The 53426-nt window shown below is 66.9% G+C and carries 65 protein-coding genes (1 of these 65 running past the window's edge); 27 read left to right on the top strand and 38 right to left on the bottom strand.

The window, feature by feature from the left end; all coding sequences use genetic code 11:
- From E3O44_RS17590 to E3O44_RS17580, 3 genes are all read left to right on the top strand, one after another.
- Positions 1-965: the 3' portion of a DEAD/DEAH box helicase gene (locus E3O44_RS17590; RefSeq protein WP_134536224.1), read on the top strand. 898 nt of this gene lie to the left of the window's left edge; only the last 965 of its 1863 coding nucleotides appear in the window; its start codon lies off the left edge, out of view; the stop codon is at positions 963-965.
- Positions 966-1084: 119 nt separating this feature from the next.
- Positions 1085-1600, top strand: coding sequence for a peptide-methionine (S)-S-oxide reductase MsrA (msrA, locus tag E3O44_RS17585; protein WP_134536222.1), 516 nt, complete (start codon positions 1085-1087; stop codon positions 1598-1600).
- A 107-nt stretch (positions 1601-1707) separates the two neighbouring features.
- Complete coding sequence (locus E3O44_RS17580; RefSeq protein WP_134536220.1) at positions 1708-2562, top strand: LLM class flavin-dependent oxidoreductase; 855 nt, start codon at positions 1708-1710, stop codon at positions 2560-2562.
- A gap of 420 nt (positions 2563-2982) precedes the next feature.
- Here E3O44_RS17580 and E3O44_RS17575 read toward each other — a convergent pair whose 3' ends face one another.
- The gene (locus E3O44_RS17575; RefSeq protein ID WP_134536219.1) at positions 2983-3681 is read right to left on the bottom strand and encodes an NUDIX hydrolase; all 699 of its coding nucleotides are present in this window, start codon (positions 3679-3681) and stop codon (positions 2983-2985) included.
- A 156-nt stretch (positions 3682-3837) separates the two neighbouring features.
- Here E3O44_RS17575 and E3O44_RS17570 point away from each other — a divergent pair, with 156 nt between their 5' ends.
- The 3 genes from E3O44_RS17570 to E3O44_RS17560 all read left to right on the top strand — a co-directional run bounded on the left by E3O44_RS17570 (position 3838) and on the right by E3O44_RS17560 (position 5508).
- Positions 3838-4767, top strand: coding sequence for a hypothetical protein (locus E3O44_RS17570; protein WP_134536217.1), 930 nt, complete (start codon positions 3838-3840; stop codon positions 4765-4767).
- A gap of 2 nt (positions 4768-4769) precedes the next feature.
- The gene (locus E3O44_RS17565) at positions 4770-5132 is read left to right on the top strand and encodes a GntR family transcriptional regulator (protein ID WP_134536215.1); all 363 of its coding nucleotides are present in this window, start codon (positions 4770-4772) and stop codon (positions 5130-5132) included.
- Between the two features lie 79 nt (positions 5133-5211).
- Entirely contained in the window at positions 5212-5508 is a 297-nt protein-coding gene (locus E3O44_RS17560; RefSeq protein ID WP_134536213.1) for a PGPGW domain-containing protein, read from the top strand.
- A 19-nt stretch (positions 5509-5527) separates the two neighbouring features.
- On the opposite strand, the gene E3O44_RS17555 is transcribed toward E3O44_RS17560, so the two are convergent.
- Positions 5528-6139: a TetR/AcrR family transcriptional regulator gene (locus E3O44_RS17555; protein WP_134536211.1), complete on the bottom strand. Its 612-nt coding sequence runs from the start codon at positions 6137-6139 to the stop codon at positions 5528-5530.
- A gap of 212 nt (positions 6140-6351) precedes the next feature.
- Here E3O44_RS17555 and E3O44_RS17550 point away from each other — a divergent pair, with 212 nt between their 5' ends.
- The 4 genes from E3O44_RS17550 to E3O44_RS17535 all read left to right on the top strand — a co-directional run bounded on the left by E3O44_RS17550 (position 6352) and on the right by E3O44_RS17535 (position 9200).
- The gene (locus E3O44_RS17550) at positions 6352-6948 is read left to right on the top strand and encodes a DUF6230 family protein (RefSeq protein WP_134536209.1); all 597 of its coding nucleotides are present in this window, start codon (positions 6352-6354) and stop codon (positions 6946-6948) included.
- Between the two features lie 32 nt (positions 6949-6980).
- Entirely contained in the window at positions 6981-7442 is a 462-nt protein-coding gene (locus E3O44_RS17545) for a DUF6114 domain-containing protein (protein WP_241976411.1), read from the top strand.
- Positions 7443-7489: 47 nt separating this feature from the next.
- The gene (locus E3O44_RS17540; protein ID WP_166792708.1) at positions 7490-8197 is read left to right on the top strand and encodes a hypothetical protein; all 708 of its coding nucleotides are present in this window, start codon (positions 7490-7492) and stop codon (positions 8195-8197) included.
- 103 nt (positions 8198-8300) lie between these two features.
- On the top strand, positions 8301-9200 hold the full coding sequence (locus E3O44_RS17535) for a hypothetical protein (protein ID WP_134536205.1): 900 nt from the start codon (positions 8301-8303) through the stop codon (positions 9198-9200).
- 22 nt (positions 9201-9222) lie between these two features.
- On the opposite strand, the gene E3O44_RS17530 is transcribed toward E3O44_RS17535, so the two are convergent.
- Positions 9223-10005: a PspA/IM30 family protein gene (locus E3O44_RS17530; RefSeq protein ID WP_134536203.1), complete on the bottom strand. Its 783-nt coding sequence runs from the start codon at positions 10003-10005 to the stop codon at positions 9223-9225.
- A complete protein-coding gene (locus E3O44_RS17525; RefSeq protein WP_134536201.1) occupies positions 10002-10586 on the bottom strand; it encodes a hypothetical protein in 585 nt (194 codons plus the stop codon). Before E3O44_RS17525 ends, E3O44_RS17530 begins: the two co-directional genes overlap by 4 nt.
- A gap of 242 nt (positions 10587-10828) precedes the next feature.
- On the opposite strand from E3O44_RS17525, the gene E3O44_RS17520 reads away from it, so the two are divergent.
- Entirely contained in the window at positions 10829-14146 is a 3318-nt protein-coding gene (locus E3O44_RS17520; protein ID WP_134536199.1) for an EAL domain-containing protein, read from the top strand.
- 18 nt (positions 14147-14164) lie between these two features.
- Here E3O44_RS17520 and E3O44_RS17515 read toward each other — a convergent pair whose 3' ends face one another.
- The 3 genes from E3O44_RS17515 to E3O44_RS17505 form a co-directional block, all read right to left on the bottom strand.
- Entirely contained in the window at positions 14165-14902 is a 738-nt protein-coding gene (locus E3O44_RS17515; RefSeq protein ID WP_134536197.1) for a hypothetical protein, read from the bottom strand.
- Positions 14903-15014: 112 nt separating this feature from the next.
- Positions 15015-15638, bottom strand: coding sequence for a response regulator (locus E3O44_RS17510; protein WP_134536195.1), 624 nt, complete (start codon positions 15636-15638; stop codon positions 15015-15017).
- Positions 15635-16870 (bottom strand): sensor histidine kinase, encoded by a 1236-nt coding sequence (locus E3O44_RS17505; RefSeq protein ID WP_134536193.1) that lies wholly within the window; start codon positions 16868-16870, stop codon positions 15635-15637. Before E3O44_RS17505 ends, E3O44_RS17510 begins: the two co-directional genes overlap by 4 nt.
- Positions 16871-17094: 224 nt before the next feature.
- Here E3O44_RS17505 and E3O44_RS17500 point away from each other — a divergent pair, with 224 nt between their 5' ends.
- Both E3O44_RS17500 and E3O44_RS17495 read left to right on the top strand, forming a co-directional pair.
- Entirely contained in the window at positions 17095-18165 is a 1071-nt protein-coding gene (locus E3O44_RS17500; RefSeq protein ID WP_134536191.1) for an ABC transporter permease, read from the top strand.
- Positions 18162-18845, top strand: coding sequence for an ABC transporter ATP-binding protein (locus E3O44_RS17495; RefSeq protein ID WP_134536189.1), 684 nt, complete (start codon positions 18162-18164; stop codon positions 18843-18845). Before E3O44_RS17500 ends, E3O44_RS17495 begins: the two co-directional genes overlap by 4 nt.
- Positions 18846-18858: 13 nt before the next feature.
- Here E3O44_RS17495 and E3O44_RS17490 read toward each other — a convergent pair whose 3' ends face one another.
- A complete protein-coding gene (locus E3O44_RS17490; protein ID WP_134536188.1) occupies positions 18859-19641 on the bottom strand; it encodes an SDR family oxidoreductase in 783 nt (260 codons plus the stop codon).
- 146 nt (positions 19642-19787) lie between these two features.
- Between E3O44_RS17490 and E3O44_RS17485 the strand changes: the two genes are divergently transcribed.
- Positions 19788-20639 (top strand): Cof-type HAD-IIB family hydrolase, encoded by an 852-nt coding sequence (locus tag E3O44_RS17485; RefSeq protein ID WP_134536186.1) that lies wholly within the window; start codon positions 19788-19790, stop codon positions 20637-20639.
- A 53-nt stretch (positions 20640-20692) separates the two neighbouring features.
- Here the strand turns inward: E3O44_RS17485 and E3O44_RS17480 are convergent, their stop codons facing one another.
- The gene (locus E3O44_RS17480) at positions 20693-22063 is read right to left on the bottom strand and encodes an NAD-dependent succinate-semialdehyde dehydrogenase (RefSeq protein ID WP_134536184.1); all 1371 of its coding nucleotides are present in this window, start codon (positions 22061-22063) and stop codon (positions 20693-20695) included.
- Positions 22064-22186: 123 nt separating this feature from the next.
- On the opposite strand from E3O44_RS17480, the gene E3O44_RS17475 reads away from it, so the two are divergent.
- Positions 22187-23008, top strand: coding sequence for an alpha/beta fold hydrolase (locus E3O44_RS17475; RefSeq protein WP_134536182.1), 822 nt, complete (start codon positions 22187-22189; stop codon positions 23006-23008).
- Positions 23009-23058: 50 nt separating this feature from the next.
- Positions 23059-23529 (top strand): GNAT family N-acetyltransferase, encoded by a 471-nt coding sequence (locus E3O44_RS17470; RefSeq protein ID WP_134536180.1) that lies wholly within the window; start codon positions 23059-23061, stop codon positions 23527-23529.
- Between the two features lie 9 nt (positions 23530-23538).
- On the opposite strand, the gene E3O44_RS17465 is transcribed toward E3O44_RS17470, so the two are convergent.
- The 10 genes from E3O44_RS17465 to E3O44_RS19345 all read right to left on the bottom strand — a co-directional run bounded on the left by E3O44_RS17465 (position 23539) and on the right by E3O44_RS19345 (position 29710).
- Positions 23539-24474 (bottom strand): pseudouridine synthase, encoded by a 936-nt coding sequence (locus E3O44_RS17465; protein ID WP_134536178.1) that lies wholly within the window; start codon positions 24472-24474, stop codon positions 23539-23541.
- 61 nt (positions 24475-24535) lie between these two features.
- Entirely contained in the window at positions 24536-24739 is a 204-nt protein-coding gene (locus E3O44_RS17460) for a hypothetical protein (protein ID WP_134536176.1), read from the bottom strand.
- A 33-nt stretch (positions 24740-24772) separates the two neighbouring features.
- Positions 24773-25573: an SCO1664 family protein gene (locus E3O44_RS17455; RefSeq protein WP_134536554.1), complete on the bottom strand. Its 801-nt coding sequence runs from the start codon at positions 25571-25573 to the stop codon at positions 24773-24775.
- 2 nt (positions 25574-25575) lie between these two features.
- On the bottom strand, positions 25576-26148 hold the full coding sequence (locus tag E3O44_RS17450) for a DUF3090 domain-containing protein (RefSeq protein WP_134536174.1): 573 nt from the start codon (positions 26146-26148) through the stop codon (positions 25576-25578).
- A gap of 9 nt (positions 26149-26157) precedes the next feature.
- A complete protein-coding gene (locus tag E3O44_RS17445; RefSeq protein ID WP_134536172.1) occupies positions 26158-26865 on the bottom strand; it encodes a histidine phosphatase family protein in 708 nt (235 codons plus the stop codon).
- Between the two features lie 57 nt (positions 26866-26922).
- Positions 26923-27369 (bottom strand): GNAT family N-acetyltransferase, encoded by a 447-nt coding sequence (locus E3O44_RS17440; RefSeq protein ID WP_198416000.1) that lies wholly within the window; start codon positions 27367-27369, stop codon positions 26923-26925.
- 64 nt (positions 27370-27433) lie between these two features.
- Positions 27434-27952: an O-acetyl-ADP-ribose deacetylase gene (locus E3O44_RS17435; RefSeq protein ID WP_134536170.1), complete on the bottom strand. Its 519-nt coding sequence runs from the start codon at positions 27950-27952 to the stop codon at positions 27434-27436.
- 56 nt (positions 27953-28008) lie between these two features.
- Positions 28009-28989 carry an SRPBCC family protein gene (locus tag E3O44_RS17430; RefSeq protein ID WP_134536168.1) on the bottom strand — a complete coding sequence of 327 codons (981 nt, stop codon included), beginning with the start codon at positions 28987-28989 and terminating at the stop codon, positions 28009-28011.
- A gap of 14 nt (positions 28990-29003) precedes the next feature.
- Entirely contained in the window at positions 29004-29357 is a 354-nt protein-coding gene (locus tag E3O44_RS17425; protein ID WP_134536166.1) for an ArsR/SmtB family transcription factor, read from the bottom strand.
- Between the two features lie 194 nt (positions 29358-29551).
- Positions 29552-29710 (bottom strand): hypothetical protein, encoded by a 159-nt coding sequence (locus tag E3O44_RS19345; protein WP_166792707.1) that lies wholly within the window; start codon positions 29708-29710, stop codon positions 29552-29554.
- Positions 29711-29914: 204 nt separating this feature from the next.
- On the opposite strand from E3O44_RS19345, the gene E3O44_RS17415 reads away from it, so the two are divergent.
- Positions 29915-30397 (top strand): cupin domain-containing protein, encoded by a 483-nt coding sequence (locus E3O44_RS17415; RefSeq protein WP_134536164.1) that lies wholly within the window; start codon positions 29915-29917, stop codon positions 30395-30397.
- 30 nt (positions 30398-30427) lie between these two features.
- Here the strand turns inward: E3O44_RS17415 and E3O44_RS17410 are convergent, their stop codons facing one another.
- A complete protein-coding gene (locus tag E3O44_RS17410) occupies positions 30428-31369 on the bottom strand; it encodes a patatin-like phospholipase family protein (RefSeq protein WP_420897939.1) in 942 nt (313 codons plus the stop codon).
- A 234-nt stretch (positions 31370-31603) separates the two neighbouring features.
- Here E3O44_RS17410 and E3O44_RS17405 point away from each other — a divergent pair, with 234 nt between their 5' ends.
- Positions 31604-31957, top strand: coding sequence for a nuclear transport factor 2 family protein (locus E3O44_RS17405; RefSeq protein WP_134536163.1), 354 nt, complete (start codon positions 31604-31606; stop codon positions 31955-31957).
- A 61-nt stretch (positions 31958-32018) separates the two neighbouring features.
- On the opposite strand, the gene E3O44_RS17400 is transcribed toward E3O44_RS17405, so the two are convergent.
- A complete protein-coding gene (locus E3O44_RS17400) occupies positions 32019-32531 on the bottom strand; it encodes a MarR family winged helix-turn-helix transcriptional regulator (RefSeq protein ID WP_198415998.1) in 513 nt (170 codons plus the stop codon).
- Between the two features lie 118 nt (positions 32532-32649).
- Here E3O44_RS17400 and E3O44_RS17395 point away from each other — a divergent pair, with 118 nt between their 5' ends.
- Together E3O44_RS17395 and E3O44_RS17390 are read left to right on the top strand one after the other, a co-directional pair.
- The gene (locus E3O44_RS17395) at positions 32650-34656 is read left to right on the top strand and encodes an oxidoreductase (protein WP_134536159.1); all 2007 of its coding nucleotides are present in this window, start codon (positions 32650-32652) and stop codon (positions 34654-34656) included.
- 19 nt (positions 34657-34675) lie between these two features.
- The gene (locus tag E3O44_RS17390) at positions 34676-35359 is read left to right on the top strand and encodes a metal-dependent transcriptional regulator (RefSeq protein ID WP_134536158.1); all 684 of its coding nucleotides are present in this window, start codon (positions 34676-34678) and stop codon (positions 35357-35359) included.
- Here the strand turns inward: E3O44_RS17390 and E3O44_RS17385 are convergent.
- From E3O44_RS17385 to E3O44_RS17365, 5 genes are all read right to left on the bottom strand, one after another.
- Positions 35356-36615: a sodium:proton exchanger gene (locus E3O44_RS17385; RefSeq protein WP_134536156.1), complete on the bottom strand. Its 1260-nt coding sequence runs from the start codon at positions 36613-36615 to the stop codon at positions 35356-35358. The two genes, E3O44_RS17390 and E3O44_RS17385, sit on opposite strands and share 4 nt — an antisense overlap.
- Positions 36616-36931: 316 nt before the next feature.
- Positions 36932-37324: a LysM peptidoglycan-binding domain-containing protein gene (locus E3O44_RS17380; protein WP_134536154.1), complete on the bottom strand. Its 393-nt coding sequence runs from the start codon at positions 37322-37324 to the stop codon at positions 36932-36934.
- Between the two features lie 4 nt (positions 37325-37328).
- Positions 37329-37949, bottom strand: a complete 621-nt coding sequence (locus E3O44_RS17375; RefSeq protein WP_166792706.1) for a hypothetical protein — start codon at positions 37947-37949, stop codon at positions 37329-37331.
- Positions 37950-38039: 90 nt separating this feature from the next.
- On the bottom strand, positions 38040-38834 hold the full coding sequence (locus E3O44_RS17370; RefSeq protein ID WP_134536151.1) for a hypothetical protein: 795 nt from the start codon (positions 38832-38834) through the stop codon (positions 38040-38042).
- The gene (locus tag E3O44_RS17365) at positions 38824-39372 is read right to left on the bottom strand and encodes an RNA polymerase sigma factor (RefSeq protein WP_134536149.1); all 549 of its coding nucleotides are present in this window, start codon (positions 39370-39372) and stop codon (positions 38824-38826) included. The genes E3O44_RS17370 and E3O44_RS17365 overlap by 11 nt, the downstream gene beginning before the upstream one ends.
- A gap of 130 nt (positions 39373-39502) precedes the next feature.
- Here E3O44_RS17365 and E3O44_RS17360 point away from each other — a divergent pair, with 130 nt between their 5' ends.
- Complete coding sequence (locus E3O44_RS17360; RefSeq protein WP_134536147.1) at positions 39503-40198, top strand: alpha/beta fold hydrolase; 696 nt, start codon at positions 39503-39505, stop codon at positions 40196-40198.
- Here the strand turns inward: E3O44_RS17360 and E3O44_RS17355 are convergent.
- The 4 genes from E3O44_RS17355 to E3O44_RS17340 all read right to left on the bottom strand — a co-directional run bounded on the left by E3O44_RS17355 (position 40182) and on the right by E3O44_RS17340 (position 42933).
- On the bottom strand, positions 40182-41042 hold the full coding sequence (locus E3O44_RS17355; protein WP_134536145.1) for an SDR family oxidoreductase: 861 nt from the start codon (positions 41040-41042) through the stop codon (positions 40182-40184). The two genes, E3O44_RS17360 and E3O44_RS17355, sit on opposite strands and share 17 nt — an antisense overlap.
- Before the next feature lie 96 nt (positions 41043-41138).
- Complete coding sequence (locus tag E3O44_RS17350) at positions 41139-41525, bottom strand: hypothetical protein (protein ID WP_134536143.1); 387 nt, start codon at positions 41523-41525, stop codon at positions 41139-41141.
- A gap of 118 nt (positions 41526-41643) precedes the next feature.
- Positions 41644-42255 (bottom strand): MBL fold metallo-hydrolase, encoded by a 612-nt coding sequence (locus E3O44_RS17345; RefSeq protein WP_134536142.1) that lies wholly within the window; start codon positions 42253-42255, stop codon positions 41644-41646.
- Between the two features lie 120 nt (positions 42256-42375).
- The gene (locus E3O44_RS17340) at positions 42376-42933 is read right to left on the bottom strand and encodes a TetR family transcriptional regulator (protein WP_134536140.1); all 558 of its coding nucleotides are present in this window, start codon (positions 42931-42933) and stop codon (positions 42376-42378) included.
- Positions 42934-43014: 81 nt separating this feature from the next.
- Between E3O44_RS17340 and E3O44_RS17335 the strand changes: the two genes are divergently transcribed.
- A complete protein-coding gene (locus tag E3O44_RS17335; protein ID WP_134536139.1) occupies positions 43015-44088 on the top strand; it encodes a zinc-binding alcohol dehydrogenase family protein in 1074 nt (357 codons plus the stop codon).
- Entirely contained in the window at positions 44085-44732 is a 648-nt protein-coding gene (locus E3O44_RS17330; RefSeq protein WP_134536137.1) for an NAD(P)-dependent oxidoreductase, read from the top strand. Before E3O44_RS17335 ends, E3O44_RS17330 begins: the two co-directional genes overlap by 4 nt.
- A 34-nt stretch (positions 44733-44766) precedes the next feature.
- On the opposite strand, the gene E3O44_RS17325 is transcribed toward E3O44_RS17330, so the two are convergent.
- From E3O44_RS17325 to E3O44_RS17310, 4 genes are all read right to left on the bottom strand, one after another.
- Positions 44767-45195 carry a hypothetical protein gene (locus E3O44_RS17325; protein ID WP_134536135.1) on the bottom strand — a complete coding sequence of 143 codons (429 nt, stop codon included), beginning with the start codon at positions 45193-45195 and terminating at the stop codon, positions 44767-44769.
- The gene (locus E3O44_RS17320) at positions 45192-45755 is read right to left on the bottom strand and encodes an RNA polymerase sigma factor (RefSeq protein WP_241976409.1); all 564 of its coding nucleotides are present in this window, start codon (positions 45753-45755) and stop codon (positions 45192-45194) included. The genes E3O44_RS17325 and E3O44_RS17320 overlap by 4 nt, the downstream gene beginning before the upstream one ends.
- Positions 45752-46348 carry a hypothetical protein gene (locus E3O44_RS17315; RefSeq protein ID WP_134536133.1) on the bottom strand — a complete coding sequence of 199 codons (597 nt, stop codon included), beginning with the start codon at positions 46346-46348 and terminating at the stop codon, positions 45752-45754. The genes E3O44_RS17320 and E3O44_RS17315 overlap by 4 nt, the downstream gene beginning before the upstream one ends.
- A gap of 140 nt (positions 46349-46488) precedes the next feature.
- Entirely contained in the window at positions 46489-46686 is a 198-nt protein-coding gene (locus tag E3O44_RS17310) for a hypothetical protein (protein ID WP_134536131.1), read from the bottom strand.
- A 240-nt stretch (positions 46687-46926) separates the two neighbouring features.
- Between E3O44_RS17310 and E3O44_RS17305 the strand changes: the two genes are divergently transcribed.
- Positions 46927-47421, top strand: a complete 495-nt coding sequence (locus E3O44_RS17305) for a hypothetical protein (RefSeq protein WP_134536129.1) — start codon at positions 46927-46929, stop codon at positions 47419-47421.
- Positions 47422-47480: 59 nt separating this feature from the next.
- Positions 47481-48332, top strand: a complete 852-nt coding sequence (pdxY, locus tag E3O44_RS17300; protein WP_134536127.1) for a pyridoxal kinase PdxY — start codon at positions 47481-47483, stop codon at positions 48330-48332.
- Between the two features lie 155 nt (positions 48333-48487).
- On the opposite strand, the gene E3O44_RS17295 is transcribed toward pdxY, so the two are convergent.
- A complete protein-coding gene (locus E3O44_RS17295) occupies positions 48488-49447 on the bottom strand; it encodes a GlxA family transcriptional regulator (protein WP_134536125.1) in 960 nt (319 codons plus the stop codon).
- A 101-nt stretch (positions 49448-49548) separates the two neighbouring features.
- Between E3O44_RS17295 and E3O44_RS17290 the strand changes: the two genes are divergently transcribed.
- Together E3O44_RS17290 and E3O44_RS17285 are read left to right on the top strand one after the other, a co-directional pair.
- Entirely contained in the window at positions 49549-50835 is a 1287-nt protein-coding gene (locus E3O44_RS17290; protein WP_166792705.1) for a DJ-1/PfpI family protein, read from the top strand.
- An 86-nt stretch (positions 50836-50921) separates the two neighbouring features.
- Entirely contained in the window at positions 50922-51380 is a 459-nt protein-coding gene (locus E3O44_RS17285) for a magnetosome magnetite crystal formation protein family (RefSeq protein ID WP_134536121.1), read from the top strand.
- A 50-nt stretch (positions 51381-51430) separates the two neighbouring features.
- Here the strand turns inward: E3O44_RS17285 and E3O44_RS17280 are convergent, their stop codons facing one another.
- The 3 genes from E3O44_RS17280 to E3O44_RS17270 all read right to left on the bottom strand — a co-directional run bounded on the left by E3O44_RS17280 (position 51431) and on the right by E3O44_RS17270 (position 53410).
- Entirely contained in the window at positions 51431-51952 is a 522-nt protein-coding gene (locus E3O44_RS17280; RefSeq protein ID WP_134536119.1) for a putative immunity protein, read from the bottom strand.
- 117 nt (positions 51953-52069) lie between these two features.
- On the bottom strand, positions 52070-52687 hold the full coding sequence (locus E3O44_RS17275; RefSeq protein ID WP_134536117.1) for a hypothetical protein: 618 nt from the start codon (positions 52685-52687) through the stop codon (positions 52070-52072).
- A 6-nt stretch (positions 52688-52693) separates the two neighbouring features.
- Positions 52694-53410, bottom strand: a complete 717-nt coding sequence (locus E3O44_RS17270; protein WP_134536115.1) for a hypothetical protein — start codon at positions 53408-53410, stop codon at positions 52694-52696.
- Positions 53411-53426: the final 16 nt, after the last annotated feature.

Below are 53426 nucleotides of genomic sequence, written 5' to 3'. Positions count from 1 at the left end.
CCGTCGAGCAGCTGAAGTCCGGCAAGCTCGACATCCTCGTCGCAACGGATGTCGCCGCCCGCGGCCTCGACGTCGAGCGCATCAGCCACGTCATCAACTACGACATCCCGATCGACACCGAGTCCTATGTGCACCGGATCGGCCGCACCGGCCGAGCCGGGCGCAGTGGCGCGGCGATCAGCTTCGTCACGCCCCGCGAGCGTCACCTGCTCAACGCCATCGAGAAGGCCACCCGCCAGCCGCTCACCCAGATGCAGTTGCCGAGCGTCGAGGACGTCAACATCACCCGCCTGGCGCGCTTCGACGACGCGATCACCGAGGCGTTGGGCCAGACCGCCCGCGTCGACCGGTTCCGCGACATCATCGCGCACTACGTCGAGCAGTACGACGTGCCGGAGGCCGACGTCGCCGCAGCCCTCGCGGTCGTCGCCCAGGGCGAGACCCCGCTGCTCCTCTCCGAGCAGGATGCCCGCAACCAGCGTCGCGACGAACGCGAGCGCAACGAACGCGAACGCTCCGAGCGCAGTGACTCGGGCAGCTACGCGCCCCGCAACGATCGCAACAGCCGCGACAGCCGCGGCGGACGCGATGACCGTGGCGGACGCGACGACCGCTGGGACCGCGACGACCGCCCCCGCAAGAGCGAGCGTCCCGAACCGCGTCCCCGCGACAGCACCATCCCGCTCGTCTCTTACCGGATCGAGGTCGGCAAGCGCCAGAAGGTCGAGCCGCGCCAGATCGTCGGCGCGATCGCGAACGAGGGCGGCCTGAGCCGCGAGGACTTCGGGCACATCCAGATCAACCCGGACTACTCGCTCGTCGAGCTCCCCGAGAACCTGTCCCAGGACATTCTCGATCGTCTCGTGGGTACCCGGATCAGCGGCAAGCTCATCGAGATCCAGCCCGACAACAGCGGCCCCGTTCGCCGCGAGGACCGCGCCCCCCGCCACCCCCGCCGCGACTAGCTCCCGGAGACAAGTGGCACGGTGATGGAACATCTGCGCCCCGAGCGGTGTTCTATCCAGTGATTCGTGGGCGACGTGTGAACGCCGCCCACGGTCACCCCAACGGATGTGGAGGAATCATGACTACAGAACGAGCGATCCTGGCCGGAGGGTGTTTCTGGGGAGCACAGCAGTTGCTGCGCCGGCGCCCCGGAATCATCTCCTCGCGGGTCGGCTACTCGGGTGGCGACACCCCGAATGCCACGTACCGCAACCACGGCGACCACGCCGAATCCGTCGAGATCGTCTTCGATCCCGCGGTGATCAGCTACCGTGAGGTGCTGGAATTCTTCTTCCAGATCCACGACCCGTCGACCAAGAACCGGCAAGGCAACGACGTCGGTCGCAGCTACCGCTCGGCGATCTACTACACGACGCCCGAGCAGGAACGGGTCGCCCGCGACACGATCGCCGACGTTGACGCCTCCGGTCTCTGGCCGGGCAAGGTCGTCACCGAGGTCGAGCCGGCGGGCGATTTCTGGGAGGCCGAGGACGAGCACCAGGACTACCTGGAGAAGTACCCGGCCGGATACACCTGCCACTACGTCCGGCCGGGCTGGCGCCTGCCCGCCCGCACGGAGACATCCGTGGTCTGACGCCTGTCCGCGTGTCCCCGGCGACTCGATCGCCGGGGACACGCGCCCCTCTGCACCAGGCCGGCACCCGACACCAGGCCGGCACACTCGGAGTGGATGCGAGCCCCATGACCGACTACGGCACCACGCTCTCGTTCGGAACCTTCGTGACCCCGTCCGCCGCGGATCCCGCGTCGACGGTGGCCCTGGCCGTGGCCACCGAACGGGCCGGGCTCGACCTCGTCACCTTCCAGGACCATCCCTACCAGCCGAAATTCCTCGACACCTGGACCCTGCTGTCCTGGGTTGGGGCGCGCACCGAACGCGTGCAGCTGGCCGGCGACGTGCACAACCTGCCGTTGCGGCCACCAGCAGTGCTCGCACGCTCGGCCGCGTCGCTCGACCTCCTCACCGGGGGCCGGGTGGCCCTGGGCCTCGGCACCGGTGGATTCTGGGACGCGATCGTGTCCATGGGCGAGGAACGTCGCACGCCCGGTGAGGCAGTCTCTGCCCTCGCGGAGGCGATCGGCGTGATCAGGGATATCTGGGATACCGACACCCGCGGCGCCATCTATCGCGACGGCGAGTACTACCGGCTGGTCGGCGCCCGGCGCGGGCCGGCACCGGCCCACCCGATCCCGATCTGGCTCGGGGCCTACAAACCGCGCATGCTGCGTCTCGTCGGCACGGCGGCCGACGGCTGGCTGCCCTCCCTCGGGCGTTTCGACTCCCTGGCCGCGCTCGGCGAGGGAAACGCCCGCATCGACGCGGCCGCCATCGCCTCCGGGCGGGAACCATCCAGCATCCGCCGGCTGCTGAACGTGAGCCTGGCGGATGCCCGGCCCGAGTACCTCGCGGAGCTCGCGCTCGACTACGGGTTCGACACCTTCATCGTGGCTAGCGACGACGCGAATGAGATCCGCAGGATCGGGGCCGAAGTGGCCCCGGCCACCAGCGCCCTCGTGGCCGCCGCCCGTCACTGACCGCCGCCGCCACGCCTGTCGATCCGGTTCCATGGACACCGGCCCTGCTCACCGCCGCGCGGTGGCTAACGCAGGAAGACCTGATGCAACCCGGTCCGGCACCCCCAGGATTCCGCGACCGCCGGCCCGACGGCCGGCAGGCTTCCTGAGTTAGCCACCGATGGCGCAGACAACGGGGTGCTCCGGACCCCTGCCGATGGCTCCGACGCCAGGAGAATCCAGGCCGAATAGCAGTAGCCGTTCGGGCCGCCAGCCCAGCGTCAGCGGGTCGGCCAGTGGCTAACTCAGGATATTCGCCCGCCGGACCCAGGCGGTCCTGTGTACCAGAGCGGCCGATCCGTCCGAGCCCCACAGATCTCCTGAATTAGCCACCGATTGCGCGGACGCGGGCCCGGCGGGGGCGCGGGGTGGGCGCCGCCGTCAGAGGTCCGGCAGCACGGTCCTGCCCTGGTCCCAGGGGTCTGCCCAGCCGAGTTCGTCGAACATCCGAGAGAGCACGATCGCTGTGAAGCCCCAGATCAGCCGCCCGTCGACCGCGAAGGCCGGCGACCGGAAGGTTTCTCCCCCGACCTCGTGTGCCGTGCTCACCCGATTGGCGGGGTCGAGCAGGTCTCCGACGGGTACCCGGAAGACGTCGACCGTCTCCAGATGATCGACGGCGGCCACCTCCGACTCCCGAGTCCACCAGGCCGGCACCGGCGTCACCAGGTGGTTGCTCACCGGAACGGGCAGCGCCGGGAGCGTACCGAGCGGCTCGAGACCTTCCGGGTCGAGGCCGGTCTCCTCCACGGCCTCCCGCAGCGCCGCCGCGATCGGGCCGGCGTCGGTCGCTTCGAGCCGCCCACCCGGGAAGGCGATCTGACCCGGGTGACTCCCGAGCGTTGCCGCCCGGCGCAGCAGCAAGACGTCGAGGTCGCGTGGAACCTGCTCCCGAGCCCGCCCGGTTCTCGCGGGTTGCGCAAGAGACGAGTCGAGCACCCCGAAGAGGACGAGCACGGCAGCGTGCCTGGCCTGCGCCGAATCCGGCAGGGAACGGGTCGCTCCCGTGTGCCAGTCCAGGCCGCGCTCGCACAGGGCCGCGAGCTGACGTCGAGGGTCGTTCGTCGTAGGCAGCATCATGCAAGCCTACAAAGCCAGCCCGTCTGGGACGTGCCAGCACTCTCAGTGAGCGGGTGCTCCAACGTCGATCGAATACCCGCCGCGCCACACCTGCGCCGCGCGCCCACCCGGCTTTGTACTGCTACATTGAGGGGACGTACGATCAACGGGGGCAGCATGTCATTCGAGCTCATCTTCACCTGGATCTGCCTGGGTGCGCTTGCGCTCCTGGCCCTCGGCTCGCTGCTCTACGCCCGGACCGAACGGTCTCGGGATCGCGTCTTCCTCCAGTTCTGGCAGAAAGCCGGCCTTCCGATGCAGAGCGATGACATCGCACGCGCCATTCGCACACGGCTCCGGGCCAGGAATACCGCAGCATTCGTCGGTGGTCTCTTCGGACTGCTGGTGTCCGCCGTGGTGCTCGTGATTCAGCCGTCGCTCGCCTCTCCTGTTTTCATCTGGCTGGTCGTCGTCCCCGCGACCCTGATCAGCGTCTCTGCCCTGGGCGTTGCTGCTTCGTTACGGGAATCGCTCTTCCGTCCGCCCGCGGATGCCCCTCGTCTGGCGAGGCCGACGATTGTCACGCTGAGCGACTATGTGAGTCCCTGGCGGTTGCGTGCCGCTCCACTCCTGGTCCTCCTGTCATTCGTACTGACAATCGCGGGCATCCTGCTCGGGCTCACCGGCACCGTCGACCTGGGCGCGTTCCTGGCCAGCCCCGCTCTTCCCGTGCTCGCCCTCGCCTCGGCCGTGCTCCTCGCGGGCAGCGCGGCGAGCCGCAGGGTGCTGACGCACACCCAACCCGCCACCACCGAGCTCGAACTCGCGTGGGACGACGCATTCCGTGCGGAAACCTTCCGCTCGCTTCTCCTGTTCCAGACCATCATCGCGTGGCTTGCCGCCGGCGCCGTCAGCCTCGGCATTCTGGGCGGCTGGGATGCGCTTCGCGGAACGACATGGAGCATCGGCCTCGGGCCGCAGATCTTCAACTGGGGCTACCTGGCTATCCTGCTCTGGTTCAGCATCGGAAACGCAACGGACCGTTTCCGGCGTCGACTCTGGCCCGACCTCACCGCATCGCCGGCCGACCCCGCGGCAGCAAGCTGAGCATGCTCGTCATCGACCCCCGCTCGGCGGTCCCGCCGTTCGAACAGGTGCGCGTTCAGATCATGGAGCTCGTGCGCACCGGCGGCCTGCAAGCGGATGCCCGCCTCCCGACCGTGCGGAAGCTCGCGGCCGACCTGGGCATCGCCCCCAATACCGTGGCGAGAACCTATCGCGAACTTGAGCGCGCCGGAGTCGTGATCACCCGCGGGCGCCACGGCACGTTCATTGCCGCCGAAAGTCACTCCGACCGGCAGCGGGTCGAGAGCGCGGCTTCGGCATTCGCCAGGGAAGCGCGGGCCGCGCGACTCAGCGACGACGACGCGATTGCGCTTGTGACGAGGGCGCTCAACGCCGAACCGGCCTAGGACACGCCGCACGCACGGCGAACACGGCACCGGCTCCCCCGCCTGCCGCCAGCCCAGCCGGGTCGGCTACACTCGCCGCATGCCGGTCAGAACTGTAGCCCACTCCGCCCGCGAGCTCATCGGCCGCAATCGCACCGTCGACCGCGTCTACCGCACCTCCGTCGGCGTCATCGGCGGGGGTACCGTCGTGCTCGGCATCGTGCTCATTCCCCTCCCCGGTCCCGGTGCTCTCATCAGTCTCGGCGGCCTCGCGCTGCTCGGCACCGAGTTCGAGGGTGCGAAGAAGGTCAGCCGCCGGGCGAACGGCCTCGCCAGGAAGGGCGCCGCCAAGGTCTCCCAGTTGCGGCAGGACCGCAGGGACGCTCGCCGGGACTAGTCGCGATCCGGGACGAACCTCAGTCGAGCGCGATCGTGCGCCGCGGGTCGACGGATGCCGCGATCGCCGTGACGCTCCGCTCCAGGAACAAGACGATCTCCTCGGCCGGCATCTCGGTATTGAGCGCGAGATCGACGAGGATGTCCTCGGCGAAGCCGACCCACGAGCGCAGGGCGAGACGCAGCAACTCCGAATCCGCGACTCCGAGTTCCAGGAAGACCGTGATCACCCGATCGGCCTGGGATGCCCGCGCCTCTTCCAACACCTCGCGCACTTCCGTGTCGCCGCTTGCGACACCGCGCACGAGGGAGAAGAAGGTTCCACGGTAGTCGCGCACGAAGCGCACGATCCGGGTCAGGGTGTCGCGGAGCCGTTCACGCGGCGGCAGTTCGGGGGCCGGTTCCGTCGCATCCAGCATGGCGTCGCGGGCTGTGCGCACCACTTCGCGGTGCAGGCCCTTCTTCGACGTGAAGTAATGGAACAGTAGCCCGCGGGAAACGCCGGCCCGCGCGGACAGGTAGTCGATGGTGAGCGATTCCAACGGCTGGTCCACGAGCGACTTCACTCCGAGCGCGACCAGCTGCGCCCGGCGCTCGTCCGGAGTCAGCCGCGTTCGCCGCTCCGTTTCCATGGTTAGAGCATATCCGCGTTCGGCGGCGGGCCGTCCGCGGCGTCCCTCGAACCGGTCACACCCATCTGAAGGCCCGGTTAGCAGTTGCTGGAAAGTGTTGCCAAACCGTGATGTTTCCCGAATCGGGCTATTAGTACACTCGTCAACAGCGCTTATTGGTTGGCGAGTCAATAACGACCTGCCGGACTGTTTGCCCAGATCAAGGAGGATCTATGAAGTTGACCAAGCTCACCGGCACCCACGCCGGACGGATCGTGCTCGCCGCGGTTCCCGTGGCCCTGCTGTCCACCGTTCTCATGGCGGGGGTGGCCAACGGCGCCGTACCCGTCTCGTTCGCGGTGTCGGGAGGCCAGTTCAAGATCAGCGCATCGCAGCTCGACGGGACGGGCTTCTCGCAGTACGGGGGCGTCGCCCAGGAAGGCAAGACGGGCACGTACCACCCCGTCGCCATCGCGAACATCGCGACCGCGAGCCTGGCCGACCTCTGCCAGTCCGTTGTCGCCGTGACCCCGCTCGGCAAGGTCGGCCTGCTCATCGGTGCGGGCGGCGGTGGCAAGCCGGCCACCGCCACCGACCTGCAGATCGGCATGACCGACCTCAAGGGAGACGCGACCTTCGGCAACATCCGCATCGGTGTGGATGCCGCCGCGGTGAAGACAGCCGCAAAGGGAACGACGGGCGACTTCGCCCAGGACGCCGACACGATCAAGGTCGCCGGACTCCAGCAGACGGCCTGGAGCACCCAGGCCTCTGTGTTCACTCTGAACGGCATGCACCTGCAGTTGACCAACGGAACTGAGTGCTTCTAATCGAAGCACCCCGTCACCACGGAGGAGACCGGATGAAAACCAGCACGTGGGCCACATTCACTGCCTGGCGCCGTCAGAGACCGTTCGTCGGTGGCATCCTCGTCGTGCTGGCCGGAGTGGAGATGTTCTTCTCCGGCCAGCTCGACGTCGGCACGATCCACGTGCAGGTCGGGATCGAAGGCATGCAGGCGATGATCATCCCGGTGATCGTGGTGCTGCTCGGGATCCTCGCAATCGCAATGCCCGCGCACCGGATCTTCTACGGGGTGATCACGCTGGTGTTCTCGATCTATTCGCTCGTCGGCGTCAACCTCGGCGGGTTCTTCATGGGGATGATCCTGGGTGCGATCGGCGGAATCCTGATCGTCGCGTGGATGCCGAAGCCGGCCCGGGCGGGGACCGCCGTCGCACTGGTCGACCGAGAGATCGAGGAGCCCGAGATCCAGCTGGGCGAGCTGTTCGAAGAACGCCCCCGTTCGCGACGTGCGCTGTGATGCGCGGCCGCGTGCGGAGCCGCACGCCGCGACCAGGTGTCGTCGGCGTGTGGCTCGTGCTCTCGCTGTCGTCCATCGGTGCGGCGGCGATGCCGTCGCCGAACCAGGCGGTGCCGTGCGACCTGCTCCTCGTGGACTGCACCGCCCCGACGCCGACGCCCGTTCCGTCCGCAGCAACGGATGCGACCCCCACCACGGTCCCCACGGCACCGGCGACTCCGGCTCCGGTTCCGGTTCCGGCTCCGGTCGTCATCCCGACCCCTGCCACCGGGCCGGCTGTCGTCGCCGCGACTCCGGCTGCGCCCGTGCAGAGCGCGGCGGCGGTTGTCGCCGCGCCGGACCCGAGCGCGCCCGTCTTCGGCGACTCGGCCGCGAAACTCGGCGCGTCCTCGATGACTGTCACCGGGCTCGCCTCGGTGACGGTCGTGACCGTGTCGCGTGCCGACGGCACCTCCGTCCCCGTGCTCAGGATCGTGGCCGACGACATCGTACTGACGGACGCCGTCATCGACGTGCGGTCGGCGTCCGGGTCCGGGCTCGTCACGAGTTCTCCGCGGATGGAATTGCACGGCAACGTGCAGGTCTACCTGGACTCGATCACCACGACCCTCGCCGACGGGACAAGCGTCACCTTCGGACCGGCCACTCCCCCATCAGGCGGCCTGCCGCCCGCACTGGGCGCAGTGACCCTCGGGCTCGTCGGGACCATGGCGGAATCCATCGGGTACAGCCAGCCGCACCAGAGCGTCAGCTGACACCGGCGCAGTTGCCCGATGGCCCCCAGTAGGGTGGGTTCGTACCTTCGCACGAAATTTTCCGTGCGTGGCCCGGACATTAAGAACGAGAAGGTCCTACAGCGTGAGCTCCACATCGTCCCATCGCCCGCCCGCCAAAGCCGTTCCCGATGCCGACCGGCGCGCACGAAAGCCTCGGAGCACCCGACTGCCGCGCATCCTCCTGGCGGTCGGGACGATCGTCGCCCTCCTCGCCGTTGCCCTGCTCGGGTACACGCTCTACCGGATGGCGACGATCCAGGGGGAGGCGCTGGCCGCACTCAACGACAACACCATCACGTACCGTGCAGAATTCGGCTTCATCGAACGCGAGATGTCCGTCCTCTCATTCCTGGTCAGCATCCCGGCCTGCATGATGCTCGTCGCGGCGTGCTTCCTCTTCCCCGGGTATCAGCTCAGTCGCGGCTCGTACTACGGCCGGGAGACGACGTTCATGCGCGGCGGCTCGAACGTCGCGGTCTACCGGCCCCTCGCGCTCTGGGCGCATGCGCTCTGGCTCCTGCTGCCGTTGGCGGCCTGGGTCGCCCTGATCGCCGTGCCTGTGCGAAGCATGATGGCCGGCGGCTGGCCGGACGGGTTGCGCGAGGAGCAGTCGACCGCGGTCTGGCTCTTCCTCGGCAGTTACGGCGTCATCGCGGGCGGCCTCTTCGCGACCATCCTCGCCTCCCTGATCAAGAAGTCGTTCTACCTGGCCTGGGTGTGGACCCATCCGGAGGCGGCCTCCGGCGGCTCAGGCCAGGGATTCTGGCGGTGGATGACATACCGCTGGCGGTTGGACCTCTGGTTCGCCGGTTTCGGCGGCGGTTTTCTCGGGGCATGCTGGATCGCCCTCGCCTTCGAGGACGAGCCGTTCTTCCAGGCCACCGTCCTCATCGGAGCCGCCCTCTTCGTCGTCGGGGTCGCACTGAGCCTCAACTACTGGCGCGCCGGCGAACCACTCGGCACCGGGGAATCCCAGACCTGAGTCTCGGCACCGGCCGCTTCCCTCAGGGGGTGTTCGGCCCCTGCCCGATGCTCAGCCACGCGTCAGGTCCAGCCCCCTGAGGTGTCGTGCCGTGACCCTCGCTTTCTGCCGCGCCGGCACTCTTCAGTTCCTGCAGTTGCCGCTCGACGGATGCCTGGATCACGCCCGCAGACAACTGCCGGTCGAGATCCGCGTCCGCCGGCGCGGTGAGATCGGAGAGGACCCCCTTCGCGAGGAGCTCATCGGTCGCCGCCGCCCTGGCCTGCATCTGGGCGATCCGGTCCTTGGCCCGATCGAGGCTGGCGCCGACATCGCCCAGGTTGGAGCCGATGCCCGCCGCCGCTTCGTTCGCCCTGGCCTGGGCTTCGGAGGCGGCGTATGTGGCCTTTAGCGTTTCCTTCTCGGTGCGGAACGCGGCGACGCGTTCGGAGAGGCGCCGCTCGTTGTCCTGGAGCTGCGTCTGCTGCCGCTGCAGGGTCGCGTACTGCTCACGAATGGACCCAACCTGCCCTTCGAGGAAGGACCGACGTTCGAGGGCGGTTCTGGCGAGATCCTCGCGGCCCTGGGTGAGGGCTTCCCTGGCTTGATCCGCCAGCCGCTGATACCGGGCGCCCATCTCCTGCCCCTGCAGCTCGATGCGCTTCTTCGCCGTCGTCACCTCCGCGAGCCCCTGCCTCACCTGCTGGAGCATCTTCACTTGCTGTTCATAGCTGTCGTCGAGGGCCTCTCCGGGGTCTTCCAACCGGTCGAGGGCGCGTGACGTCTTGCTCCGGAAGATAATGCGCAGCCGTGACGTGGCGCTCATGATTCGCTCCCTCTTGTGGTGTCGCGGTGATCGTGCAGGTTGAGTGCGTGCAGTTCCTGGACTCCGGCCTCCAGCGCCGAGACCTCGCGGTCCACCTCGGAGCGGAGCGCCAGAAGGACATCGTCGGTGAGGTCGCCGCGCCCACCGGCGACGGTCGCCCGCAGTCGACGCACAAGCCCGGCGACGTCGTCGACCCGACGTCTGGCCATCGGAAGTTCCGCTGCGAGGACGACGGCATCGGTCTCACTCGTCAACAGCACCAGTTGTGCGTCGAGGGCTGCACTTTCGCTCTGGATCCGGCGGAGCAGACGGGGAAGCTCACCCCGTGGCCCATAGCTGCCGAGCGCGAGGTCAACCGCGGCCTGGCCGCTGTCGAGAGCGCCCCTCAGCCGGATGCGCAATCCCAGGACCTCGCGCTGCGGTCCCCGGCTCAGCGCGGCCCGGGTGCGGAGGACCCCACCGGCCACAGCCCGGCTGCGTCGAATGCGTTTGTACAGCATCCGTGCCACCACGATCGTCGCGCCGACGGAGACAACGACGATGGATGCCAATGCCAGGATCACCGCGGCAACTGCTGTCATGCCGGCCACCTTGCCCTTCTTGTTCCTCTCACGAGTGAGACCCCGTGTTCCACCGAACAAAATACGCTCGCGTCCGTCGAATTGTCTGTAGCTGCTCCGGATTCTGCCGAGACTTCTCCCCCGGGCATGGTCCCCAAACGGGGGTCGGGGTGTGCGAGGATAAGTCAGGAAATCGCGAGGCCGTCGCCCCGCAGTCAGGGGCGGCATGCATCCGAATACCGTCGTCGCCCAGGCGCCCCGGCGTGCCCCGCGCCGCGGACGGCGCTGAACCCGTGTTCGACGGCGAGCCAGTCCCCGTCATCAACCCCGACCGCGGCTCCGAGACCCGGTGGGCGACCGACACTCCCATGTCCGTTCGGCTGCAGCGGCCCCTTGTGCCCGCCGGCATCGGCCTTATCGCGTACGGGACGCCGGATGGAAGGGTCCTGGGCGCCAACCTCACCGCGACCAGCCAGTTGCACCTGGTCTGGGACGATCAGCTCGGACGTACTCCCGAGGCGCAGAATTGGAATCCCATCGACGAGTGGGGCGCCCCGATCGCCCTGCACGATCTGCCGGCTTTGTCAGCCATGCGCACGGGAGCGCCGATAGCAGAAACCCTGGTCGGACTCTTTGTTCCCGGCGATGACACCAACCCGGCTCGTCTGGCCTGGTTCAGGATGTCGGGGACACCGGTCGTCGACGACGCCGGTGCGACCGTGGGCGCCTTCGCCCTTCTGGACGAGGTGACCGACACGGCTGAGGGCAGGACGGCGACCAACACCGTGCTCGCCGGGTACCGCGCCCTCGCCGACAACGTGACCGACTTCGTGCTGCGCACCGACCTCGACGGCCTCGTGTCCTGGGCCTCCCCCTCGACGGCCCGGGCGATCGGCTGGGCCCGCGACGCCCTCGTCGGGAACCCACTGTCCTGGCTCTGGCCGACGGGCCAGCAAGCCGATGCCGCGACGTTCGCCGACCTGGTCGCCCACGGGGCGAAGGCGCACGGCCGCATTCGCGTGCTCTGCACGGACGGGTCCGACCAATGGTTCTTCCAGTCGTCGAGCCCCGCTCTTGCGCCGGACGGCGCCGTCGTCGGTGCCATCCATGACTTCACGGCCATCGGCGCACTCGTGGCGGCCGAGCAGTCGGCGCGGACCGACCGGAGGATCCTGCAGGCGTCTTTGGACGGTCTCGGCGACCCATACGTCCTCGTTCAGGCGGTACGCAACAGCCGCGGGACCATCATCGATTTTCTGGTCGACGAGGCCAATCCGGCGGCCTGCGCCTTCCACCGGATGCCCGCGGGGCAGATCATCGGCGGCTCGCTGCTCAACCCCATGCCGGCGGCGATCTCCGGGGCGATCGGCGATCTCTGTTCGGAGGTCCTCGAGCAGGGCGTGCCGTGTCATCGCGACGGCTTCCGGGCGACGTCACCTCACGGCGACCGGCCGGACCGATGGTATGACTTCCACGCCGCCCCTGTCAGTGACCGTGTGTCCGTGATCTGGCGGGACGTGACGGAGCAGCACCTCGCCGTCCAGGCGCTCCTGGATTCGGAGCAGCGCTACCGGCTGCTCGCCGAGAACGCCTCCGACGTCGTGCTCATGGTCGACTCCGCCGACCGGTATGTCTGGGCTTCGCCCTCCCTTGAGGAGGCGCTGGGCTGGAAACACACTGACCTGCTGAACCGGACGTCCGCCGAATTCGTGCATCCCGACGACATCCCTGGCGTGCTGGCAGCCCGCGCCCAACAGAACGATGGAGTGCGGCGCCATAGTCCGTTCCGGGTTCGGCGCAGCGATGGCACTTATCGCTGGGTCTCGACCGTGACACGTGACCTGCACGACGCGGCAGGCCAGACCACCGGCCGGGTGATCTCCCTGCGCGACGTGCACGAGGAGACCGTCGCGCGGCAGTCCCTCGAGAAGTCCGTTGAGCTGTTCCGGGCCGTGCTGACGTCGTCGACGACGGGCATGATCCTCTGCGACCTCAGCGGACGCATCCAGGTCGTGAACGAGGCTTTGTGCACCATGCTCCTCCGCGACGAAGCCTGGCTTCTCGCCAGGCGCACAGACGAGCTGGTGCACCCGGACGACCGGGAGACCGTGATCGCGGCGCGCGCGCTCACGATCGCCACGCCGGCTCAGACGCCCTTCAGGGAGCTGCGCCTGGTCAGGGCCGACGGGGCGATCATCTGGGCGCGCCGGACCGCGTCGGTGATCCGGACCAGCTCGGGCGAACCGGAACGTTTGGTCGTTCAGCTCGAAGACGTCACGGCCGAGCACGAGTCTCGCGAGGAACTGCTGTTCCAGGCGCACAACGACCGGCTGACCGGGATGCACAACCGGGAATGGATCCTTCACGCGCTCGAGCACGACCTCGAGGAATCCCGGGATTCGGGACTGGCCGTCGGCGTGCTGTTCATCGACCTCGACAACTTCAAGCTCGTCAACGACTCGCTCGGCCATGTCGCCGGCGACGAGGTGCTCGCCGTGATCGCCGACCGGATCGCGTCAGCCATGCTCCCCCACGACCGGGTCGGACGCTTCGGCGGCGATGAATTCGTCGTCGTCGTTCCGAACGCGTCCGAGCCGGCGGATGTCGAACGTGTCGCGGAGAACATCACCGCCGCGCTCAGCACCGAACTCTCGATCCACGGCCACCGGATCATCCCCACGGTGTCGATGGGAATCGCCCTCTCAACAGTCGGGTCCACGGCGGCCAGTCTCCTTCGGGACACCGACTCCGCTCTCTTCCGGGCCAAGAAATCGGGCAGGGCCCGGTGGCAGTTCTTCGACGACACGATGCACTCCCAGGCGATGGAGCGGCTCACCATCGAAGACGAGATTCGCATCTCGCTGCAGAAGGGCGATTTCGTCGTCTACTACCAGCCGATCGTCGCTCTCCTCGATCGCTCCACCGTGGGCTATGAGGCGCTCGTCCGCTGGCAGCACCCCGGACGCGGACTTCTCGCGCCGGCCGAGTTCCTCCCGATCGCCGAGGAATCCCGGCTCGTCCTCGGAATCGATCGGTACGTGCTCGACCAGGTCTGTTCTGTCCTGGCCGCGGATCCCAACGGTACGACGACGATCAGCGTCAACGTGTCCGCGGTCGATCTGGCCCACGAGTCCTGGGCCGAGACCTTCACGTCGACCCTCCGAACCCACGGCGTCGATCCGTCCCGACTCATAGTCGAGGTGACCGAAACGGCCGTGCTGTCGCTGCGGCCCTCGACCACGGGCAGCCTCGACGCGGTCCGCGATCTCGGCATCGGCCTGCACCTCGACGATTTCGGCACCGGATTCTCCCCCATCTCACTGCTGCGCGATCTCCCGGTCACGGGCCTCAAGCTCGACGCGAGCTTCGTCGCCGGCCTCGGCGACGACAACCGCGGCGCCGACGCGCTGGCGGCCGGCCTCGCGGGACTCGTTGCACACCTGAAGCTCACGGGTGTCGCCGAGGGCATCGAGACGGAGACGCAGGCGCAGACCCTTTTGGCGCAGGGTTGGCTGCACGGGCAGGGCTATCTGTTCGGGCGTCCGGCGCCCTGGCCACGACAGGACCGGACGGCCCGGTAACGCGAGCGCCCCGGGCAGCTAGCCGATCCGGGACAAGCCGATGAGGACCATGTCTGCACTGTCACCGTTCAGGCAGGTCTGAAAAACGAGGTCGTGGCCAGGCGGAACGTCGCTGACCATCGCGGTGCCTGCGCTCAGGGTCCCGATCACCCCGGTCACCCGGTAGACGCCGGCGTCGATGCCGGCGAGGCGGACCTGCGCCCCGGTCCACCGGGGAAAGAGTTCTCCGCCGCAGCCCCAATGCTCGACCAGCATCGGCGTGCCGTACCAGGCCGTCGTGTCCACGAGTCCGGAGCACAGGTCGATCTCGGGCTGCCGGCCGGTGAGCGTGACGGTGGAGGCGAAGTCGTCGCCCGTCGACGACGGAGGCCGGACCGCGGCTGCACCCTGGTCGACGATCGCCGGGGAGGCGAGCACGTCGACGCTCAGCTCGATCCCGGAGCCATCCGGGTTGTCCAGGCCGTCGGCCGCCGCTGTGGAGCCGGGGACGACCCCGGCTGTCACGGTCACAACGGACGCCGTTTCTGCCGACGTCGCGGTCAGGTTCCGGGAGGCTCCGAAGACACAGACGGCGGAGATGAGCGCCGTCGCGACACAGAAGCCACCGACGATGAGGACCCGGGCCCGAACCGACGGGCTGCTGTCGTTCTGCGCATCGTTCGTGGGGTGACTCCGGTCTCGGATGCCGGCGTGCCGTGCGGCATCCGGTCGGCGCCACGGACCAGCGAAGCCCCACCGAAACCAGTGCGTGTTCACCGATCGATCAGGCTTCGTTCACCCGTTGTTCACCTTATCAACATAGACCGTTAACCGTTTGGCGGGCGTTGACCACGCCCGCAAGAATCGGGCAGGACACCCGAGTGCCGGATCAGCGGATGAGCCCGGCCTGACGCGCGGCCGCAACGGCCGCCGTGCGACTCGTCACACTCAGCTTGGGAAAGACGTGCGCGAGATGCGACTTGACGGTGGTCTCGCTCAGGTGCAGGAGGCGGGCGATGTCCCCGTTGCTGTGGCCGTCCGCGACCAGCGACAGGACCTCCAGTTCGCGGATGCTCAACGCGGACTGGGCCTCGCGCACCCGCGCCAGCAGCCGGGTGGCGACGGCGGGCGCAAGCGCTGACTGACCGGCGGCCGCGGCGATCACCGCGGCGATGAGGTCGTCCGGCGGGGTGTCCTTCAAGAGGTAACCCGCGGCACCGCTCTCGATCGCGGTGATGATGTCGCTTTCGGCGTCGTAATTCGTGAGGACCAGGACGGCAGGCGCGTCGTCCATCGACCGGATGCGACGTGTCGCCGCAGCGCCTTCGAATCGTCCCTGGAACTGCAGGTCCATCAGCACGACATCCGGCCGAAGCCGCTCGGCGTCAGCGATGGCGTCCTCGGTCGTCCCGACAGCGCCGACGACATCGATCGACGCCTCCAGTTCGAACAGGGCCGTCAGGCCGCTGCGCATGATCGGATGGTCATCCGCGATGAGCACCCGGATCGTCATCGGGAAACCTCGAAACTCGCCACGACACTGGTGCCGTGGCCGGGACGGTTCTGGGCGATCAACGCACTTTCGACCGTGAGCGTGCCGCCCAGTTCCGTGACCCGCTCACGCATGGCCTGCAGCCCGAAGCCGCTGCGCAGCCTTGTCGCGGACTCCACAGACGCCGTGACGAGGTCTGGTCCGGACTCGGTGACGAAACCGGACCCGTCGTCGACGACGTCCAGGATGATCTCCGAGTCGAGCCGGCTCAGGGTGACGTCGATGCGTTCCGCCCGGGCATGCTGCACGGCATTGGCGAGCGCACCCTGCGCGATCCGGAGCAGGGCGGTTTCGACCCGGGTGGGAAGAAGTCCGATCTCCCCCGATACCGTGAGCCTGACCGGAATTCCGCTGGCCGCATCCGTCTCGGCGGCCAGCCGTCGGAGGGCCTCGATCAGGGTGGACTGGCGCAAGGCGGGCGGGGACAGTTCGTCGATGAAGGACCGGGTTTCCCCGAGCGCCTGCGAGGCGGCATCCCTGGCCTGTGCCAGCCGGGACCGCACAACATCGCCGGAATCGACCGAGCGCTCGGCGGCGTGCAGCAACAGCACGATGCTGGAGAGGCTCTGGGACACCGTGTCGTGGATCTCGCGGGCCAGCCGGCCGCGTTCATCGAGTACTCCGGCGGCCCGCTCGGCCGCCGCGAGCTGGGTTCGGGTGTCCTGCAGCTCAGTGATCAGCCGGTCCCGTTCCCGGGCTTCCCTGGTGAGGGACCGGTACGCGAGCCCGATCACCACGGCGACCAGGGCACCGATCACGGGGCCGATCACACCACCCGCGCTGAATCCACGATGCACGCCGAAGGCGACGATCGCGATCCCGGTCGCGAGGGCGACCGCTGCGGGGCCCGTCCAGCCGGGGAGCAGATGCAGGTAGATGAAGAAGAGCGGGAAGAGCAGGTAGATCGACTCCGGACTGAAGGCCATGAGGACGACCCACTCGAGGCTCAGGGCGGCCGTCCAGGCCAGGGCCCACCCGGGCGGGGAACGGCGCGGGAGGGTGGAGGCGACCAGCGTGCCCATGGCATAGGTTCCGAGCAGCACGGCGGCAAGGCAGATGATGACGACCGCCGCGGGCATCCCCGCCTGCCCGGCCATCGCGACCACGAACACGACGAGGCCCAGCACCAACAGGTGCAGGCTCACCCGCAGGCCCAGGAAGACGGAGTCGAGTCCCGAGCCGTGCGCGGTCATGGCGTTGCTTCTCTCACTCGACGATCACCCATCCACCGTACGGGGAATCCACCGGTACGGCATCCTTCGAAAGGTGTAGCGGATGCTCCGCCCTTCGTGCCCGAAGGACCGTTCCGGTGCACGATGACCGGGCGTTCCCTTCCCGGCAGAGTGGTCAGTGGCGGGCACGAGCTCACCATCTGCAGCCGGTCCCGTGGCGGGACCGCCGTGACAAGGAGTCTTCTGTGTTCGTAGCATGGCGCGATCTGAGATTCGCCAGGGGGCGGTTCGTCCTCATCGGGGCGGTCGTGACCCTGATCACCCTGCTGGTCGGATTCCTCTCCGGCCTGACCGGTGGTCTGGCCGACCAGAACATCTCGGCCATCACCGGCCTCAGCGCCGATCGCATCGTGTTCTCCGCCCCGGTCGCGGACACGGAGCGGAGCTTCGCCGATTCCGCGGTGACCGCGGCGGATGCGCGCGGGTGGAGCGAGCGGGACGGAGTGCGGGACGTGCATCCCCTGGGGATCAGCCAGCAGCGGGTGTCGGTCGGCGACAACCAGGCCGCCGTCGCCCTGTTCGGCAGCGAATCCGGGTTCGGCTCCGGCAGCGCGCTGTTGAGTGGGCACCTGACATTCCCCCGGACGGCCGCGACGAAGCTCGGCGTGCACGTGGGCGACTCGGTCACCCTGATGGGCTCAGGGTTCGTCGTCGACCGGGTGACCGACGACACCTGGTATTCGCACACGCCCGTCGTCTGGCTGCCGCTCACCGACTGGCAGGGGCTCGCGTCCGCGACCGGCAGCGCAGGCGCATACGCCACCGTCCTCGCCGTGAGCGGTTCGAGCATCGACTGGGCGGCCGCGGACGCTGCGACCGGCACCTCGTCGGCAGGTGTCCTGCAATCGCTGACGGCGCTGTCGGCATTCCGTTCGGAAATCGGCTCCCTGCTCCTGATGGTCGCCATGCTGTTCGGCATTTCCGCGCTCGTGGTGGGTGCGTTCTTCACCGTCTGGAGCATCCAGCGCCAACCGGACGTCGCCGTCCTGAAGGCGCTCGGCGCATCCAACCGGATGCTCGTCGGCGACGCCCTGGGACAGGCCGCCCTCGTCCTCGTCACGGGTGTCGGGCTCGGCATCGCGCTGACGGCGCTCCTCGGAGCGCTGGCCGGCACGGCGTTGCCCTTCGTGATCAGCCCCCTGACGACCCTCCTGCCCGGTGCGGCGATGATCGCGCTGGGCCTCGCCGGCGCGGCCTTCGCCCTCCGTTCCGTCACCACCGCCGACCCCCTCACCGCCCTCGGGAGCAACCGATGATCAGCCTGGACAACATCACCCTGACCTTCCCGGACGGCGACACGAGGGTCACCGCGGTCGACAGCGTGAGCCTCACGGTCGAACGCGGTTCCGTGGTCGGGATCACCGGCCCGTCCGGCTCCGGGAAGTCGAGCCTGCTCGCCGTGGCCTCCACTCTGATCAGCCCGGACAGCGGGACCCTGCGCATCGGCGACGTGGATGCGACGGCCCTGTCGCTGACGGACCGGGCACAGCTGCGTCGCGAGAGCATCGGCATCATCTTCCAGCAGTCGAACCTGATCCCCTCCTTGACCGCGGAAGAGCAGCTCGTCGTGATGGGGGAACTGGATGGGCCGCGCCGCGGCCGCGGGGCCCGCAACGCCGCACGGGTGCGGGCCCGGGAGCTTCTGGACGCGGTCGGCCTGGCCGATCACCGCTCCAAGCACCCGGCTCAGCTCTCGGGAGGCCAGCGCCAGCGGGTGAACATCGCCAGGGCGCTGATGAACGAGCCGAGCGCACTGGTCGTCGACGAGCCCACCAGCGCCTTGGACCAGGAGCGCGGTTCGAGCATCCTCGCCCTGATCCTGCGGCTGACGACGGAGTTCGATACCGCCACGATCTTCGTCACCCACGACCAGCGGCTGCTGCCGCTGATGAGCTCGGTGCACTCGATGGTCGACGGCACGCTCACGACGCGGTGAACGCGCGGGATCGCTACCAGGTCGCGTCCCCGCGGATGATCACATCCGAGCCGCCGTCGATGAAGATGACCTGCCCGCACAGGTGGGCGTTCTCCTCGCCGGCGAGCCAGGCCAGGAGGTAGGCGACCGAGCGCGGTTCGAAGATCCCGTTGAGGGGCATCGGAACCATGGTGGCCATCTCCTCGCGCTGTTGCGGCGTCGCGATCATGTCCGAGGTCATCGGAGTGTCCACGACCCCGGGTGCGATCGCGTTCAGGGGAATCGAGGCGCCGGCCCAGGCATCCGTTGCCGCGTTCCGGCGGATCCACCGGGCCAGGGCGCGCTTGGTCGTGCCGTAGATCAGGGCCCCCTGTTCCGCTCCGCCCGCCTCGAGCTCAGCGGCGCGGGCCAGGGCATCCGCTTCGTTGCCGGCGAGGAGTGCGGCGAGCAGAATCTCGTCCGGCGGGAAGAGCGACGCCATCGAGGCGACCGCGACGGCGCGCGGGGCGGCCGAGCGGGCCAGCAGGGGGCGCAGGCCCTCGAGCGTCGCGATGGTTCCGAAGTAGTTCACGGCAACGGTCGTGGCCGTCGGCGAAGCCAGACCGGCAACGGCGAGGACGGCGTCGATGGAGCCGCCGCTCAACTCGCTCACCTGCTCGACGAGGGAGGCGCGCCCCGCCGCGGTGGACAGGTCGACGACCACGTCCGCATCGTGAACGTCGACACCGATGACGATTTCGCCGCGCTCGATGAGCAATTCCCTGGTCGCCTTCCCGATGCCGCTAGCCGAGCCGGTCACAACGGAGATACGGGGCATGAGAGCGACCTTTCGACGGTGAATCGGGCACGGTGTCCTCGATGCATGGTGCCCCCACGACCGGGAGCGCACAAGGGCGCCCGGACCACGGTTCTGCGCGGCCCGCCCACCGTCGACGGTCGGTGTGCCCGTCACCGTCGTCGATAATGGAAAGGGTGACTCACCTCCAGAACACCGCCGACATCCGCCTGATCGTCTCGGACATGGATGGCACTCTCCTCGATGATTCCGGACGGGTGCCCGATGACTTCTGGCCGGTCCTGGAATCCCTGCTCCGTGCCGGAGTGATGTTCTCCCCCGCCAGCGGACGCCAGTACCAGACCCTGAGGGAGACCTTCGGCGAACGCGCGGGACTCGTGTTCATCGCGGAGAACGGCACGAACGTCGTGCGCGACGGCGTCAGCATCGCGCTGGAACCCGTCGTGTTGTCCGTCATCCCCGCCATCGTCGAGTGGGTGCGCACCGCAGCCGCCACCGGCTCCGATGTGGGCATCGTCGTGTGCGGGGTGCGAACGGCGTACATCGAGCGCACCGACGCCGAGTTCTTCGCCAAGGTCAAGCCGTACTACGAGGCCCTCGCGACCGTCGACGACGTCCTCACCGCGTCCTCCGACGACGAGGTGGTGAAACTCGCGATCTATGATTTCGCCTCGGCGGAGCAGCACACCGGGCCGGCCCTGCGCGGCCTCGGCCTCGAGGCCGACGTCGTGGTCTCCGGTGAGCACTGGGTCGACGTGATGCGCCCCGGTGTCAACAAGGGGAAAGCGCTCATCCGTCTCCAGAACGAACTCGGGATCAGCAGGGAGCAGACCATGGCGTTCGGCGACTACCTCAACGACGCCGAGATGCTCGACGCCGCCGGGGAGTCCTATGCAATGGCCAACGCGCACCCCAGCATCCGTGCCCGTGCCCGCCACCTCGCGCCGTCGAACGACGACGACGGCGTCGTCACCAGCATCCTCGCCGCCTTCCCCGGCCTGCTGCTGGACGCCCGGTGATGTGACGCCCTCGCCGGCCGGGTCCCCCGGGGCCCGGCCGGCGCGACGAGCGACTACTTCAGGATGCGGATGAGCTTGCGGTTCGCGAACTCCGCGATGCCGAAGCGTCCCATTTCGCGGCCGAAGCCGGAGCGCTTCACGCCGCCGAAGGGCAGTTCCGGGCTGTCCAGAAGCGAGCCGTTGATGAACACCATGCCGGCCTCAATCTGGTCGGCGACACGCAGCGCCTGCTCCGGGTCGGTCGTGAAGAGATACGAACCGAGGCCGTACGGGATGTCATTGGCGACCTGCACCGCCTCGTCCTCGTCCTGCACACGGTAGATCGCGGCGACCGGGCCGAAGAACTCTTCGCGGTAGGCGTCGCTGTCCGGGGAGACCCCGGTCAGCACCGTCGGGGAGAAGAACGCACCCGTGCGGATGCCGCGGGCCACGACGGTGGCCCCCTGGGCCTCTGCCCGTCCGAGCTGTTCCTCGAGGTTCTCCGCTGCCCCGAGGGAGGAGAGCGGTCCGAGAGTCGTTTCCGGCGAGGTGGGGTCGGCGGGGACATTGCCGGTCATCTTCGCGGTGAAACTCTCCACGAACGCGTCGAAGAGTCCGTCGATGACGATGAAGCGCTTGGCGGCGTTGCAGGACTGTCCGGAGTTGTCCAGTCGGGCGGCGACGGCGGCGTCGACGGCTTCCTCGAGGTCGTCCGTGCTGAGCAGGATGAACGGGTCGGATCCGCCCAGTTCGAGCACGACCTTCTTGAGGTTGCGGCCGGCGACCTCGGCGACGGCCGCCCCGGCGCCCTCCGACCCGGTCAGGGACACCCCGTGCACCCGGGGATCGGCGATGATGTCGGAGATCTGGGCGTTGGACGCGTAGAGGTTCCGGTATGCGCCGGCGGGGAACCCGGCATCCGTGAAGATCTCCTCGATGGCGGCAGCGGATTCGGGGCACTGCGAGGCGTGCTTGAGCAGGATGGTGTTGCCGAGCACGAGGTTCGGGCCGGCGAACCGGGCGACCTGGTAGTAGGGGAAGTTCCACGGCATGATGCCGAGGAGCACCCCGAGGGACGCGCTGCGCATGAACGCCGAGCCCTCGCCGCCGAGCAGTTCGATCGGTTCATCGGCGAGGAACGCCTCACCGTGGGTCGCGTAGTAGGAGTAGATGTCGGCGGAGAAGTCGACCTCGCCGAGGGCCTGCTCGACGGGCTTGCCCATTTCGCGCACGATGAGCTCGGCCAGGTGCTCACGGCGCTCGGTGTGCAGGTCGGCGACGCGCTGCATGAGTGCCGCGCGCTCGGCGACGGATGTGCGGCGCGAGAACTCGGAATGGGCGCGGTCCGCCGCCCCGATCGCGTTCAAAACCTCGTCATCGGTCGCCAGCGCGAAGCTGGGGCCGGTCGTCCCCGTTGCGGGGTTGGTGACAACGTACTTGTTCATGAATTCTCCCTGGGTGTCCTCGTTAACGCCGAACGCACTCGCAGCATACCTGCCCGGGCGGGACGAACGAGGCCGGGCTATTCTGTCATCTCCATTCCGACGATTCCTTGAAGGAGATCCCCCTTGCCGTACTTCACCACATCCGACGGAACCGAGATCTACTACACCGACCAGGGCACCGGGAAGCCGGTCATCCTCAGCCACGGCTGGCCGCTCTCGTCCGACGCTTGGCAGGTCGAGGTGAAACTGCTCGCCGACAACGGGTACCGCGCCATCGCACACGACCGCCGTGGGCACGGCCGTTCGGCGAAGACGTATACCGGAAACGACATGGACACGTATGCGCGCGACCTGGCCGAACTCGTCGAGTCGCTCGACCTGAACGACCTCGCCGTGATCGGCCATTCCACCGGCGGCGGCGAAGTGGTGCGCTACGCCGCTCAGCACGGCGTCGGCCGGGTGACCAAGGTGATCACCGCCGGTGCGGTGCCGCCGCTCATGCTGCAGACCGCGGCCAACCCGGACGGCCTTTCGATCGAGGTGTTCGACGGCATCCGTGCGGGTGTCTTGAGTGATTCGTCCCAGTTCTACATCGAACTGACCGAGGCGTTCTTCGGGGCCAACCGGCCCGGAAGCGCCGTCTCGGAGGGCGCCAAGCGCGAATTCTGGCGCCAGGGCATGCTCGTGAACCTCGCGGCGGCGTACGACTGCGTCACGGCGTTCTCGGAGACCGACTTCACCGAAGACCTCAGGGCGCTCGACGTGCCGATCTTCATCGCCCACGGCGACGACGACCAGATCGTTCCGATCAACGATGCCGCACTGAAGTCGATCGAGCTGGTCAGGCACGGCACCCTCAAGGTGTATCCGGGAGCACCGCACGGCATCTCCGGCGCCTACCAGGCAGAGCTCGACCAGGACATCCTCGCCTTCCTCGCGACCTAGTCCGACACGAACGGTGTGAGCGGGCACCGGCCGGGAGTTAGGCTCGGCTCGTGCCCGTCACCCTGGAACCCCTGTCCCCCAAACGATTTCCGAAGTGGCTGCGCCGCAGCGCGGAGGAGTACGCGTCCGATCTGATCAGCCTCGGCCGCTCCCCCGCCGAAGCCCACCGGCTGGCCACGCACAGTCTGGCGGAGTCCTTTCCCGGCGGACAGCCGGCATCCGGTCAGTACGTGTTCGACGTGCACGACGGCCCCGGCCGCCCGGTCGGCTACCTCTGGATCGGCCGCGCCCAGGGCGAGGACGATTCGGCCTGGTGGGTCTGGGACATCTCCATCAACGAGGAGGAACGCGGCAAGGGGCTCGGTCGGGAGACCATGATCCTTGCGGAACGGTTCGCGAAGTCCCACGGCGCCCGGACCCTCGGCCTGAGCGTCTTCGGCTTCAACACGGTTGCGCGGCGACTGTACGAGACGCTGGACTACGAGACCACGTCGATCAAGATGCTGAAGAACCTCGGCTGAGTCGCCCGCTCACTCCGAGGCGCCCGTCTCCGGGAGAAGCGGCAGGGTGCGCACGCTGTCGAAGTGGCGCGGATGCCCGTCGATCGGATCGGTGAAGCTCACCGCGCTCGCCAGGAGCTGCAGTGGCCGGGAGAAGTCGTCGATGGCCACGTCCCGGTCCACCGGGTAGAGCGGGTCGTCGGTGATCGGGATACCAAGACCCAACATGTGCAGGCGCAGCTGGTGGGTGCGTCCCGTGCTCGGCGTCAGCCGGTAGACGGCCCCGTCGCCGAGGAGCGTCTCCAGCTCGATCAGGGACTCGGCGTTGACCGGGGCGTCTGCCACGACCTCGCCCTGCCACTGGCCGCGGCGGGTGGCGAGATGATTGCGCACCGTCACGGGGAACGCCAGGTCCTGGCGCGCCGGGGCCAGCGCGCGGTAGGTCTTGCCGACCTCGCCGCGCTGGAACATCGACTGGTACGCCCCGCGCCAGCGACGTTCGGTCGCGAGCACCAGGACGCCGGAGGTCACCCGGTCGAGCCGGTGCAGCGGTGAGAGCTCGGGCAGCCCGAGCTCGGCGCGCAGCCGTACGACCACGCTCTGCAGCACATGCCTGCCGCGCGGGATCGTGGAGAGGAACGCCGGCTTGTCGACCACGACGAGTCGCTCGTCGCGGTGGATCACGTGCACGGTCCCGGGGACAACCGCCTCCTCGGCGAGGTCGCGATGGAACCAGACGAAGGTGTGCGGCTGGTAACTGTCGCTGCCCGCGACCGGCGTTCCCGTCGCGTAGGCGAAGCGCTCTCCGGCCAGGAATCCCGGCACGTCGACGAACTCCGGCAACCGCTCGCCCAGCCAGGCGCCCATCGTCGGCCACGGCTGCGGCCGGGCGGGATCAAGCTCCGGGGTGCAGACCCAGGCGGCGTCGAGGCCGTGACGTTGCGGGAGGGGCGAACGCGGGGGCATCCACTGATCGTACGTCGCGACGGGCCGCGAGCAGCCGCTTCGGTCGGGTCGGGGGGGCGAACTAGGCGTCCGGCGACTTCCCGGCAGCTCGATTCAGGGCACGCAGGTGGCGAGCCGCGTTGGCGGCTGCAGCCACGGAGAGCACGAGCGGAACGCAGCCGACGACGAAACCCTGCACGAGCAGGGCAACGCCCCAGCCGGCGACGACCGCGGCGACACCGAGGAGCGCCCACCAGGAGGTCACCGCAGTGCGTCTCTCGTCCATGGCTTCAGTGTGGCAGAGTCAAGATCGGAATAGTCAGAACAACGGCCACGGGACCGCGGGCATCTGGCCGCGCGGGGCGGGGAACCGGGCGACGGAGCGCAACCGGTCACAGCGGTCGGCGAGGGCCGCGACCTCGGCGGCGGTGAGCAGCCCCGCGAGCGTGTCGCCGAGCGCGCCGGTGAGCCCGGAACGCACGCGGTCGATCCCGTCGAGCTCTTCGGCGGTGAGCTCATCGCCCAGCCAGCCCCAGAGCACGGTGCGCAGCTTGTGCTCGACGTGAAAGGTGAGACCGTGGTCGACGCCGTGGCGGTGCCCGCCCGGCATCGCGAGAATGTGGTTGCCCTTGCGGTCGGCATTGTTCACGACGATGTCGAACACGGCCATCCGGCGCAGCGCCACTGAGTCTTCGTGGACGAGCGTGATCGCCCGGTCCTGCTCGTCACGACCGTCGAAGACCCGGCGCCAGCCCGCGCCGGGCCCGACTTCCCAGGGGACCAGGGCGACGGCGTCCTGTTCGGGGTCCGGGTCCTGCCACAGCTGCACCATCCCCGGGCCCATCGGACCGTCACGCAGCCAGGTCCGGGGTACGACGTTCCACCCGAAGGCCTCGGACACCCGGTATGCCGCAACCTCCCGGTTGGCGAGGGTCCCGTCGGGGAAGTCCCAGAGCGGATGCTCGCCGGCGACGGGCTTGTAGACCACCGGGACGCCGCCGAGGCTGCCGAGGAAGGTCGCGTTCGATGCGGTCGTGATCCGGCCCCTGAGCTCGAGTTCAGCGTGATCGAGTTCAGCGTGCTCGAGTTCACCCGGCTCGAGCTCGCCGGAGCCCGGCATCATCAGGGCTCGTCGCGCAACACGCAGTCATGCCCGTCCGGGTCGATGGGATCACCGCACAGCGGGCACAGGGGGCGCCCTGCGCCGACAACTTCGTGGGTGCGCTTAGCGAAGGCCCTCGCCGTGCCGACCGGAATCCGCAGCAACAGCATCTGCTCGGGGTCGACAGTGGCGGCATCGACGACGTCGAGAAGGTCGTCCCCGATGTCGTCCTCGTCGACCACTACGATCGGGAACGCCTCGATCACAATCTGCACGGTCGAGGGGTCCCAGCCCAAGGTCATGGTTCCGGTGCGGAAGTCTTCCTCGACGGGTTGCTCGAGCGGTTCGTTGTCGACGAGCTCCACGGGTGTCGAGGTCGGGACGCTGAACGGGTTGCCCTCTGTGGACATCAGCTGGTCGAGGATCTCGTCGATGCTGTCGGCGAGGAGCGCCGACTGCTGCTTCTCCAGAGCGATGCTGACGATCTGGGCTCCGCTGCGCACCTGCAGGTAGAACGTGCGCGACCCCGGTTGGCCGACGGTACCGACGACGACCCGGTCCGGCCAGTCGAACTCATGCAGGATTGTAGGCATGGGGATATTTTAGGCTCCGGAATCCCGTGGCCGCTGAGTGCCGGCGCCACCTCCGACCGGCGCGTCGGCCACCCGGCCGGCCGCCGCAAGCCAGGACAGGTCCCCGGCGTCGGTGTTGATCGCGTGGACACTCGGGCGCTGCGGCCCGTAGCGCACGATCGATACGGAGGCCGGACCCACGTTGATCCGCTGGAACAGGTCCAGGTGCATCCCGAGTGCGTCGGCGAGCACGGACTTGATGATGTCGCCGTGGCTCACCGCGACCCACACCGCACCGGGACCGTGCTCGGCCTCGAAGATCGCATCGTGGCGGCGGATGGCCGCGACCGACCGCGCCTGCATGGCGGCCATTGATTCGCCGCCGGGAAAGACGACCGAAGAGGGGTGCGTCTGCACCACCGGCCAGAGCGGCTCCTGGGCAAGGGCGATGAGGGTACGGCCCTGCCAGTCGCCGTAGTCGCACTCCGTGATGTCCTCGTCCACGGGAGTCGCGGGAGCGCCGCCCTGGAGGTCGAGGATCAGTTGGGAGGTCTCCCGACACCGCTGCAGCGGGCTCGAAACCACGCCGACCAGCGGCACGACGGAGAGCCGTTCGCCGGCGTTCGCGGCCTGGGCGAGCCCGAGCGTGTCGAGGCCGACCCCGAGAGATCGACCAGCCAGGAGTCCGTCGGCATTCGCGGTGGTGCGGCCGTGCCGCACGAGGATGACTGTGGCCATGCGTACAGCCTAGGGAGTCGGCGAGTCGCCGAACGCACCCGGGCGGGGTACCGGGATCTAGACGACGAGCCTCATGAGGATCGATGGCCCGAATCGCGTGTCGCCGACACCGACGGTGGTGAAACCACAGGCGTGGTAGAAGGCTTCGGCGTGCGGGTTCCCGATGACATGGAGTGCTGATGAGCCGGCTATCGCCGTGAAGGTCGCCGCGTATTCGACAAGTTGCCTTCCCACGCCCGACCGCCAAACGGTCGGCTCGACGAACAGTCCGTCGAGCTCCCAATCCCCGTCCGCGCGAGGAAACACTGCGGCGAACCCGATGTCCCGGTCATTGTCCACCGCCACGAAGACCCACCCATTGGTGAGCTGTTCGAGGGGAATGCTCACGGTATCCGGGTGCGCGAGGATGGCATCCCTGTCCCCCGGATTGGCCAGCGAGGCCCGCATCTGCAACGCTTCGAGCGCTCCGACCTCACCCGGGAGCGCGACCCTGATCTCGATCACGTCAGTGATGATAGTCGGGCGAGGCCAGAACGAGGTGCAGGCTGTCCCTCTGACCGGATCTGTCTCAGCTCAGCCGGGCCAGGGCCGACCGGAACGCGTCGATCGCGTGAGCGTTGAACAGTACGAACGTGACGACATCCACGGCCGTGGAGCTCGCGGCCACCGTCTCGACGGCGATACGCGCCGCATCATCCATCGGCCAGCCGTAGACGCCGGCGCTCACGGCGGGAAAGGTCACGCGGCGGGCACCGAGTTCGTCGGCGACCCGCAGCGACTCGGCATAGCAGGAGACGAGCAGGTCCGATTGGTCGAGGGCTCTCGACCAGATCGGGCCGACGGTGTGGATGACCCACCGGGCGGGGAGGAGCCCCGCCGTGGTCGCGACGGCGGCGCCGGTCGGCAGCCCGTCCGGAAGTGTCGTGGCACGCAACCGGCGACATTCCTCGAGGATGGTCGGGCCACCGGCCCGGTGGATCGCGCCGTCCACTCCCCCGCCCCCGAGCAGTGTGTGATTCGCGGCGTTGACGATCGCGTCCGCGGGCAGCGCCGTGATGTCTCCTCTGACCAGCTCGATGAGTGCCATGATCCGACGTTACCAACCTCGCGCACGGCAAACGCACGAGGCGGATGCTGCCGGAGCTACGCCAGCGTCGGCTGCAACAGCCCCTCGAGGCGCTGGTAGCTGGTCTCCATTCCGCCGGTCATGCCGGTGGCCAGCACCGCGTCGCGCTGCTCCGCATTGGCGTAGGTTATGACGAGTGAGAGCAGGGTTCCGCCCTCGACTTCCGTGAGGGTCAGCTCGTTGAGCGTCGCCGGGAAGTCCATCCCGATCATCGCCTCTGTCGTGACTGCGCGGCGCGGTTCGACGGACTCGAGGAGCTCACCGGTGAAGCCGAATCGCTCCTCACCGCCGTCGCGCTGCCACTCGTAGCGGTAGCTCTCGCCGACGACCGTCGCGATCTCACACACGGGCATCGACCAGCCGTCCGGCCCCAGGAGCCACCGCTTCATCAGGGCGGCATCGTTGTGGGCCCGCCAGACCTGGTCGACGGTGCCGCGGATCACCCGCGCCACCCGCACCTGGGTGTCGCTGAGAATCTGCGCCTCCGCCAGGTGGTCGGCGGCGAAGGACGCAAGATCGGCAAGCACCTGGTCGATCTGGGCCATCGCCTGGCGGGTGCCTTCGAGCATCCCCATCTCGATGAGCTGCTGCATCTGGTCGAGGGATGCGAAGTACGACGTCGTCCTCAGGCGGCTGCCACCGGCCGTCTCCTCGAAGGCGAAGTCCACTCGGGTGGTGGGGAGGTCGGGGTTCGGCACGCCCGCCGCATCCGAGAAGCGGTCGAGCACTTCAAACGCGTGGGGAGCGTCGGTCGAGGTCCAGTCCCAGCAGCCGTAGTGCGTATCGCCCTCCGGCCCGGTCATCGCATACACGCTGCGTCCCCCGGTCAGAGCGTCGTGCCGGTAGAACGTGGCCGGATAGGTCGGCGGGCCCCAGAACCGTTCGATCTGGCGCGGATCCGTGTACGCATCCCAGAGCCGGCGGACGGGCACCGGGAAGTCGGCGACGATCGTGATCGTGAGCTGGTCGAGGTCTTTCTCGACGGAGGTGACGGGCATGATGATCCTTTCGGTTAGGTGTCAGGTGGAGCCGGAGCGTCTTCAGCGAGCAGGCTGTCGAGGCGTTCGATGCGCGAACGCCAGAGCTCTTCAAAGTGGTCGAGCAGACGCTGGGCCTGGTGAATGCGAACGAGGTTTCCCCGCACCATCCGCTCACGGCCCCGCGCTGCCTTCGTCACGAGATGGGCCTCCTCCAGCACGGCAATGTGTTTCTGCACGGCCGCGAAGGACATCTCGTAGGAGTCCGCCAACTGCGACACCGAGATATCAGTGACCAGCGTTCGGCGCACGATATCCCGCCGCGTCGCGTCCGCGAGTGCACGGAAGAGGCGGTTCACGTCCTGTTCAGAAAGCTCTAATACAACCATTTGATTGTATGTTACCCAACGAATACCCGTCATACAAGAGGTTGCGCGAAGTCACCACGCGCGCCCGGGCCCCACACCGCCGGCCGTCGGCGCCGCGGCCGGCGGTCCCGACGGCGATACGCGATGCATCGTCCATCTGCCAGCCGGAGACGGCGGCGCCCGCCGGGAAGGTCACCCGGCGGGCACCGAGCAGATCAGCGGTTGCTTCCCCTGACGGCGCGAAAGACCCACCCGATGATCGCGACAATCAGCAGGACAGCACCAACCCAGAGCAGGAACTGGAGGGCTTGTACAAAACCACCCACCACCAGCAAGACAACCGCGATGATGGCGACGATGACAAAGAGATTCATATGTTGCTCCCTTGACGTGCTAGAAAAACGGAGCTGCCGGGGTCTGGGGCAACCAGCGCCGTGCGCATGAGTGGTTCGCACACGATGCCATGATCCAGCCTACTCACAGGCATCCACGCCGCAGGAGCCCTGAACGGTAGCCAACCACGGCCGAGTCAACGAGACTGGAGGTAAGCCACAAACCGAGAAAAAGGAACCTTCACCATGACTCGCAGCGACATCGGCCCCCACCCGGACTCCTTCGACCTGGAAACCGCCACCACCGAGAACACGAACTATCGAACCGTGGCCTGGAGTGGCAAGTATTTGCAGGTCACCCTGATGTGCATCCCTGTCGGAGAGTCCATCGGACTTGAAATGCACCCCGATACCGACCAGTTCCTGCGTCTCGACGCGGGCACCGGGAAGGCACAGATGGGGCCGGAGAAGGACAACCTCGTTTTCGAGCAGGACGTTTCTGACGGCTGGTGCATCCTCGTCCCCGCGGGCACCTGGCACAACGTCACCAATACCGGTGACGGACCCATGAACCTCTACGTCATCTACGCACCGGTCCACCACGCCGCCGGGAACATCCACACAACGGCCGCCGACGCCGCGGTCGACGAAGAAGCCGGAGCGGACACTCCGCCCACCTGGACACAGCAACCCGCCTCGTCCCGCCCCGACGAGGAAGCAAGCTCCTAGTCACTCTCCTGAGCCCTGGGGCGGCGTCCTTCAGCTCCAGAACTCCATCAGCCGCCCCGCACGGATACTGCCCTGATTGAATCCGACCTGGGCGGCGGCCGGGCGCGACGAAGCATCCATCGCGTTGGCGCCGAACAGGTGGTCGGCGCTGCTCTCGGGGAAGATCGTTTCCACCCGGCTGCCGCCTGCGCGTAGCATGTCGACCTGGCTTGCGAGATGCAGGCCCCACTCCACGGGCGTCAGCGCCCTGCCGCCGAACGGTGACAACACCAGGACTCGCTCGTACCCGGCGGCCAGATCGGCGTTCTCGGCGTTGGAGCGGTAACCGCCGTCGATATACCGGCCGCCGTCGATACCGTAGGCGAAGCCACTGGCACAGCTCGCGGCCACAGCGTCCGCCAGATCGACCCCGCTGTGCCGGTCGAACACCACCGGTGCGCCGGTGTCGGCATTGACCGCGGTGATGAACACTCTCTGCGCGGGCCAGTGCTGGCTGGGCAGGCGCGCTGCGACGGTGGCACGCCACCGCGCCTGCGCCAACGGGTCGGATGTTGCGTCAAGGTCGAGCGCAATGGCACCCGTTTTGCGACGCATGTCGGCCGCATCCTCTGCGGCGGCGACGATTCGGCGGCGACGCTCCAGGTGATCGGTCACCGGACCACTCTGAGTGCGACGTCCGCCCGAGCCGGCCGGTACCGCGCTGCGCGGCGGCACGGCGACCAGAGCGGCAGCCAGCAAATCGGCCGGGCTCGCCCCCGTGAGCTGAGCCGCAGCGGTCGCTCCGGCCGAGGTCCCGATGATCAGATCTGCGTCGGTGACGTCCAGACCGGCGTCGTACAGGCCGGCGATGACCCCGATCAGCCACGCGTTTCCGGTTGATCCGCCGCCACCGAGGACCAGGGCCGTGCGGGAGGGGCGTGGGGAGACGCCATTCGGTGTCGTCGCAGTGTCGTGCAAACGGTGTTGATTCAAAGTCGTAGCTTTCTGAGAGTGCGTGAAGCGCTCCCCGCGACGGCTACGTCAGTCGCGCGATCGTGAACTCGAAGGAGCGCCCAGAGTGGACAGTGTGTGCATCGGACTCACCTCCTCAGATCGTGTCACGTTCATGAGAATGCTACCGATCTGGTGAATCAAGTTCAAAAGATTACGACACGTGATCGGCGACACGCGTCGCGCTGAGAGAGCACCCCGCGGCAGAATGGTTCGATGGAGCGCATGATCACGGCAGCGTGGCAGTCAGAAGAAGCCCTGCTCAGTCCGGATGTTCGCGGTGACGCCGATCGAGTCGGCGCATTGTTGGCGTCGGATTTCTATGAGATCGGGCAGTCAGGGCGGCGTTTCAATCGAGTCGAAATCCTGCGTTCCTTGCGAAACAACTCGGATCAAGATGGTGACGTTCGCGTGTCAGAGCGCGAGGCACGCCTGATTGCCGATTCGGTCGTTCTGCTGTCGTATCGGGTCGATTTCTTCGGACGCAGTAGCCGTCGCAGTGCGTTGTGGTCGATCACCGGTGGCGAGGCGCGTTGCCTGTTCCATCAAGGCACAGTGATTCCCGAGTGATGTCGTGTGGTGCGATGTCGTCGTCATCGCCCTCCACCTGTGCCTTCTCGTACTCCTTCTCTCAATAGTTTTCGTCGTTTGACCGACCCCAAGCCCTCATTGGGTCACCGGCGACCTCGGAATCCGTGGGGGCCGGCTGGGCCGCGGACTCAAAGAGATTCCGCAATCTGTTCAGTACGGGAATCGCGGACGCCAGTACGCCTTGTTCGTCGGGCGAGAGCCTGGCGATGGCCGCGGCCACGGTCGCCATGCTCGTGCGGTCGAACCGGAAGAGCATGTCCCTCGCGTGGGGTGTTGCGACGAGCATCGCCGAACGGAGGTCCCCGGTCGACGCACGCTCGACCAAACCAGCCGCTGTCATGGCTTTCACGAGGTTGCTGACGGTCGGACGAGCAATGCGGAGAGCGACCGCGGCGTCACGAGTGTTGAGCGGACCGGAGACGACGAGAACTCGCAGCAGTTCGATCTGTGCTTCAGGGATATCCGGCAGCTCTTCGGCAGCCCGGGTCGCCCGGGACATCTCCCGTCGCAACGGCCCGAGCAACCGGGTGAGTTCGATCGCGATCTCGCTCACGGCCAGCCTCCCGGATAAATATAGGTTTGCCACAAACATAGGTTTGTGACAATCTCAGTTTAACGTGCATTTCAGGACGCAACCGCTTCCGAATTCATCCCGAGAGAAGGCCTTGACCATGCTTGACGAAAAATACCGTGTTCTATTCGAACCGCTGAAAATTAAGAACCTGGAAATTAAGAACCGCTACGTGATGGAACCGATGGGCCCCGGCGGGTTCTGCGACGACCAGGGCGCCTACACGGAGCGTGCCGCGGACTACTACGTGGAGCGCGCCAAGGGTGGCGCCGGACTCATCATTACCGGTACCACCATGGTGGAGAACGAGGTCGAGGTCTGCTCTCTGCCGTCCCTCCCCTGCGCCACGTTGAACCCGAACCACTTCATCCAGAACGCCAAGCAGATGACCGAACGGGTGCACGCCTACGGCGCCAAATTCTTCTGCCAGCTGACCGGAGGATTCGGCCGCGTGTCGATCCCCTCCATCCTGGGCAAGACGGCCATTGCCCCCTCGCCCATCCCCCACCGCTGGATCGACGGCGTGGTCTGTCGCGAGATGACTGTCGAAGAAATCCACTACATCGTCCGGAAGTTCGGTGAGGCCGCCCTCGTCTGCAAGAGAGCCGGGTTCGACGGCGTCGAGATCCACGCCCTCCACGAGGGTTACCTGCTCGACCAGTTCGCGATCTCCTTCTTCAATCACCGCACCGACGAGTACGGCGGATCGTTGGAGAACCGCCTCCGATTCGCGACAGAGATCGTTCAGGAAATCAAAAAGACCTGCGGCGCGGACTACCCGGTCTCCCTGCGATTCGGACTCAAGTCGATGATCAAGGACTGGCGCCAGGGCGGGCTCCCCGGCGAGGAATTCGAAGAAAAGGGCCGCGACATCGACGAGGGCATCGAGACGGCCAAGGCCATGGAGGCCGCCGGCTACGACTGCCTCAACGCGGATGTCGGCACTTACGATTCCTGGTACTGGACCCACCCGCCGATGTACCAGGCCAAGGGCCTCTACCTGCCGTACAACGAGGTCCTCAAGCGCCACGTCGACATCCCGGTGATCACCGCCGGACGCATGGAAGATCCCGACCTCGCCTCCGACGCCATCCGGAACAGGCAGACCGACTTCATCGGCATGGCCCGCCCGCTGCTCGCCGACCCCGACATCCCCAACAAGATCCGCGCCGGCAAGTACAACACGGTCCGCCCGTGCCTGTCCTGCCAGGAGGCCTGCATGGGCCGGCTGCAGCACTTCACGTCGATCTCCTGCGCCGTGAACCCGGTCGCCGGTCGCGAGAAGACCTATGCCCTGGAACCCGCGATCACCAAGAAGAAGATCATGGTCGTCGGCGGCGGAGTCGCCGGATGCGAGGCGGCACGCAACCTTCATCTGCGCGGGCACGTCGTCGACGTCTTCGAGAAGTCCGATCACCTCGGCGGCAACCTCATCCCCGGCGGAGCGCCTGACTTCAAGGAAGACGACCTCGCTCTGGCACGGTGGTACACCAACGAACTGGTGACCATGGACGTCCCGGTGCATTACAACACCACGGTGACCCGGGAACAGGTTGAGGCCGGCGATTACGACTGTGTCATCATCGCCACGGGCTCAACGCCCAAGCGCATGACGCTCGAGGGCTCCGACCGGGTCTTCACGGCGGAAGACGTCCTGCTCCTGAAGGAGGACGTCGGCGACTCCGCCGTGATCATCGGTGGTGGCCTCGTCGGTTGCGAGCTGGCCTTGTGGTTGGAGGGCCTGGGCAAGAAGGTCACTCTGGTTGAATACCAGCCGGACATCCTGCAGCTCGGCGGTCCGCTCTGCACCGCGAACTCAGACATGATCCGGGACCTCATCGCGTTCAAGAACGTCGACCTGGTCGTGAACAGCATGGTGACGGGCGCCCGCGATGGCGGCTTCGTCGTCAAGGACCGTGAAACCAACCAGGAGACGGTCCTGATGGCGGATTCGGCAGTTGTGGCCGTCGGCTACGTCTCGGAGCGCTCACTGTACGAGGAGCTGCGCTTCTCCGGTCCCGAATTGCACCTGATCGGAGATGCCGGCGAGGTGTCCAGCATCATGTACGCGATCTGGAATGCCTACGAGGTCACAAAGAACATTTGATCGTCGATAAAATCGCGTGATGACCACTCCGGCGCGCGGCACGATGACCGAGGACTATCTGAGGGTCATTTGGAAGGCGCGGGAGTGGTCTGGCGGCGGTATCACGACGAATGAGATTGCCGCCGAGCTGGGTGTCGTTGCTTCGTCCGTTTCCGGAAACCTGAGCAAGTTGGCGCGTGACGGGTATCTCGACTACGAGCCGTATGGTCCGATTCGGCTCAGCGCTCTCGGCGAGACCGTGGCGGTGCGGATGGTGCGCCGGCATCGGATCATCGAAACCTACCTCGTCGAGGTGCACGGCTATTCCTGGGATGAGGTGCATGCCGAAGCGGAAGTGCTCGAGCACGCGATCTCAGATCGTTTGCTCGAACTCTGGGACGACATGCTCGGCAATCCGATGCAGGATCCGCATGGCGATCCCATCCCGCGGCGGAACGGCACGGTCGCACCCACCGACGGACGCCGATTGCACGAGCTCGGTGTCGGCGAGTCGACAACCGTGCTGCGGGTCTCGGACCATGATCCGGAGCTGCTTCGTTTCCTGGCCGACCTGGGGGTCGTAGTGGGAACCGCCCTGCGGGTGCAGGCGAAGCACGACTTCGCCGGTATGATGACGGTGATCAGGAGTGCACCAGGCGCCGGTGACCGGTCGATCGAGCTCGCGACCTTGGCCGCGAATTCGATCTGGGTAGGCCTGGACTAGCGGCCCGCGAGCTCCAGTTCCCGCTGCCGCTCCCGATCCGGGACACTGCGCCTGAAGGGTGCCGCGACGGTCGGCAGGATGTCGCGGCGGTGGATCACGAGCAACACCACCGCGATGGCGATGTGCATCACGCTCAGGACGTAGCGCCCGGTCGTCTCGGTCACGGCGAACTGGACTGCGAACAGTGCGACGAGAGCGATGGCCGACCAGCGGTGGAAGCGCAGGCCGATGATGATCGCCACTCCCAGCACGGTCTGGCTGGCGGTGAGGACGAATTCTTCGATCTGGCGGGGGTCGAGTGCGAGGTCGGATCCGCCGCCGCCGAAGAAGTGCGCGAGGGGCAGCGAACCGACGAGCAGCGTCCACTGGTTGATCTTCGAGGCGATCAGGGTGCCGATCGCCGCCGCGCCCATCCCACGCAGAGCGAAGAGCACCGCGATGATGAATTCCGGGGCTTCGGAGGCGAGGGGCGCGAGCCACTGGACGAGGAAGTAGCTGTCGATTCCGAGCGAGCTGCCCGAGTCCACCAGCGAGGTGGCGAACGGCTCGGCGGCGGCGAGGATGATCGCGGCGGAGCCGACGAACATGCTGACGAACGTGATGCGGCGGCGGGTCTGGGGCATGCCGGCGATGTGCGCGGCCATACCGACGAATTCCTGGCCGCCCTCGTCGGGAACCCGGCTCGCGCGCCACAGGTAGGCGACGAAGATGAGAATGAGGACGATGCCGACGGCCATGGCGATCTGGCCCATGATCGGGATGGCGAATGCGAGGACCGCGACGATCGCCAGCACGCCGATGTCCAGGCGGGTGCTTCCCGGGAGCTGCAGCACGCGGGGCAGCTCCGTGCCCTGCGCGCCACCGGCCCGTGCCCGACGACGGGCGGCCCAGAGGGTGACGAGTACCACAAGCGGCCAGCCGAAGCCGAGCAGCAGCCGGTTCGAGCCGGTCATGTTCGCAGCCGCGAATTGCTCGTAGCTCGCGTCCGAGCCGGAGCGGAAGGCGTAGTACAGGTCGACGGCGTATTCGGGGAGCACCGCGATCAGGGCGAGGATTGCGATCGCGAGTGCCCCGGAGATATCCTTCTGGGCCGCCTCCGCCGCCCAGGCGAGCATGAAGGATGCCGCGACGACGGCGGCGCCGAAGATCACGAGGTCGATCACCGGGTGAGGGGCGAAGCCGGTGCTTCGGAAGATGATCGCCGGTGTGGCGATCGCGAGCAGGAGGATGATCCTGCGCAGCAGAGGGGCGGGCATGGCTGTCCTTCGGTCGTGACGCGACCGGGAATGTCACGAGACTCCGGCCGCAGAATGGGCCGAAGGTCTCGCTCGCCCGCCAGAGCCGGGTGGCACGCCGGGCGAGTCATCGTGACCGCCAGTATGTCGACGTACCGCTACGCCCGCTCAGATCAGTGCGGACTGTGGGAACTACTCCCCTTCGATGACCCCAGTAAACCAGACGAAGACACGACATTCCCTACCTGACCGAGTATTCGGCGCGGCGAATTTCAAGTTAGGGACAGGCCAGAAATGCGTCTGGGGGCGCCTGTACCGTGACACTGCGACTCAGCACTCAGGTGTAGCCGCGGGTGCCGAATTGGAGTTTGTCGCCGGGATGAATGGTGGACATCCCCACCTTGCCGCCGACGAGGGTCTCGACTTGCTCGGGGTAGACACCGAAGCGAGTGGCGATCGCGCTCGCGGCGTCCCCGCTGACGACGGTATAGGTGATCGTGCCCGAACTGTCCGTCGTCGTCGTGCCTTCAGCGCCCTCAAACGGTCCTTGATCGCGCGGCGTCGGATATTTCGACAGGTGCGAGGTCGCCGTCGGCGAGGGCGTGCTCGTCGGCGAGGCGAGCGCGCTGCCGTCGGCGCTTGTCGGGGTACCAGCGCACCCAGCGAGCGCAACCGCGAAGGTGACGGCCAGGGCGGCGGTCACACTGAGTCGGCGTGGATCACGGGTCATGATGTCAGTCCTTGAGGTGTTCAGGCATGATCGGACATTGTTTGGAGATGCCGTCGCCGAGCGCGCCGGCTGCGCCCTTCAGGACCGGTGTCCACACGGCCGCGCTTCCGCCCTCGACATGGTTGCTGTCGATGAAGTCCTTCAGGGTGGGCGGCGGATCGACGGTGATGTGCGCGAACGCGAGGCAGGGAATCAGCACCGTCGTTTGGTACAGGTAGAGATAGGTGAGTTGCGAGTCGTTCGACGGTACCGAGTATTTCGGGTCGAGCGGAAAACGTGTGGTGCAGATGTAGCTGGCGATCGCGTTTGCCTGTTCCCGTCCCGGTGGCACGTAGCCCGCGACGGCATCGGAGAGGGTGGCGTAGGACGGGAATCCTTCGGCCGTCATACAGGCCGAGATCACCGGTGCGGCTTCGTTGAGGCGCAGGAAGCGTTCGCGCGTTACCGTGGGGACGTCGACTCCGGGGTACGTCGACACGAGGTCGGCGCGCAGCGTCGCCTGGGCCTTCTCGGCCAGCGTCTGGCGGTCGGTGTCGCTGAGCGCCGGGGGTGTGGGAGCCGGGATCGGAGTGGCCACGGGTGCGGATGCGGGTGCTGCGGCGCATCCGCTCAGCACCAGGAGCACGAAGGCGATGACGAGGACCTTCCTAGGATGCCCGTACCGGCCGCGGAGCCTGAACTGTCAGTGGTTCTTTCACGAGAGGGGTGCTCCTGTTCAGTGGTAGAGGCGGAAGGTGCCGAGGACGGTGGTGCCGTCACTGGAGTAGAGCGGCAGGGGTTTGCCGTCGGGGTAGCTGGCCCGGAATGTGATCACCCAGTCGTACCAGGACGCCGCGCTCAGCCCGGTGGGCACGGTCAGTTCCGTCATCAGCACGTATCCCTGCACCGGTTGGCCCTGGTCGTCGTCGCCGACGGCGAAGAGCAGGTCGGGCGTGTTCGTCGCACCGTCAGCAGGAGTGCCGAAGGTCTGGCCCCGGTCGTTGTTGGGATAGTCGGCGGGGCCACGATTCGCGTAGCTGGAGTCGACCGTGTACCTCCCACCCGGGGTCGCCGTGATCGACAGCACCCGCGGCACCGACGCGTCCAGGAGCGGGAATTCGGCCGTCTGCGCCATGCTCCCCCCGCTTGCACCGTGCTTCATGGTGATCTCGGCACCGACCACGCCCGGCACCGTGAGCGAGTAGCTGCCCTCGGTCAGGGTGGTGAACGTGACCCGCAGGTGGGTCGCCGGGAAGTCGGGCACCGTGAGCGCGATCGTGGTCGGCCCGGAGCTCGACTGCCCTGAATTGAGCACACCCGTCGCAACGGCCGTTCCCGCGACCGTGCCGAGGCCCAACAGCGTGACGAGAATCGCGACCAGTCCGCCGCGGCCGAGCCCGAATCGCTTGCGGGGTCTGCGCCCGATGCGGGTGAGCACCTCGGCTTTCATCTCGGCGACGAACGCGTCGAGCTCTGCGCCGACGGGCGGTTCCTCCGGGTGCGGGTGACGGATGCCGGGTTCACTGGTCATGATTGCCCACCGCCGTCCTGAGTCGGGTTCGCGCTCGCTCGAGCCGTTTGCTGACCGCTCCCACGCTCGCACCCACGAGGGCGGCCGCCTCCGCATAGGAGCGACCTTCAATCAGGCACAGCTCGCAGATCCGGCGATCCAGATCATCGAGCGCCTCGATCTCGGCAAGGACCCACTTCACCCTCCGGGCCGCGAGGGCGTGGTCTTCGTTCGCCGCGACATCCGCCAGCCCCTCGGGGAGCGCCTCGGTGCGGTGGGTCGCCTTCTTGCGGCGCAGGTTCAGGGCGTGGTTGCGGCAGGTGACCAGCAGCCAGGGCAGCGCCGAGGACTCCGCGATCGTCACCGAACCGGCCTTGGCCCACGCCGTCACGAAGGTGTCCTGCACGATCTCCTGAACGTCCATCCGGTCGGAGACGAGTGCCCAGGCGTAGCGAGTCACCGCCCGCGAATGCCGGTCGAACAGCAGCCCGAACGCTCGGCGGTCCCCTGTGACCGACCGGCGCAACAGCACCCCGTCGGACTCCCCCACAGTCTCCATAACCACCCCCTTGACTATTGAATGTCATCCGCGGGCGATTCATGACAAATTGCCCCTGATCGGGGTCAAAATAGCGGATGCCTCGCTCCGGCCTGGACGCCGTGTCGGCGGTTCGTGCGACGCTGCCGCTATGAAGATCGTGCTGATACCCCCGCTACTGTGTTCGCCACTCGCCTTTGCTCCGGTGATCGACACGGTCTGGCGGCATGGCCAGGTCACCCTGGCGGACACCCGGCACGACGACACGATCGCCGCGATGGCCGAACGGATTCTCCAGGAGAACGTCGGCGAGATGGCTGTGCTCGGCACGAGCATGGGTGGCTATGTCGCCCTCGAAGTGTTCCGGCAGGCGCCCGAGCGGGTCGCCGGGCTCGCTCTCGTGAGCACCTCCGCGCGGGCCGACAGCGAGCAGCAGGTGCAGTCGCGTGAACGGCAATCCGCGCTGGTCGAGAACGGACAGTTCGGTGCTCTCGTCGACGCCGCCTTTGCCGGCGTCGTCGCGGCGGGCCATGAGTCCGACCCGGTTCTCCTGGCCGCCTGGCGGGCCATGACCACGACCGTCGGCGCGGCGGCCTTCCTCCGCCAGCAGCGTGCAGTCATCCAACGAGCCGATCTGCGTTCGCTTCTGCCGTCGATCGAGTGTCCGACCGCGATCATCCATGGGGCAGCGGACCGTCTCATCCCCATTGACGCCGCCGAAGAAATGGCCGCCGCGCTGCCGGGGGCCGCATTCACCGTCGTCGAAGACGCCGGCCATTTCCTCATCCAGGAGCAGCCGGACGCAGCACGCGCCGCCATCGACGACTGGCTCAGTGCTCTCCGGTAGGGTGCGCGGTGAGATACGTCTCGAGGTTCATCGGGGCCAGACCGGTGATCTGCTCGATGCTGTCGCTGACCGGGGTCATGACACCGCTCGCGATCGCGGTGTAGGTGCTGACCCAGGCATCCACCTGCCAGTCGGGGGCCCCGTAACGGGCGCGGGACCGGTAGGCCTCCTCCACGGTCTCGTCATGAAACGTGACGTTCTGGCCGCGGATACGGCTGATGGTGGCCGCGACCTCGGCCAGGGTGAGCGCCTCCGGGCCGGTGATGTCGTAGGTGCGTGCGGCGTGCGGGGCCGGGTCGACCAGCACCGCCGTTGCGGTGCGGGCGACGTCCGCACGGGCGACGAACGACGCGCGGCCGTTACCGGCCGGACCCCGGATGGCGCCGTCGTCGCCGACCAGGGCCTCCATGAAGTCCAGGTAGAGACCGTCGCGCAGGAAGGTCCACTTCATGCCGGAGGCCTTGATGTATTCCTCGGTCGCGTAGTGGTCACGGGCGAGCGTGAAGGTCGCGTCCGGTGCAGCGGCGGCAAATGACGTGTAGACGACGTGCCCGACACCGGCGGCGGCCGCCGCGTCGATGAAGGAACGGTGCTCGTCGACCCGCTTCGCGCTCTCCGACGCGGAGACCATGAACAGCACGTCGACACCGTCAAGTGCGGCACTGGCGGCGGCCCGATCAGAGTAGCTGAACTGGTGCACGGTGCTGTCCGGCAACTGGGGCGCTTTCGCCGGGGTGCGCACCAGCAGGCGCTGGGTGCACCCCCGGTCGGCGAGGTCCCGGGCAACCAGGCCGCCGACGACGCCGGTTGCGCCGGTGGTGGCGAAGAGAAGTTCAGAGGTCATGATTCGATCCTTTCGAGGGTGGTGCGGCGGCGACGAAGTGTCACGCCGGATGCCGGGACGGTCACGGGATTTGGCCAGCCGACCATGGCAGTTCAGTCATCTCGTGAAGAGGATCTTCCAGATCCACACGACAGCAAGTAGCGAGGAAAGACTGAAGCCGATACCCAGTCGAAGCCAGATCGGTCGAAGCCACGGAGTCACTGCCAAGGCGGCGAACATGACGAGGCCTGCGAGGAGTGACGCGGCGAGGCCGTGAAACGCGCTTGACGATTCAAATCCGCCCGGGTCGCCAAGACATCGGTCGATGCCGCAGCGGTCAAACCGCGCCAAGGATGCCAGCAGGTACCCCGGCACAAAGGCGAGAGGCACTGACCAAAGCAGGTGCAGGCTGCGCCTGTCGACATGGCGAGTACTCACCTCAGCCTTTGAAAGCGAACCTGGTCCCGTGGCCGTAGATGCAGTACGGCTGACGTCGTTGACCATGCGATTGAGTTTAGGTGCGCACGAGCTGCTTGCCCGGACGACGATGGACTACCCCGCTCGGCTCATTCCGGGCGCCGGCGGCAGATCCGATCGACACGTGGGTCGGGCTCGCGTGGCGCTAGTCAGGGGCCCAGGGCGTGTGCTCATGGGTGATCCAGACGTGTTCAGGATGCAGCGAGCGGATCAGGAGCTGGCCTTCGGTCTCCGGGTTGTCCAGTTCGCCGAACCAGACCGCGGTGTCTCCGGCGATGATCGTCGGACGCTCACCCGTGTCGACGACAACGATCTGTGATCCGCGGGTGTGGCCCGGCGCCGGAAGGAGGCGAATCCCGGGAAGCACGTCAAACTCTCCATCGACGGGCACATACTGCACGCCGGGCGGGTCCACCCATTCTCGGATGGTGTAGTCGTCCTCCGTGCGGGCATCGTCAAGTTCCAGACGCTGGACGTAGATCGGAGTATCGGGGAAGAGGTGGTTGCCGCCGCAGTGGTCAAAGTGAAGGTGAGTGTTGATGACGATGTCGACGCTCTCGAGGTCGAATGCCTGCTCTTTGAGAGAGTGCGGGCGCGGGTCGAGATCGGCGGCTGCGGGGTGGATGTCTGTGAAACCGGTGTCGACGAGCACTCGCGCATCGGGATGTTCGATGAGGTGCACGTAGACCGGCATTGCGTAGCCTTCCGCGGTCAGGTCACCGACATGGATGGGCGTGATCGTGATCGGGACGTTCATGATGCGTCTCCTTTGCGGGTTGCCAGCAGGATTCCAACGTTCACAGCACACAACGTACCCCGAGGCTACGGTCGGCTCCGGGACTCGGGTAGCAGCGCTCTGACGTGCCCGCACCACGCGTCAGGGAGAGACACCGGCAATCAGGGTCATGACGGCGTCGATGACGCTCGTCATCGATCGTGACTCTTCGTCGATGGCCCATTCGTCGAGAGCGACCTGGAAGACGAGAATGCCGAGCTCCGCGACGACGGTGGCACGGAGGGGCGACTCACCGCGCTCGATGAAGGCGGTGCGAGCGGCGCGAACGAGGTCATCGCGTTTGCGCGCATCCCGATCGCGGAGGGAATCGTTCGCGTGGATGATTGCGCGTACCGCGGCCGTCTGCTTCCGATACCCCTCGAATTGCTCGGTCGCAACTCGGTGCAGCACGAGCCGGATGACGCCCATGGGCTCCAGCTCTTCAGGAGCCTCGGCGATCAGGTGGGCGGCTCGTTCCGGGATCTCGTCACCGCCGAAGATCACCTCTCGCTTGTCTGCGAAATAGCGAAAGAACGTTCTCGTCGTCAGACCCGCCCGCGCCGTGATCTGGGGAACGGTCGTCGCCGAGTAGCCCTGCTCGGAGAACAACTCGAGGGCTGCTCCTTGGAGCCGGCCGCGTGCGTCTGGTGCCCATCGCATGACACGAGTCTACGTGATGACACGACGTGTAATGAGTTATAGGATGACACGAAATGTCATCGATTGAAGAGGGGTCCCCCAATGAAGACACCGACGAACGAAGCGCTCTGGCTCCTCGATGTCCGAGGAGGTTTTGAGGTTCGAACGTCCACCCACCCGACACCGGGTCCGGGTCAGGTCGTCGTGCGAGTCCGCGCGGTAGCGGTGAACCCCGTCGACGCGATCACCGGGCCATTTCGTCGCCTCGTTACTCCGTGGATGCGATATCCGACCGTCATCGGCAGCGACGTGGCCGGCGAGATCGCCGCCGTCGGTGAGGGAATGACACGATTCGAGGTGGGAGACCGGGTAGTGGGGTTCGCGGCCGGACAAGAGCGGCTGCGGAACAATTCCGAAGAGGGTGGCTTCCAGCACTACGTCACGGTGCTCGAGAGGGTGTGTGCCGAACTGCCCGACCGCGTGACCTTCGAGCAGGCGGCGGTTCTGCCACTCGGCGTTTCGACCGCGGCCGCGGGGTTGTACGAGAAAGACCAACTCGCCCTGCCGCTCCCGACCTCGTCGCCGTCGCCTCGCGGCGAAGTGGTTCTCGTGTGGGGCGCCTCGACAAGCGTCGGCAGCAACGCCGTGCAGCTCGCCCGAGCCAGTGGCTACACGGTGATCGCCACAGCCGGTCGTCAAAACCATGACTTCGTGCGTTCTCTGGGAGCGGAGGCCGTCTTCGATTACCGCGACCACGAGGTGGATCAGCAGATCGTGGAGGCGATAGGGCACCGCCACCTGGCCGGCAGCATTGCGATCGGAGCCGGGGCACTCACCCACGCCCTGCGCATCGCGGGCCGCACTTCCGGCACGAAACGCATAGCGTCCGCCTACCCCGACCCGCTCACACGCGTGCGGTCGTTCCTCGCACGCGCGCGCGGCATCCGCGTGACGAGCATCTGGGGCGGCACCCCCGTGCAGTCCCCGGTCGGACCGGCCATCTTCCGGGACTTCCTTCCGGTTGCGCTCAGCACCGGACAATTCCGGCCGGCACCCGATCCGAGAGTCTTCGGGATCGGACTGGACCAGGTGCCCGGGGCTCTGGCGGCCCTGCGCGCGGGCGTCTCTGCGACCAAGCTCGTCGTCACCGTCACCCCTGAGGAGATCCACCCGTGAGTATTCGACGGACATTTCTCGTGTTCGGCGCAACCGGGCAGACCGGCAGGCATTTCATCTCGCTGGCGCTGAACGACGGACACCAGGTCAGGGTCCTCGCCCGAGACCCCGCAAAGCTCGACAGCACCATCCCGAACCTCGAGATCCACCAGGGATCGATCACCGATCCCCCTGACCTCGACCGGCTCGTCCACGGCACCGACTTCGTGGTGTCGTTGCTGGGCGATGCGCAGCTCCAGAAGACGCAGAAGATCAACACCACCTTCGTGCGCAATCTGGTGCCGGCAATGCGACGCCACGGAGTCAGCCGCTTTCTCTACCAGGCGGGCGGACTCAGCGCTCCTCCGAACCGGAGACTGTCGCCGGCACTGTGGGCGATCAGAAACACGATCGCGCGCGGACACATCGGCCAGCACGAAGACAACGAAGCAGTCATGCGCTATCTGACGGACGAGGGCATGGACATCGAATGGATGGTGCACCGGGCCGGAATCGGCTCGGACGGTCCGTCGAAAGGTGTCCTGGAGCGGTCCAGCCGCAGGGTGAGTATCGCCACCTTCCGAGACTGCGCAGCCCACAACTACCGGCTCCTCTCGGATCCGACCGCCGTTCACACCTGCGACCTCAGCAGCTACCGAAAATAGATCGGCAGCAGGACGTTGGATGCGCTCGCTCGAGTCAGCCGAAATGTCCGGAGAACTTGTACGCGCTGCTCGCTCCAACGTCAATCGTGAAGGTGTACTGCGGTAGCCCCGGCGGGAGGGTCATCTGATAGTCGCCTGGTCCTGAGCACTCGCCGCCCATGAACACGCTCGGATCATCGGCCAGAGTGAGCGAGCCTGTGCCGCTGGAGCATTCAAAATGGGCGAAGAACACCACGTGTGCAGCACCGGGAGACGGGTTCGGCACGATGATCGACCTCGGGCCGGTTCCAGACTCCGAGACCCGGGTTGAGACCCCGGGAAGCTGAGTGGCGCCCGGTGAGCTGGCGGTCTCAGGCAGATCGGTGACCGCGCCGCTCGGCGACGTCGGTGCACACGCGGCGAGGGAACCGCTGAACAGGAGCGCGGCAACCAGGATCAGGGCGCGTTTTCTTCTGAAGCTCATGGAGTCGTCACTTTCGTCGGCGCTGTCGTTGTGGGTAAGCCGGGTGATTCGGCCAGGCGAGCCTTGAGCTGCGCTTTCGCCCGCTGATAGCGCCCACGAGCCGTGGATTCTCGGATGCCGGTGAGGCGCGCGGCGTCGATGATGCTGAATCCGTCCCAATGGACGAGGCGGATCAGCTCACGCTGGTTTCGCGGGAGGTCCTCAAGGGCACGGCGGACATCGAGGACCTCGGCGGATGCGTCTGGTTGCGGCGTTTCGATCAGGCGGGTCCGGAGTTCATCGGTGAGCGCGGTGCGTCGGCGCTGACCGCGCGTCCAATTCGCCAGGACGCGGCGGGCCGTAGCGAACATCCACATCCGCGCGCCCTGGTCATCCGTCGGAACTTTGTCCAGTCTCCGCCAGGCAACCATCAGGGTTTCCGCGAGAAGGTCGGCCGCATCGGCCGGCGGAGTGACCCTGCGCGCGAAATAGCGGAGGAGGTCGCCGGCCAACTGCTCGTGCAAGTCTTCGAGACGGCGTTCGGCTGAACCCTCCGAGGCGACGTCGGGCGGCCGGCTCACTGGTCGGGCCTTGGGTCGCAGCGTTCTGACGCGGACAGCGCAACTCCGTGACCCAAATGCCCGGCCTGCGTCATAGCTTGGGCGATCTGCTCGGTGACCTCTCGGGTCAGACTGCCCGCCTCGGTCTGGCCCTGTCGCGCCAGTGCGACCCGGTCGAATGCGGACACCTGACCGAGAGTGACCTCGAGCGTCGACCAGTCATGGCCCTGCAGAAAGGCGCGTGCGTCGGCGACGTGGGCATCCGTGTTCTCGTCCCCGGTTGCGGAGTCCGGTTCCACCCGCATCACGATGACACACCCGGTCAGACCGGTACCGTCCGAAATAGGGAACGCCCGATCCAACACGACGTCAGGAGCCCACGGGGCCCACTCGATAATCCCCGGAAGCGCGGAAGCTCCGGTGCCAGCGAGCAACACAACGCCAACGCCGATACCCCCGATGACGAAACGACGATGGCGCCGTCGCCGAGCTGCGTGGTCGAGCGCAGCGACCGACCGCACCAGACGCTGGAGGGACGGCGCTACTAGTGATACTTCGGCCTCTGAGAATGGATCCGCCTGCTCCAAGGCCGCACTGAGATCGACGTCGTCCACCTCTCCACCTCTCCCCTCCCCCGAGCTCGGCACCCGAATTCTGTCTTCATTCACTACATGTCTGTTCGAAGGCGCTTCTTAACTCGGGACGATGAAGATTCTTCCCCCAGACACCGCCGTGCACCCAGGCGTGACGTTGGCTACGGTCGTGGTCGCTTCAGATCCTGACTCGCCTTGACAGTCTCGTAGACGAGGCAGCCGGGCGACAAGGCGATGAACGCAGCTCCCACAAAGAAGGAGCTTGCGAACAGGATCCACATGACGCCGACCACCGCGAAGGCGACAATCACAAAGACAGGGCCAAACTTACCTTCCGTTGTACCCATGCGAATGCGCATCCCATAAATGCTCTTGGCTCCGGGTGACGCCGCCGTCGACGGACTAGCGACTTCTGCTGGCAAGACCCTAGCCCCGATTACGTGGACGCGGGAACGACCGTCCACGCTCACGGACGACGACATCCTGTCGAACACGCACCCACATCTCGCTCGGCTATTCCTGGGTTGAAATTTCGGTCTGGATCTCATAGGGGATTCCTGATGCTGACAAGCGGGTGCGCGCGTGGGAGGCTGTCTCGCATGGGGACTGTCAGCGAAAGAGAAGCAACCTTCTGCAATCCCGGAGCGGTCGCCGTGACGATGGTACTCGGGGTAGTCCTCGGCCTGATCTCGTCGGTAGTTCTGGCCGTCGGAGCACATGCGCTGCATATCATCGCCAACCCCGGCGTAGCTTCGTCCAGCCTCGTACTCGAACTCATTTTCGCGACGGTCGGTGGCTTGTTGTTCAGCCTGGCCGCCCTCGTTGGTGCCGCTGTGGCGCTGGGCCTGACCGACCATCGTTTGCGGTATTCCCGCTTCGTCCAAGGAGGCATCGCCGGCATCGGTGCGGGCCTCGCGGGGCTCGGGATGTTCGCCTTCATCGGCCAAACGGCGACTCTTTATCCTGTTGGAGTGGCTGGCCTCCTCGCATTCGTCATGGTTTCCGCCTTCGGGTTGATGTCCGCCCGAGCCAACACGCACACCTCGACGACTCCACCGCCTCGACGGTTGCGCGTGAGGGGCATCACCCTCTAGCCATCAAGCGAGCACCTCCTCGACGGCGCCGGCTTCTCGAAGAGAGGAAGATTGATGTCGTGAAGATTCTCTCGATTCAGTCGGCCGTCGCATATGGCCACGTTGGCAACTCCGCAGCTGTGTTCCCCCTCCAGCGCATCGGGGTCGAAGTGCTGCCGGTCAACACGGTGAACTTCTCCAACCACACGGGATATGGCGCGTGGCGCGGATCCCTCATCGCACCCGACGATGTGCACGATGTCATCCTCGGTATCGAAGAACGTGGTGTGCTCTCCCAGATCGACGTCGTGCTCTCGGGATACCAGGGCGGCACCGGGATCGGCGACGTCATCGTGGATGCCGTGCAGCGGGTGAAGGCGGCGAACCCCTCGGCCATCTACGCGTGCGACCCCGTGATGGGTAACGCGAAGTCCGGGTGCTTCGTGGCGCCCGAGATCCCCCACCTGCTTCGGGATCGCGTCGTCCCGGTGGCCGACATCATCACTCCGAACCAGTTCGAGCTGGGATTCCTCACCGGAACCGAGCCCTCGACCCTGGACTCCACACTCGCATCCGTCGACATTGCCCGGGCGATGGGACCGGGCACCGTGCTCGTGACCAGCGTGGAACGCCCCGACCGCGAACCCGGCACCATCGAGATGCTCGCAGTGGATGCTGCCGGCGCGTGGATCGTGCAGACTCCCCATCTGCCTTTCAAAGCGAACGGATCGGGTGACGTCACCGCGGCGCTCTTCTCGGCGCACTACCGCGCGACGGGTGATGCCGCGGTGGCGTTGGAACGGACCGTGTCCAGCGTCTTCGATCTCCTCGAGCTGACCTACCAGTCAGGTGAGCGAGAACTGCAGCTCGTGCAGGCGCAAGAATCCTATGCACACCCGCGCATGCAGTTCACCGCCCGGCGCGTGCGATAACCGCTGTCACACTCCCGATGGTCCCACGCCCACTTGACCGGCTGGCGTGGGTACCTGCATCCGGAGCTGCGTCGCCACGAACGGACCTTCTGGAACGCCGCCCGGAGGGGGCTTGTCTGGGCGGTCTGGCACTACCCGGTGATGTTCATTCTGCTTCAGGCGACGCCGAAATGGGCTCGATGGTTGCCCGGGGTGGTGTTGAGGCGGCGTCGGAACGTTCGGTTCATGGTCTCCGGAGCTCCGAACCCGCATGTTCGCGCGATCTCCTCAACCGCCATCAGCGTTGTTTCGAGGAGGTGGCATGCTGCCTCCATCCGCACCGCCTCCACATGTTCGGCCGGCGTGATGCCGACCTCGGACCTGAACACGCGGCTGAACTGGCGCACGGATAGGTGGGCGCGAGCTGCCATCGCCGGAATGGACAGGTCGGCGGTCAAGTTGTCGGGGACCCAGGCCAGAACATCGCGAATCGGCTCCTCGTTCGCGGACTGCGCTGCCAACAGCGCCGAGAACTGCCCCTGGCCTCCCGAGCGGCGGAGATAGACAACGAGGCGCCGCGCGACGGTCGCGGCCGCCGCGCGCCCATGGTCGTCGGCCACCAATGCCAGGGCCAGGTCGATTCCGGCGGTGACGCCGGCTGAGGTCCAGATGTTGCCGTCCTGCACATAGATGGCGTCGGGTTCGACGGAGACCGTCGGGTAGGCACGCCCGAGCATGTCGCACTCGGCCCAGTGGGTGGTCGCCCGCCGGTCGTCCAGGAGCCCGGCGGCCGCGAGCAGGAACGCGCCGGAGCACACGGATGTGACCCGTCGGGATTGTGAAGCCAGTCGCCGGATGCCGGATACCAGCCTCGGATCGCGTGCGGCCGCATCCATGTCGCTGCCGCCTGCGACCACAAGTGTGTCGATGGCTCCGGCCACGTCGCTGATCAGTTCCGTCGCGAACTCCATGCCGCTCGTCGATCGCACCGGCCCACCAGCGGCACTCACCAACTGCGTGACGTACGGCCGGATCGGAAGGAAGCGCGACGCGGTGGAAAACACCTCAAGCGGCCCCGTCACGTCGAGGATCTGCACGGACGGGAAACCAACGATCACGATCCGTGGTTCGCTCATTGCCTTCCCTCCATGGCCGAGATCGTCAAGAGCGTGTCCTAGGTGCGTCGGCACGGGAACAATACCGTGAAGACATGCTCGCATTCCAATCGAAAACCACTGTGGCAAGAATCGCCCGACGCATCGGCAGTGTCGCGCTCGCCGTCAGCCTCACCGTCGCCACCTTCGCCGTCATCGCCATCGTCGGGCTGTACAGCTCCGGCGGTGAGATGGCATCCGCAACGAACAGCGCGGCAGTCTCGCCGAACCCCCGCGAGACGCCGCGGGACGGTCACTTCACCGTCGCGGTCGTTCTCGGGCAGTCGGGATCGGATACCGCCGACGCACTCGCCCCATACGACCTGCTCGCCAGCTCGCCCGACTTCTTCGTGTACACGATCGCGGCCTCGGCCGATGCTGCCCCCGTCGACGGCGGGATGTCGGTCGTACCGGCCCACACGTTCGCCGAAGTAGCCTCGGGTGCTGCACCCCTCCCTGACCTGGTCGTGGTCCCGGCCGTGAACAGTCCGGCCGGGCCCGAAGAAGCCGCGGCGCGAGAGTTCATCGTCCAGCAGTACGCCGCGGGCGCGCGTATCCTCGGCATCTGCGCCGGCTCCCGGCTGCTCGCCGCCGCCGGGATACTCGACGGACTCCAGGCGACATCGCATTGGTCCCGGATCGCCGCCCTCACAGCATCCAACCCCGAGGTGTCCTGGGTCACCGGGCAGCGCTACGTGCAGGCCGGCCGCGTCACCACGACCGGTGGCGTCACGTCCAGCATCCCCGGCACCCTCAAAGTCATCGCCGACATGGCTGGGGACGCGGAAGCCATCCGCGTCGGCGAATCCATCCGCTACCCGGGATGGACAATCACAGCCCCGACCGCGATGCCGGTGCACCGGTTCGGAGTCGAGGACGCAGCGTTCCTGATGAACACGGCCTTCCCCTGGGGACGGCCGAACATCGCCGTCGAACTGCGCGACGGTGTAGACGAGATCGATGCCGCCTCGATCTTGGAGGTCTATAGCTACTCGCAGGGGGCCACCACCACCGCGCTGTCGACCACCGGTTTCGTGACGACCAGGCACGGCCTCGTCATCAAGACCTCACTGCTGGGCGATGCGACCGCCACTGTGGTTGCCGGCGAACTCGGGCGGCCCGGCAGCGCACAGGGCTTCGACGCCGCCTTCGAACAACTATCGAAGAGCAGCAGCCCGTCGGTCGTTCTTTCCGTGAGCAAGATGATCGAATATCCGATCTATCGGGTCGCTCAGGAAACGGCGCCCCTGGCCGCGCAGGCACGAACACCACTGCTCATGACTCTGGGCCTCCTCCTCGCCGTCGCCGTGGGGCTGCTCCCCACCACAGTCATCCGCTGGGTTCGGCGTCGCCGGGCCGCCCGGACCTGAAGCCGTCCCAACGCGGCGAAGCCTAGATCGATGCCCCGATTGGGGAATGGTCGACGCGCTGTGGTGTCACAAGAATAGAATTCACCATGGCCTCCCTTCCTCCGGACTACCAGACGCTCCAATACTCACCTGTGGCGAACGCGTCGGGCCGCCGCTTTTGGGGGATCGGGTTCCTCTGGTTCGTTCCGTTCTTGGGCGCGGTGCTTGCTCCGATTCTGCTCGGTGTGTTCGCTGCTCAGAACCGCCGCCACCCGGACGCTCTGGTGCGCGAGAATTCACGGTGGGCAGCGAACTGGGCCATTACCGTGACGCTCGTCGCAGCAATCGGGGCGGCCCTTGTGGTCTCCAACGCGATTGTCGGGCTCGTCCTCACTGGAGACATACGCACCAGCGGGGGGATGTCGCCGCTGCTTCTCGTAGCGGATCTAGTGATCTGGGCGGCTTGGATAGCGCACCTCGCCGTGTCCATTGTCGGGGTGTCATCGGCAGACACCCGTGTTGTAAACCCAAAGATCGCGATCCCGTTTATCCCGGCGGCAAGGTAGTTGAAGCCTGTCGCAGCACCCGTCGCCGACGCTGTGGTTCGGAGCTGGAGTCAGAGAGCATCCTGGATGGCACGAATGTTCTCACCAAGGATTCCCGAGGCGAGCAGCCCCGTGCCCAACGGTCCTGAAGTGTCGGTGCCGAGGAGCGGCAACAGTCGGAGCGCGAACCGGACAGGCTCGGTCATGTGCTCGAGCTGCCACGCGATCTCATTCGAGCCACCGTCGTCCGGCGCCGCCAGCGCAGCCGCTTTCGCGGAGTATCCCGCCGCGCCGAGAGCATGCGCTCCCATGTGTGCAACGGCCGCAGCCTGCCCGGCGGCCCACGCCGCTGCCTTGGCCGCGGGTGAGCTCACGGAGTGCGCTGCCCGACTCGCGACGAAGCGGCGACGAATCTCACCGGCAACATCCAGCTCACCGAGAGCGAACGCTCGAGCTCGCGCGATGGCGTCCCGAGGACGTTCGTCGTCAGGCGCCTCCGCTTCGAACAGTGGCAGGACTCTCTCGGCGCAGTCCGCGGCCCACGCCGCGACCTCCCGACGATCATGTTCACTCAGGGACTGCGGAGAAGCCATATGAACACCTTGGCACACGCCCGCGGAGAGTTCCTTCGACTGCGCCTGGTTGGTACTTACGAACTCACTTTACTGAGCTGGCGGCGAGGTACCGTCAGTCACCAGCACCTCGAGCCGCTACTGGATCGCGGCGCTCGCCTCCAGTTCTTTCCGGATTGAACTCAGTTCTCCAGCCACATCAAGGGACTTGCGCATCGTGCCCCGTGCAACCCGAATGGGCAGAACATCGATGACCAGCGCAGAGCCTGCCTGGTCAGCGATTTGAAATCTCACTCCCGGCCACCAGCCGCCTCGGGTCGTGCTGATCCGCGCCGGTTCAACTCGAGCGACGCGCGCAGTGTCCACCCTCGCCACCAGCCATGCGCTGGCCCCGGCGTAGATCCACAGAGAACCCCGGTCCACGACAACGGTGACGTACGCGCCGTTCAACGACCGGATGCGACGGCCGCCATTTTCGGATCCCAGGCGGCGCAGCGCCAGGACCGCAGGGGTATCGGCCATGAACTGGTGGAGGGCAACGTTCGGATGCGTCTGCGCCACGACTGCCGTGCGCTGATCCGTCCGACGGGCGATGATCCAGAACGCCAGCGAGGTGGCAGCCGGAATAGCAAAGACAATCAACCCAAACGGCGCCACAGAAAGAACACTGGATTCGTCCCCCTTGAGCACTGTCCACCACACCAGACACAAGGCCAAAGAGGCGGCGGTCAGGCCGCCGAAGACGCGCAAGAACATGGTGGGTCAGTCCTTCGTTTTTCCAATGTGACGCACGTAGGTGTACATCAGCGGCGTCCCGATCACGAAGAGAATAACCGCGCCGGCCTCGAGGACCGGAAAGAGTGGTCCAGGACTAGTCCCCTCGACGACCGCGACAAGGGCGACGCCCGCGGCCAGAAGGGCACACGCCACTCCCCCGAGCACGAGCCAGAATCCAACCAACGAGATCCTCCAGACTTTCGGCGAAACTGCGGAGGATACCTGTTGCCACCCCGACGATGCAGGTCGCTTTATCACTTGCTGAGTGTCATCCGGTCCTTCCGGGCTTTCCGCAGCGCGGGAAGTACGTACTTCTCCGGGCCGCGGAATGGAGTTTGTTGTGAGGAAGAGTTCAACCGCCTTCGGTCCCGCGCGCAGAATCGCCTGTGGAAGCGACGTTCTCGTGAGATACCGGCCCAGTTCGAGATACTGTCCCGCAGCCTGTGCAGCTCGGCGCATGAGTACCAGATGAATCAGGACGCAGGTCAGCATTGCGGGCAATACAACCGTCAGTGACAGCACGAAGATCCACATGAACACGTCCTTGGGCGCACGCACTCCCATCGCCACGAGGTTGGCAATCGCCATAACGACGAACGTTCCCGGGACGGCGACCAGGACAAACCGACGTGCACGTGTGCGCAGTCGGTCTGCGGCCGTTCCAACCCATGGCGCCATGGAGGAATACTGATCGCCGTTCACCAACCATTCCTTTCGT

Source organism: Cryobacterium algoricola (genome assembly GCF_004402485.1).
Taxonomy (GTDB): domain Bacteria; phylum Actinomycetota; class Actinomycetes; order Actinomycetales; family Microbacteriaceae; genus Cryobacterium; species Cryobacterium algoricola.
This window is presented reverse-complemented; position numbering and strand designations above follow the sequence as displayed.

What these genes read in the sequence shown, in the direction of transcription:
- msrA (WP_134536222.1), top strand. Translation starts at nt 1,085, where the DNA reads ATGACTACAGAACGAGCGATCCTGGCCGGAGGGTGTTTCTGGGGAGCA.
- E3O44_RS17580 (WP_134536220.1), top strand. Translation starts at nt 1,708, where the DNA reads ATGACCGACTACGGCACCACGCTCTCGTTCGGAACCTTCGTGACCCCG.
- E3O44_RS17575 (WP_134536219.1), bottom strand. Translation starts at nt 3,681, where the DNA reads ATGATGCTGCCTACGACGAACGACCCTCGACGTCAGCTCGCGGCCCTG.
- E3O44_RS17570 (WP_134536217.1), top strand. Translation starts at nt 3,838, where the DNA reads ATGTCATTCGAGCTCATCTTCACCTGGATCTGCCTGGGTGCGCTTGCG.
- E3O44_RS17565 (WP_134536215.1), top strand. Translation starts at nt 4,770, where the DNA reads ATGCTCGTCATCGACCCCCGCTCGGCGGTCCCGCCGTTCGAACAGGTG.
- E3O44_RS17560 (WP_134536213.1), top strand. Translation starts at nt 5,212, where the DNA reads ATGCCGGTCAGAACTGTAGCCCACTCCGCCCGCGAGCTCATCGGCCGC.
- E3O44_RS17555 (WP_134536211.1), bottom strand. Translation starts at nt 6,139, where the DNA reads ATGGAAACGGAGCGGCGAACGCGGCTGACTCCGGACGAGCGCCGGGCG.
- E3O44_RS17550 (WP_134536209.1), top strand. Translation starts at nt 6,352, where the DNA reads ATGAAGTTGACCAAGCTCACCGGCACCCACGCCGGACGGATCGTGCTC.
- E3O44_RS17545 (WP_241976411.1), top strand. Translation starts at nt 6,981, where the DNA reads ATGAAAACCAGCACGTGGGCCACATTCACTGCCTGGCGCCGTCAGAGA.
- E3O44_RS17530 (WP_134536203.1), bottom strand. Translation starts at nt 10,005, where the DNA reads ATGAGCGCCACGTCACGGCTGCGCATTATCTTCCGGAGCAAGACGTCA.
- E3O44_RS17525 (WP_134536201.1), bottom strand. Translation starts at nt 10,586, where the DNA reads ATGACAGCAGTTGCCGCGGTGATCCTGGCATTGGCATCCATCGTCGTT.
- E3O44_RS17510 (WP_134536195.1), bottom strand. Translation starts at nt 15,638, where the DNA reads ATGACGATCCGGGTGCTCATCGCGGATGACCATCCGATCATGCGCAGC.
- E3O44_RS17505 (WP_134536193.1), bottom strand. Translation starts at nt 16,870, where the DNA reads ATGACCGCGCACGGCTCGGGACTCGACTCCGTCTTCCTGGGCCTGCGG.
- E3O44_RS17495 (WP_134536189.1), top strand. Translation starts at nt 18,162, where the DNA reads ATGATCAGCCTGGACAACATCACCCTGACCTTCCCGGACGGCGACACG.
- E3O44_RS17490 (WP_134536188.1), bottom strand. Translation starts at nt 19,641, where the DNA reads ATGCCCCGTATCTCCGTTGTGACCGGCTCGGCTAGCGGCATCGGGAAG.
- E3O44_RS17485 (WP_134536186.1), top strand. Translation starts at nt 19,788, where the DNA reads ATGGAAAGGGTGACTCACCTCCAGAACACCGCCGACATCCGCCTGATC.
- E3O44_RS17480 (WP_134536184.1), bottom strand. Translation starts at nt 22,063, where the DNA reads ATGAACAAGTACGTTGTCACCAACCCCGCAACGGGGACGACCGGCCCC.
- E3O44_RS17465 (WP_134536178.1), bottom strand. Translation starts at nt 24,474, where the DNA reads ATGCCCCCGCGTTCGCCCCTCCCGCAACGTCACGGCCTCGACGCCGCC.
- E3O44_RS17460 (WP_134536176.1), bottom strand. Translation starts at nt 24,739, where the DNA reads ATGGACGAGAGACGCACTGCGGTGACCTCCTGGTGGGCGCTCCTCGGT.
- E3O44_RS17455 (WP_134536554.1), bottom strand. Translation starts at nt 25,573, where the DNA reads ATGCCGGGCTCCGGCGAGCTCGAGCCGGGTGAACTCGAGCACGCTGAA.
- E3O44_RS17450 (WP_134536174.1), bottom strand. Translation starts at nt 26,148, where the DNA reads ATGCCTACAATCCTGCATGAGTTCGACTGGCCGGACCGGGTCGTCGTC.
- E3O44_RS17445 (WP_134536172.1), bottom strand. Translation starts at nt 26,865, where the DNA reads ATGGCCACAGTCATCCTCGTGCGGCACGGCCGCACCACCGCGAATGCC.
- E3O44_RS17435 (WP_134536170.1), bottom strand. Translation starts at nt 27,952, where the DNA reads ATGGCACTCATCGAGCTGGTCAGAGGAGACATCACGGCGCTGCCCGCG.
- E3O44_RS17430 (WP_134536168.1), bottom strand. Translation starts at nt 28,989, where the DNA reads ATGCCCGTCACCTCCGTCGAGAAAGACCTCGACCAGCTCACGATCACG.
- E3O44_RS17425 (WP_134536166.1), bottom strand. Translation starts at nt 29,357, where the DNA reads ATGGTTGTATTAGAGCTTTCTGAACAGGACGTGAACCGCCTCTTCCGT.
- E3O44_RS19345 (WP_166792707.1), bottom strand. Translation starts at nt 29,710, where the DNA reads ATGAATCTCTTTGTCATCGTCGCCATCATCGCGGTTGTCTTGCTGGTG.
- E3O44_RS17415 (WP_134536164.1), top strand. Translation starts at nt 29,915, where the DNA reads ATGACTCGCAGCGACATCGGCCCCCACCCGGACTCCTTCGACCTGGAA.
- E3O44_RS17405 (WP_134536163.1), top strand. Translation starts at nt 31,604, where the DNA reads ATGGAGCGCATGATCACGGCAGCGTGGCAGTCAGAAGAAGCCCTGCTC.
- E3O44_RS17395 (WP_134536159.1), top strand. Translation starts at nt 32,650, where the DNA reads ATGCTTGACGAAAAATACCGTGTTCTATTCGAACCGCTGAAAATTAAG.
- E3O44_RS17390 (WP_134536158.1), top strand. Translation starts at nt 34,676, where the DNA reads ATGACCACTCCGGCGCGCGGCACGATGACCGAGGACTATCTGAGGGTC.
- E3O44_RS17385 (WP_134536156.1), bottom strand. Translation starts at nt 36,615, where the DNA reads ATGCCCGCCCCTCTGCTGCGCAGGATCATCCTCCTGCTCGCGATCGCC.
- E3O44_RS17380 (WP_134536154.1), bottom strand. Translation starts at nt 37,324, where the DNA reads ATGACCCGTGATCCACGCCGACTCAGTGTGACCGCCGCCCTGGCCGTC.
- E3O44_RS17370 (WP_134536151.1), bottom strand. Translation starts at nt 38,834, where the DNA reads ATGACCAGTGAACCCGGCATCCGTCACCCGCACCCGGAGGAACCGCCC.
- E3O44_RS17365 (WP_134536149.1), bottom strand. Translation starts at nt 39,372, where the DNA reads ATGGAGACTGTGGGGGAGTCCGACGGGGTGCTGTTGCGCCGGTCGGTC.
- E3O44_RS17360 (WP_134536147.1), top strand. Translation starts at nt 39,503, where the DNA reads ATGAAGATCGTGCTGATACCCCCGCTACTGTGTTCGCCACTCGCCTTT.
- E3O44_RS17355 (WP_134536145.1), bottom strand. Translation starts at nt 41,042, where the DNA reads ATGACCTCTGAACTTCTCTTCGCCACCACCGGCGCAACCGGCGTCGTC.
- E3O44_RS17350 (WP_134536143.1), bottom strand. Translation starts at nt 41,525, where the DNA reads ATGGTCAACGACGTCAGCCGTACTGCATCTACGGCCACGGGACCAGGT.
- E3O44_RS17345 (WP_134536142.1), bottom strand. Translation starts at nt 42,255, where the DNA reads ATGAACGTCCCGATCACGATCACGCCCATCCATGTCGGTGACCTGACC.
- E3O44_RS17340 (WP_134536140.1), bottom strand. Translation starts at nt 42,933, where the DNA reads ATGCGATGGGCACCAGACGCACGCGGCCGGCTCCAAGGAGCAGCCCTC.
- E3O44_RS17335 (WP_134536139.1), top strand. Translation starts at nt 43,015, where the DNA reads ATGAAGACACCGACGAACGAAGCGCTCTGGCTCCTCGATGTCCGAGGA.
- E3O44_RS17325 (WP_134536135.1), bottom strand. Translation starts at nt 45,195, where the DNA reads ATGAGCTTCAGAAGAAAACGCGCCCTGATCCTGGTTGCCGCGCTCCTG.
- E3O44_RS17310 (WP_134536131.1), bottom strand. Translation starts at nt 46,686, where the DNA reads ATGCGCATTCGCATGGGTACAACGGAAGGTAAGTTTGGCCCTGTCTTT.
- E3O44_RS17305 (WP_134536129.1), top strand. Translation starts at nt 46,927, where the DNA reads ATGGGGACTGTCAGCGAAAGAGAAGCAACCTTCTGCAATCCCGGAGCG.
- E3O44_RS17295 (WP_134536125.1), bottom strand. Translation starts at nt 49,447, where the DNA reads ATGAGCGAACCACGGATCGTGATCGTTGGTTTCCCGTCCGTGCAGATC.
- E3O44_RS17285 (WP_134536121.1), top strand. Translation starts at nt 50,922, where the DNA reads ATGGCCTCCCTTCCTCCGGACTACCAGACGCTCCAATACTCACCTGTG.
- E3O44_RS17280 (WP_134536119.1), bottom strand. Translation starts at nt 51,952, where the DNA reads ATGGCTTCTCCGCAGTCCCTGAGTGAACATGATCGTCGGGAGGTCGCG.
- E3O44_RS17275 (WP_134536117.1), bottom strand. Translation starts at nt 52,687, where the DNA reads ATGTTCTTGCGCGTCTTCGGCGGCCTGACCGCCGCCTCTTTGGCCTTG.